Origin of the sequence: Streptomyces sp. CB02923, from assembly GCF_001905005.1 — a bacterium.
Taxonomy (GTDB): domain Bacteria; phylum Actinomycetota; class Actinomycetes; order Streptomycetales; family Streptomycetaceae; genus Streptomyces.
Genome location: NZ_LWKZ01000023.1, coordinates 228,027 through 284,607, shown reverse-complemented (window position 1 = coordinate 284,607; position 56,581 = coordinate 228,027). Strand labels below are relative to the sequence as shown.

The 56,581-nt window shown below is 72.5% G+C and carries 52 protein-coding genes (1 of these 52 running past the window's edge); 28 read left to right on the top strand and 24 right to left on the bottom strand.

The features are described 5' to 3' along the window. Nucleotides 1-800: the 3' portion of an MFS transporter gene (locus A6A06_RS19860; protein ID WP_073762632.1), read on the top strand. It extends 724 nt beyond the left edge of the window; the window shows 800 of its 1,524 coding nt (coding positions 725-1,524); its start codon lies off the left edge, out of view; it ends in the stop codon at nt 798-800. 61 nt (nt 801-861) lie between these two features. Here the strand turns inward: A6A06_RS19860 and gcl are convergent, their stop codons facing one another. Next, nucleotides 862-2,640, bottom strand: a complete 1,779-nt coding sequence (gene gcl / locus A6A06_RS19855) for a glyoxylate carboligase (protein ID WP_199931007.1) — start codon at nt 2,638-2,640, stop codon at nt 862-864. Between the two features lie 431 nt (nt 2,641-3,071). Here gcl and A6A06_RS19850 point away from each other — a divergent pair, with 431 nt between their 5' ends. Continuing rightward, nucleotides 3,072-3,824: a type 1 glutamine amidotransferase gene (locus A6A06_RS19850; protein ID WP_073762630.1), complete on the top strand. Its 753-nt coding sequence runs from the start codon at nt 3,072-3,074 to the stop codon at nt 3,822-3,824. 63 nt (nt 3,825-3,887) lie between these two features. On the opposite strand, the gene A6A06_RS19845 is transcribed toward A6A06_RS19850, so the two are convergent. Further along, entirely contained in the window at nt 3,888-4,430 is a 543-nt protein-coding gene (locus tag A6A06_RS19845; protein ID WP_073762629.1) for a hypothetical protein, read from the bottom strand. Between the two features lie 303 nt (nt 4,431-4,733). On the opposite strand from A6A06_RS19845, the gene A6A06_RS19840 reads away from it, so the two are divergent. Further along, nucleotides 4,734-5,294, top strand: a complete 561-nt coding sequence (locus tag A6A06_RS19840; protein ID WP_199931006.1) for a hypothetical protein — start codon at nt 4,734-4,736, stop codon at nt 5,292-5,294. A 353-nt stretch (nt 5,295-5,647) separates the two neighbouring features. Then, nucleotides 5,648-5,842: a hypothetical protein gene (locus A6A06_RS19835; RefSeq protein ID WP_073762627.1), complete on the top strand. Its 195-nt coding sequence runs from the start codon at nt 5,648-5,650 to the stop codon at nt 5,840-5,842. Here A6A06_RS19835 and A6A06_RS19830 read toward each other — a convergent pair. Continuing rightward, nucleotides 5,839-7,068: an acyl-CoA dehydrogenase family protein gene (locus tag A6A06_RS19830; RefSeq protein WP_073762626.1), complete on the bottom strand. Its 1,230-nt coding sequence runs from the start codon at nt 7,066-7,068 to the stop codon at nt 5,839-5,841. The genes A6A06_RS19835 and A6A06_RS19830 overlap by 4 nt on opposite strands. A 173-nt stretch (nt 7,069-7,241) precedes the next feature. Here A6A06_RS19830 and A6A06_RS19825 point away from each other — a divergent pair, with 173 nt between their 5' ends. Beyond that, nucleotides 7,242-7,970 carry a TetR family transcriptional regulator gene (locus A6A06_RS19825; protein ID WP_242440833.1) on the top strand — a complete coding sequence of 243 codons (729 nt, stop codon included), beginning with the start codon at nt 7,242-7,244 and terminating at the stop codon, nt 7,968-7,970. 214 nt (nt 7,971-8,184) lie between these two features. Here the strand turns inward: A6A06_RS19825 and def are convergent, their stop codons facing one another. Beyond that, nucleotides 8,185-8,745, bottom strand: a complete 561-nt coding sequence (gene def, locus A6A06_RS19820) for a peptide deformylase (protein ID WP_073762625.1) — start codon at nt 8,743-8,745, stop codon at nt 8,185-8,187. Nucleotides 8,746-8,956: 211 nt separating this feature from the next. Here def and A6A06_RS19815 point away from each other — a divergent pair, with 211 nt between their 5' ends. From A6A06_RS19815 to A6A06_RS41830, 5 genes are all read left to right on the top strand, one after another. Continuing rightward, nucleotides 8,957-10,195 (top strand): MurT ligase domain-containing protein, encoded by a 1,239-nt coding sequence (locus tag A6A06_RS19815; RefSeq protein ID WP_073762624.1) that lies wholly within the window; start codon nt 8,957-8,959, stop codon nt 10,193-10,195. A gap of 37 nt (nt 10,196-10,232) precedes the next feature. Continuing rightward, a complete protein-coding gene (locus A6A06_RS19810) occupies nt 10,233-10,961 on the top strand; it encodes a type 1 glutamine amidotransferase (protein WP_073762623.1) in 729 nt (242 codons plus the stop codon). A gap of 191 nt (nt 10,962-11,152) precedes the next feature. Continuing rightward, the gene (locus A6A06_RS19805) at nt 11,153-12,178 is read left to right on the top strand and encodes a 6-phosphofructokinase (protein ID WP_073762622.1); all 1,026 of its coding nucleotides are present in this window, start codon (nt 11,153-11,155) and stop codon (nt 12,176-12,178) included. Between the two features lie 107 nt (nt 12,179-12,285). Further along, on the top strand, nt 12,286-13,251 hold the full coding sequence (locus A6A06_RS19800; RefSeq protein ID WP_073762621.1) for a cytochrome c oxidase assembly protein: 966 nt from the start codon (nt 12,286-12,288) through the stop codon (nt 13,249-13,251). Between the two features lie 121 nt (nt 13,252-13,372). Continuing rightward, a complete protein-coding gene (locus A6A06_RS41830; RefSeq protein WP_199931005.1) occupies nt 13,373-13,531 on the top strand; it encodes a hypothetical protein in 159 nt (52 codons plus the stop codon). Between the two features lie 64 nt (nt 13,532-13,595). Here the strand turns inward: A6A06_RS41830 and A6A06_RS19795 are convergent, their stop codons facing one another. Both A6A06_RS19795 and A6A06_RS19790 read right to left on the bottom strand, forming a co-directional pair. Further along, nucleotides 13,596-14,435: an NAD(P)-binding domain-containing protein gene (locus A6A06_RS19795; RefSeq protein WP_073762620.1), complete on the bottom strand. Its 840-nt coding sequence runs from the start codon at nt 14,433-14,435 to the stop codon at nt 13,596-13,598. A gap of 31 nt (nt 14,436-14,466) precedes the next feature. After that, entirely contained in the window at nt 14,467-15,051 is a 585-nt protein-coding gene (locus tag A6A06_RS19790; protein ID WP_073762619.1) for a dihydrofolate reductase family protein, read from the bottom strand. A gap of 192 nt (nt 15,052-15,243) precedes the next feature. Between A6A06_RS19790 and A6A06_RS19785 the strand changes: the two genes are divergently transcribed. Then, the gene (locus A6A06_RS19785; RefSeq protein WP_073762618.1) at nt 15,244-15,819 is read left to right on the top strand and encodes a TetR/AcrR family transcriptional regulator; all 576 of its coding nucleotides are present in this window, start codon (nt 15,244-15,246) and stop codon (nt 15,817-15,819) included. A 38-nt stretch (nt 15,820-15,857) separates the two neighbouring features. Here A6A06_RS19785 and A6A06_RS19780 read toward each other — a convergent pair whose 3' ends face one another. Then, entirely contained in the window at nt 15,858-16,493 is a 636-nt protein-coding gene (locus A6A06_RS19780; protein ID WP_073762617.1) for an HAD family hydrolase, read from the bottom strand. A gap of 208 nt (nt 16,494-16,701) precedes the next feature. Continuing rightward, nucleotides 16,702-17,286, bottom strand: coding sequence for an AMIN-like domain-containing (lipo)protein (locus tag A6A06_RS19775; protein ID WP_199931003.1), 585 nt, complete (start codon nt 17,284-17,286; stop codon nt 16,702-16,704). Between the two features lie 363 nt (nt 17,287-17,649). Here A6A06_RS19775 and A6A06_RS19770 point away from each other — a divergent pair, with 363 nt between their 5' ends. The 3 genes from A6A06_RS19770 (at nt 17,650) to A6A06_RS19760 (ending at nt 21,118) form a co-directional block, all read left to right on the top strand. Then, nucleotides 17,650-19,161 carry a selenium-binding protein SBP56-related protein gene (locus tag A6A06_RS19770; protein ID WP_073762615.1) on the top strand — a complete coding sequence of 504 codons (1,512 nt, stop codon included), beginning with the start codon at nt 17,650-17,652 and terminating at the stop codon, nt 19,159-19,161. A 135-nt stretch (nt 19,162-19,296) separates the two neighbouring features. Next, a complete protein-coding gene (locus A6A06_RS19765; protein ID WP_073762614.1) occupies nt 19,297-20,145 on the top strand; it encodes a nucleotidyltransferase domain-containing protein in 849 nt (282 codons plus the stop codon). Between the two features lie 265 nt (nt 20,146-20,410). Beyond that, on the top strand, nt 20,411-21,118 hold the full coding sequence (locus A6A06_RS19760) for an alpha/beta hydrolase (protein ID WP_073762613.1): 708 nt from the start codon (nt 20,411-20,413) through the stop codon (nt 21,116-21,118). A 153-nt stretch (nt 21,119-21,271) separates the two neighbouring features. Here the strand turns inward: A6A06_RS19760 and uriT are convergent, their stop codons facing one another. From uriT to A6A06_RS19730, 6 genes are all read right to left on the bottom strand, one after another. After that, nucleotides 21,272-22,711 (bottom strand): uridine transporter UriT, encoded by a 1,440-nt coding sequence (gene uriT / locus A6A06_RS19755; protein ID WP_073762612.1) that lies wholly within the window; start codon nt 22,709-22,711, stop codon nt 21,272-21,274. Beyond that, entirely contained in the window at nt 22,708-23,655 is a 948-nt protein-coding gene (uriH, locus tag A6A06_RS19750) for a uridine-preferring nucleoside hydrolase UriH (RefSeq protein WP_073762611.1), read from the bottom strand. Before uriH ends, uriT begins: the two co-directional genes overlap by 4 nt. A gap of 294 nt (nt 23,656-23,949) precedes the next feature. Continuing rightward, entirely contained in the window at nt 23,950-25,563 is a 1,614-nt protein-coding gene (locus A6A06_RS19745; protein ID WP_073762610.1) for an ATP-dependent DNA ligase, read from the bottom strand. Between the two features lie 104 nt (nt 25,564-25,667). Further along, nucleotides 25,668-26,519 (bottom strand): helix-turn-helix domain-containing protein, encoded by an 852-nt coding sequence (locus A6A06_RS19740; protein ID WP_073762609.1) that lies wholly within the window; start codon nt 26,517-26,519, stop codon nt 25,668-25,670. A gap of 189 nt (nt 26,520-26,708) precedes the next feature. Further along, complete coding sequence (locus tag A6A06_RS19735) at nt 26,709-27,035, bottom strand: YkvA family protein (protein ID WP_073762608.1); 327 nt, start codon at nt 27,033-27,035, stop codon at nt 26,709-26,711. A gap of 247 nt (nt 27,036-27,282) precedes the next feature. Then, complete coding sequence (locus A6A06_RS19730) at nt 27,283-28,422, bottom strand: acyltransferase family protein (RefSeq protein WP_242440832.1); 1,140 nt, start codon at nt 28,420-28,422, stop codon at nt 27,283-27,285. Nucleotides 28,423-29,146: 724 nt separating this feature from the next. Between A6A06_RS19730 and A6A06_RS19725 the strand changes: the two genes are divergently transcribed. Continuing rightward, a complete protein-coding gene (locus A6A06_RS19725; protein WP_073762606.1) occupies nt 29,147-30,073 on the top strand; it encodes a S1 family peptidase in 927 nt (308 codons plus the stop codon). 76 nt (nt 30,074-30,149) lie between these two features. Here the strand turns inward: A6A06_RS19725 and A6A06_RS19720 are convergent, their stop codons facing one another. Together A6A06_RS19720 and A6A06_RS41825 are read right to left on the bottom strand one after the other, a co-directional pair. Beyond that, nucleotides 30,150-31,976 carry an asparagine synthase-related protein gene (locus A6A06_RS19720; RefSeq protein ID WP_199931002.1) on the bottom strand — a complete coding sequence of 609 codons (1,827 nt, stop codon included), beginning with the start codon at nt 31,974-31,976 and terminating at the stop codon, nt 30,150-30,152. A 6-nt stretch (nt 31,977-31,982) separates the two neighbouring features. Then, nucleotides 31,983-32,132: a lasso RiPP family leader peptide-containing protein gene (locus A6A06_RS41825; RefSeq protein WP_199931001.1), complete on the bottom strand. Its 150-nt coding sequence runs from the start codon at nt 32,130-32,132 to the stop codon at nt 31,983-31,985. A gap of 224 nt (nt 32,133-32,356) precedes the next feature. On the opposite strand from A6A06_RS41825, the gene A6A06_RS19715 reads away from it, so the two are divergent. After that, a complete protein-coding gene (locus A6A06_RS19715; protein ID WP_073762605.1) occupies nt 32,357-32,695 on the top strand; it encodes a hypothetical protein in 339 nt (112 codons plus the stop codon). A 13-nt stretch (nt 32,696-32,708) separates the two neighbouring features. Here the strand turns inward: A6A06_RS19715 and A6A06_RS19710 are convergent, their stop codons facing one another. Beyond that, nucleotides 32,709-33,518: a DeoR/GlpR family DNA-binding transcription regulator gene (locus A6A06_RS19710; RefSeq protein WP_073762604.1), complete on the bottom strand. Its 810-nt coding sequence runs from the start codon at nt 33,516-33,518 to the stop codon at nt 32,709-32,711. 30 nt (nt 33,519-33,548) lie between these two features. Beyond that, nucleotides 33,549-34,601: an NAD(P)-dependent alcohol dehydrogenase gene (locus A6A06_RS19705; protein WP_073762603.1), complete on the bottom strand. Its 1,053-nt coding sequence runs from the start codon at nt 34,599-34,601 to the stop codon at nt 33,549-33,551. A 535-nt stretch (nt 34,602-35,136) separates the two neighbouring features. On the opposite strand from A6A06_RS19705, the gene A6A06_RS19700 reads away from it, so the two are divergent. From A6A06_RS19700 to A6A06_RS19670, 7 genes are all read left to right on the top strand, one after another. After that, entirely contained in the window at nt 35,137-37,443 is a 2,307-nt protein-coding gene (locus A6A06_RS19700; protein ID WP_206780367.1) for a PP2C family protein-serine/threonine phosphatase, read from the top strand. 50 nt (nt 37,444-37,493) lie between these two features. Further along, the gene (locus A6A06_RS19695; protein WP_073762601.1) at nt 37,494-38,342 is read left to right on the top strand and encodes an SIS domain-containing protein; all 849 of its coding nucleotides are present in this window, start codon (nt 37,494-37,496) and stop codon (nt 38,340-38,342) included. Next, nucleotides 38,335-39,045: a D-sedoheptulose-7-phosphate isomerase gene (locus A6A06_RS19690; RefSeq protein ID WP_073762600.1), complete on the top strand. Its 711-nt coding sequence runs from the start codon at nt 38,335-38,337 to the stop codon at nt 39,043-39,045. The genes A6A06_RS19695 and A6A06_RS19690 overlap by 8 nt, the downstream gene beginning before the upstream one ends. 151 nt (nt 39,046-39,196) lie before the next feature. Then, nucleotides 39,197-39,859 carry a DUF5947 family protein gene (locus A6A06_RS19685; RefSeq protein WP_073762599.1) on the top strand — a complete coding sequence of 221 codons (663 nt, stop codon included), beginning with the start codon at nt 39,197-39,199 and terminating at the stop codon, nt 39,857-39,859. 325 nt (nt 39,860-40,184) lie between these two features. Next, a complete protein-coding gene (locus A6A06_RS19680; RefSeq protein WP_073762598.1) occupies nt 40,185-40,871 on the top strand; it encodes a TNT domain-containing protein in 687 nt (228 codons plus the stop codon). A gap of 39 nt (nt 40,872-40,910) precedes the next feature. Beyond that, nucleotides 40,911-41,168, top strand: a complete 258-nt coding sequence (locus A6A06_RS19675) for a hypothetical protein (RefSeq protein WP_242440891.1) — start codon at nt 40,911-40,913, stop codon at nt 41,166-41,168. Nucleotides 41,169-41,432: 264 nt separating this feature from the next. Further along, on the top strand, nt 41,433-42,341 hold the full coding sequence (locus A6A06_RS19670; RefSeq protein WP_199930999.1) for a glycoside hydrolase family 19 protein: 909 nt from the start codon (nt 41,433-41,435) through the stop codon (nt 42,339-42,341). Between the two features lie 156 nt (nt 42,342-42,497). Here A6A06_RS19670 and A6A06_RS19665 read toward each other — a convergent pair whose 3' ends face one another. Then, a complete protein-coding gene (locus A6A06_RS19665) occupies nt 42,498-43,397 on the bottom strand; it encodes an aminoglycoside phosphotransferase family protein (RefSeq protein WP_199930998.1) in 900 nt (299 codons plus the stop codon). Between the two features lie 197 nt (nt 43,398-43,594). Here A6A06_RS19665 and A6A06_RS43525 point away from each other — a divergent pair, with 197 nt between their 5' ends. The 3 genes from A6A06_RS43525 (at nt 43,595) to A6A06_RS19650 (ending at nt 48,792) form a co-directional block, all read left to right on the top strand. Beyond that, nucleotides 43,595-45,886, top strand: a complete 2,292-nt coding sequence (locus tag A6A06_RS43525) for an ATP-binding protein (protein ID WP_079194150.1) — start codon at nt 43,595-43,597, stop codon at nt 45,884-45,886. A gap of 282 nt (nt 45,887-46,168) precedes the next feature. After that, a complete protein-coding gene (locus A6A06_RS19655) occupies nt 46,169-47,455 on the top strand; it encodes a benzoate/H(+) symporter BenE family transporter (protein WP_073762597.1) in 1,287 nt (428 codons plus the stop codon). Between the two features lie 128 nt (nt 47,456-47,583). Beyond that, nucleotides 47,584-48,792, top strand: coding sequence for a M20 metallopeptidase family protein (locus tag A6A06_RS19650; RefSeq protein WP_073762596.1), 1,209 nt, complete (start codon nt 47,584-47,586; stop codon nt 48,790-48,792). Between the two features lie 73 nt (nt 48,793-48,865). Here the strand turns inward: A6A06_RS19650 and A6A06_RS19645 are convergent, their stop codons facing one another. Beyond that, complete coding sequence (locus A6A06_RS19645; protein WP_073762595.1) at nt 48,866-49,444, bottom strand: TetR/AcrR family transcriptional regulator; 579 nt, start codon at nt 49,442-49,444, stop codon at nt 48,866-48,868. Nucleotides 49,445-49,544: 100 nt separating this feature from the next. Between A6A06_RS19645 and A6A06_RS19640 the strand changes: the two genes are divergently transcribed. After that, nucleotides 49,545-50,039, top strand: coding sequence for a nuclear transport factor 2 family protein (locus A6A06_RS19640; protein ID WP_443333761.1), 495 nt, complete (start codon nt 49,545-49,547; stop codon nt 50,037-50,039). A 14-nt stretch (nt 50,040-50,053) separates the two neighbouring features. After that, nucleotides 50,054-50,911, top strand: a complete 858-nt coding sequence (locus A6A06_RS19635) for an NmrA family NAD(P)-binding protein (RefSeq protein WP_073762594.1) — start codon at nt 50,054-50,056, stop codon at nt 50,909-50,911. Here the strand turns inward: A6A06_RS19635 and A6A06_RS19630 are convergent. The 4 genes from A6A06_RS19630 to A6A06_RS19615 form a co-directional block, all read right to left on the bottom strand. Then, complete coding sequence (locus A6A06_RS19630; protein ID WP_073762593.1) at nt 50,883-53,906, bottom strand: M48 family metalloprotease; 3,024 nt, start codon at nt 53,904-53,906, stop codon at nt 50,883-50,885. The two genes, A6A06_RS19635 and A6A06_RS19630, sit on opposite strands and share 29 nt — an antisense overlap. A gap of 6 nt (nt 53,907-53,912) precedes the next feature. Then, nucleotides 53,913-54,461 carry a hypothetical protein gene (locus tag A6A06_RS19625; RefSeq protein WP_073762592.1) on the bottom strand — a complete coding sequence of 183 codons (549 nt, stop codon included), beginning with the start codon at nt 54,459-54,461 and terminating at the stop codon, nt 53,913-53,915. Between the two features lie 87 nt (nt 54,462-54,548). Beyond that, nucleotides 54,549-55,817 (bottom strand): S1 family peptidase, encoded by a 1,269-nt coding sequence (locus A6A06_RS19620; protein WP_242440831.1) that lies wholly within the window; start codon nt 55,815-55,817, stop codon nt 54,549-54,551. Nucleotides 55,818-56,047: 230 nt separating this feature from the next. Further along, the gene (locus A6A06_RS19615) at nt 56,048-56,476 is read right to left on the bottom strand and encodes a hypothetical protein (protein ID WP_073762591.1); all 429 of its coding nucleotides are present in this window, start codon (nt 56,474-56,476) and stop codon (nt 56,048-56,050) included. Between the last annotated feature and the right edge of the window lie 105 nt (nt 56,477-56,581).

Genomic DNA, 56,581 nt, shown 5'->3' with positions numbered 1-56,581 from the left:
CGGTGGGCGGATTCGCGCTCGCCGCCGTACTGCTGACGTGCTGGGTACGGTACGAACTCCGGCGGCCGCACCCGATGCTGGACCCGCGTCTCTTCGCCCTGCCGGTCGTGCGGGCGGGAGCGCTCGGCCTGGCGCTGGCCTTCGTCGGCATGTTCGGCCTGTTCTACGTCAACGGCCAGTACCTCCAGTACGCACAAGGCCACTCGCCACTGGAGGCAGGCGTACGACTGCTGCCGATGGCGGCGGCGCTGCTGCTGGCCCCGCGCTGCGCGGTGGCACTGGAACGACGGCTGGGCGGCCGGGCCACGGTGGGCGCGGGGCTGCTGGTGCTGGCGTCAGGCCTGGCCACCGTGTCGACGGTGAACGGCCACACCCCGTACGTCCTCTACGCCACCGGTGCCACGCTGACCGCGGCCGGCTGCGGGCTGGCCACTCCCCTGCTCTCGCACGGCTTGATGTCGGCACTGCCGCCGGACCGGGCAGGCACCGGCTCCGGACTCCAGAGTCTGGCCCGCGAGTTGGGCAGCGCGCTGGGCATCGCGATCAGCGGCAGCGTCGTCACCGCCCTCTTCACCACACACCTGCCCGCAGCGCTGCGCGGCCCGCACCCGCCGACGACCGTGGCCGCGGCGGAACGCGAACTGAGCACCTCCGGAACGGCGGACGGCGGCCTCCGGAACGCGGTTATCGACGCGTTCACCGGATCGCTCGACGTCACGATGCTCGTACTGGCCGGGGTGGTCGTGGCGGGCGGAGCCCTGGTGGTCACGTGGCACCCGGGCCGCCGGACGGGTACGTGAGCGCCGCGCACTGGCTGCCGGGGGTGGGCCCCGGCCGGGTCGGTGCCGGGCCCCCGCCGGCTCAGCGCATCGGCACGACGGCGGTCGGCGCGTGGCCGGGCTCGGTGGCCAGGTCCTCGAACTCGTTGACGCTGCCGATGTCGGTGCCGCTCATCGCGATGTTGGTGACCCGCTCCAGGATCGCCTCGACCACCACCGGGACGCGGTGCTCGGCGGCCAGCTTCTTGGCCTCCTCGAAGGCGGGCAGCAGCTGGTCCGGCTCGGTGACGCGGATCGCCTTGCAGCCCAGCCCTTCGGCGACCTTGACGTGGTCCACGCCGTAGACGCCGAGTTCGGGGGTGTTGATGTTCTCGAACTCCAGGGTGACCTGGTAGTCCATGTCGAAGTTGCGCTGCGCCTGGCGGATCAGGCCCAGGTAGGAGTTGTTCACCAGCACGTGCACGTACGGGATGTTGTGCTGGGCACCGACCGCCAGTTCCTCCAGCATGAACTGGAAGTCGTAGTCGCCGGAGAGCGCGACGACGCTGCCCTCGGGGTCGGCGGTGGCGACGCCCAGTGCGGCCGGGATGGTCCAGCCCAGCGGTCCGGCCTGGCCGCAGTTGATCCAGTGGCGCGGCTTGTAGACGTGCAGCATCTGGGCGCCGGCGATCTGCGAGAGGCCGATCGTGGTGACGTACCGGGTCTCGGGCCCGAAGGCGCGGTTCATCTCCTCGTACACCCGCTGCGGCTTGAGCGGCACGTCGTCGAAGTGCGTACGGCGCTGGAGCGTGGCCCTGCGCCGCTGCGCCGAGGCGGCCCACTCGCCGCGGTCGGGCAGTTCGCCCGCGGCCTTCAGCTCCCCGGCGACCTCGACGAACAGCTCCAGCGCGGCCTTGGCGTCGGAGGCGATGCCGTAGTCCGGGGCGAAGATCTTGCCGATCTGGGTGGGTTCGATGTCCACGTGCACGAATGTGCGGCCCCGGGTGTAGACGTCCAGCTTGCCGGTGTGGCGGTTGGCCCAGCGGTTGCCGATGCCGAGGACGAAGTCGGACTCCAGGAAGGTCGCGTTGCCGTAGCGGTGCGAGGTCTGGAGGCCCACCATGCCGGCGTTGAGGCGGTGGTCGTCGGGGAGGGTCCCCCAGCCCATCAGGGTCGGGACGACCGGGACGCCGGTCAGCTCGGCGAACTCGACGAGCAGGTCCGAGGCGTCGGCGTTGATGATGCCGCCGCCCGCGACGAGCAATGGACGCTCGGCCGCGTTCAGCATGGCGAGGGCCTTCTCGACCTGCCTGCGCGTCGCCTTGGGCCGGTGCACCGGCAGCGGCTCGTACGTCTCCGGGTCGAACTCGATCTCCGTCATCTGCACGTCGACCGGCAGATCGATCAGGACCGGCCCCGGCCGCCCGGAGCGCATCAGGTGGAACGCCTGCTGGAAGACGCCGGGGACCTGGGCGGCCTCCAGGACGGTGGTCGCCGCCTTGGTGACCGGGGCGGCGATCGAGGCGATGTCGACGGCCTGGAAGTCCTCCTTGTGGATCACCGCGGTCGGCGCCTGGCCGGTGATGCACAGGATCGGGATCGAGTCGCCGGTCGCGGAGTACAGGCCGGTGATCATGTCGGTGCCGGCCGGCCCGGACGTACCGATGCAGACGCCGATGTTGCCGGGGCGGGCGCGGGTGTAGCCCTCGGCCATGTGGGAGGCGCCCTCGACATGGCGGGCGAGGGTGTGGTGGATGCCGCCACCGGCCCGCAGCGCCGCGTAGAACGGGTTGATCGCCGCGCCCGGCACACCGAACGCGTCGGTCACGCCCTCGCGCTTGAGGATCTCCACAGCCGCACGAGCGGCGGTCATTCGAGGCATCGAGTACTCCTGCGTCGGCCTGTCGGGATCACGCTCCCGGCCCGGAGGCGGAAGCGTGAACTGTGCTCTTTCCGCATGATGGAAGCTTCGTTTTGCTTTGCGGAAGTATGGAAGAAAGTAGAGCGCACCCCTCCAGCCGTCAAGGGACCCCCTCCGCAGAACACGTGAGGGATGCGGGGCCGGAACAGACCGGAAGGAACAGAGCGGCTGTACGCGTGCGGCTACGCGTTCGGCATCGCGTACGGCGCGGCGGGGACCGGGCGCGCACCCCGCTTCACGCCCGCACCCCTCAGGGGCGAGCGGGGGCAGGCAAGGAGCGAGCAGGGCAGCACCAGCCCGCCGACCACACGTGTCCGGATCGACCCCGACCAGGCGCATTAAGCTGCACGCCGATCCGCTTCCGCATCTCGCCGCGCCCAGGAGACCGCCCCATGCCCACGCGCACCGTCCTGATACTCCAGCACGTCGAGGTCGAAAAGCCCGGCCTGATCCTGGACGCACTGGACGGCAGCGGCCTCCACCTCGACATCCGCAACCTGATCGACGCTCCGGCCCCCTCGACGGACGGCCTGCCCCGGGTGTCCGACCTGGCCGGACTGGTCGTCATGGGCGGCCCCATGAACGCCGACGACACGGCAGCGCACCCGGCGCTGAAGCTGGAGCGGGATCTCCTGGCCGACGCCCTGCGGTCCGGCGTCCCGACGCTGGGCGTCTGCCTGGGCGCCCAACTCCTCGCCCGCGCCCACGGCCTGGCCGTACGGACGGGTGCCGAGCTCGGCCGGGCCTCCGAGATCGGCTGGTCCGCGCTGCACGACGTGGACCGCGACGACCCGGTCGTCGGCCCGCTGGCCGACGCCCCCGCCGTACTCCACTGGCACGGCGACCGCATCGCACCCGCCGCCGACACACGCGTGCTGGCCCGTACCAGTACCACCGAGTGCCAGGCGTTCCGCGCCGGTCCGGCCGCCTGGGGCATCCAGTTCCACCTGGAGGTCACGCCCGGTCTCCTGGACGAGTGGCTCGCCGAGGCGTCCTTCGCCGCCGAGGCCTCGGACGCCCTCGGCCCCGACGCCGCGGCCCGGCTGCGGGCCGATGCCCGCGCGGCCGCCCCCGCCCTGCGCCCTCTGGCCGAGCGGAGCCTGGCCCACCTGCGGACCCTCTTCATGGCGCGCGCCGACCTCTGACCACTGCATACGGGGCGGAGCTGTCGGGCCCACCCGACAGCGCCACCCCCTAACACCCTCCCCCTAACGCCCTCCCCCGCCGAGCCACACCCCGACCACCTCGGACGCCACCGACGTCACGGCCCGGCCGGTGGTGTCGATCACCGTCGTGCCCGGCGGCTCCGGGTGTCCGAGGGCCTCGTGCTGCCGGAGCGTACGGGCCAGTTGGTCCGCCGCCCCGGAACCGATCTCGCGGCGGCGGACCCGGTGCTCCAGGGTGGGCACGTCGGCAGTCAGCCGTACGGATGTGACGTCGGCGCCCGGCACGGCATCGACGATCCACGCCAACTCCTCCGCCAGCGCGACGAACACGCCCGTCAGGATCAGCCGGGTGTGCCCCACTCCGGCCAGATTGGTCCAGAGCGCGGCGAGGTTGCGGCGGGACAGCTCGCTCGGCCCGAGGCCGGACGGCGGCCAGGGGTGCACCTGGTCCAGCTGATCGGTGTCGAGCAGTGCGTGCGGGACGTCCGCGCGGCCGAGCTGGTGGGACACCTCGTACGCCGTCGTGGACTTGCCGACCCCGGCGGCGCCGCACAGGACCAGGATCTTCGTCGTGGGTTGCGTCATCCGCCCATGGTGATCCGGATGCACCCGCCTCACCAGCGAATTGGCCTCCATGCGCGGACTACGCCCCCGCTAACCGGAATGCACAGCAACGCCGCCACCTCATTTGGAGGGTTCGCGCCGCAACCATGACTAAACGTGCCAAGAGTCATGTCGGATATCTGGCTTAAAACCGGATTGTCCCGGTCCACGACCTTGTACGGAGCACGGCGCCCCCCTAGACAGAGATCGGCACGACAACCGACCACCACCGCCCCGGCCCAAGAGAAACACAGATGGGCCCGGCGGCCAGAAAGGGAACACGCCATGTCAGCTTTATCGAAGAGAAATTGCGTCCTGGCCACCATCGCCGCCGCCACGGCGTCCGTCATGCTCCTCGGGGGAAGCGGCATCGCCGCCGCCGGCAGCAGCGACGCAACGGCCTCCCACCCCGCGGCAGGCTCAGCGGCCCTGACCGACCTCCAGAATCACCAGCCCCAGTCCGGGAAAGACCTCAAGGCCGGACCGGGCACCCAGGACGCGAACGGGGTGTGGCAGGTCGACAGCACCACTCCCACCCTGTCCAACACGGTCATCGACAGCGACGGCGACCCCACACGCCTGACCTTTCTGGTCTACACCGCTGACGCCAACGGCAAGCCCAGGAACCAAGTCAAGCTCACCGACCCCAAGACGGGTGAGACCGCCTTCCACGGCGTCCTGGAGTCCGACTTCGTCGCCGCCGGCAGCACCGCGAAGGTCACCCTCTACGCCGGAGACCTGAAGGCGAACACCACCTACGTTTTCCGCACCTCCGCCTTCGACGGCAAGCTGACGGAGTATGAATGGTCGGCGTGGACGAAGTTCAAAACCCCGGCCGCACCGTGAACCAGGTGGTCTGCCCTGAGTTCGCGCACCGTGACGCGTCCAGGGTGACCGTGCCGTGCACCGTTCCGAAGCCGTGAACGGCTGGTAGGACACGACACGCACTGGGGCGGGAGGCCACACCCTCCCGCCCCAGCCGCACCTCGTGGACGCAGGTCCTGGATGCGGTCCGGCCGACGCCGAGCAGCTCCGCGGTGGGCGCACGCCGCCGCCGAGAGGAACACGCGCGGCCTGCGCGGATTGACGCCCCCGAACCGGCCGTTGAGCTTCTGTTCATCGCCGTGCCCGAAGCTGGCTACGCCGACGGCGCGGTGGTGCCGACGGGGGATGTTCCGTGCCGAGATGAGGCTGATGTCATGAACGTCGTTCAGGAACCGCTCAACGCGCCTGCCGTGTCACTGCCGCGCCAGCTGCCCGCGGGCAGCGCCCGGTCACTGCCGATGCTGGACGCGGTGGTGGAGGTACTGCGCGCCGCCGGCGAGGACGTGCACGTGGTGTACGCCGCGCACGGTGACGTGTTCAAGGTGGTGCCGCGTCAGGAGGCCGCCTAGCGGATCGGCACTCCCGCCACCGTCCTCGCGATGACCAGGCGCTGGATCTCGCTGGTGCCTTCGAAGATCGTGTAGATGGCCGCGTCGCGGTGCATCCGTTCGACCGGGTACTCGCGGGTGTAGCCGTTGCCGCCGAGGATCTGCATGGCCTGGGCGGTCACCTTCTTGGCGGTCTCGCCGGCGAACAGCTTGGACATGGAGCCCTCGGCGGAGGTGAACGGCTTGCCGGCGGTGGCCATCCAGGAGGCGCGCCAGACCAGGAGGCGGGCGGCGTCGATCTGGGTGCGCATGTCGGCCAGCTGGAAGGCGACGCCCTGGTTGTCGATGATCGGGCGGCCGAACTGGACGCGGGTCCTGGCGTAGTCGAGGGCCACCTCGTACGCGGCGCGGGCGATGCCGACGGCCTGCGCGCCGACCGCCGGGCGGGACGCCTCGAAGGTGGCCATGGCGGCGTTCTTGACGCGCTCACCGCCCGGGTTCTTGGCCCGCTCCCGGGACCGGGCCAGGCGCTCGTCCAGCTTGTCCTTGCCGCCGAGCAGGCAGTGGCCGGGCACGCGGACGTCCTCCAGGACGACCTCGGCGGTGTGCGAGGCGCGGATGCCGTGCTTCTTGAACTTCTGGCCCTGGCTCAGGCCGGGGGTGTCCGGCGGGACGATGAAGGAGGCGTGCCCCTTGGGGCCGAGGTCGGGGTCGACGACCGCCACGACGACGTGGACGTTGGCGATGCCGCCGTTGGTCGCCCAGGTCTTGGTGCCGTTGAGCACCCATTCGTCCTTGGCCTCGTCGTAGACGGCGCGGGTGCGCATCGCGGAGACGTCGGAGCCCGCGTCGGGCTCGGAGGAGCAGAAGGCGGCGACCTTCACGTCGGCGGCGTCGCCGTACATCTGCGGGATCCAGGTGCCGATCTGCTCCTCGGTGCCGTTGGCCAGCACGCCGACGGCGGCCAGGCCGGTGCCGACGATGGACAGGCCGATGCCGGCGTCGCCCCAGAACAGTTCCTCCATGGCCATGGGGATGCCGAGGCCGGTCGGGTCGAAGAACTGCTGGGCGTAGAAGTCGAGCGAGTACAGGCCGATCTTGGCGGCTTCCTGGATCACCGGCCAGGGGGTCTCCTCGCGCTCGTCCCACTCGGCGGCCGCGGGGCGCACGACGTCGGCGGCGAAGCCGTGGATCCAGTCCCGGACCTCCTTCTGCTCGTCGCTCAGCTCCATGGTGAACTCGGCCATGACCCCTCCAGCGCTTGCGTTCCCGGGCAGCACACCCAAGAATGTTACTTGCGGTAACTTGAGTGTGTTACCCACCGGTAAGGGATGTCAACTCCCCCAGGCCCGCAATCGCCCCGGAGCGCGGGTGTTACGTTGCGCGAGCGTCACGGATTCACAAGGGCGGGGAGTGGGACATGGAAAACACCCAGCACGACGGCCGTCACCAGGCCACAGCGGTGGAGCAGCCTGCCTCGGAGCACGGCACCGCGGCGGAGCCGCCGCACACCGTACGGAGGCAGCAGACGGCGACCGAGCGGCGGCGCCGCGAACTCCTGGAGGCCGCGGACCGGGTGGTGCTGCGCGACGGCCCGGACGCCTCCATGAACGCCATCGCGGCGGAGGCCGGCATCACCAAGCCGATCCTGTACCGGCACTTCGGCGACAAGGGCGGCCTCTACCGGGCCCTGGCCGTACGGCACACCGACGCGCTGCTGGACGGACTGCGGGCGGCGCTGGACTCCCCCGTACCGCGCCGGGACCGCGTCGAGGCGACCCTCGACACGTACCTGACCGCGATCGAGGCCCGCCCGCAGGTCTACCGGTTCCTGATGCACCCCGCCGACGAGGGCCACAGCGCCGACAAGGACACCGGCTTCGACGTCGGCCGGCACTCCGCGCCGCTGCTGCGCCGGCTCGGCGAGGAGCTGGCGCAGGTGATAGGAGAACGGCTGGACCTGGGTCCGGGCGGCGAGGAGCTGGCGCGGGTCTGGGGGCACGGGATAGTCGGCATGATGCACGCGGCCGGCGACTGGTGGCTGCGCGAACGTCCCTGCTCGCGGGCGCAATTGGTACAGCACCTGGCCGACCTGCTGTGGGGGCGGCTGGCGGCGGCCGGGGACCGGCTGGGCGGGCCCGGGTTCTGAGCCCCGGGGGCCCGGTGAGACGGAGACGGGCCCGGGAGACGGGCTCGGGGGGGGAGAGACGGGCCTGGAGAGACGGGCCCGGCGGGACGGGGGCGAGCGGTCCAGCGCCCTGACCACCCGTCGTTGCGCGCCCGGCGCCCTGCCCGCCCCTCGTTGCGCGCCCGGCGCCCTGCCCGCCCCTCGTCCTAAGAGCCCCTCGTCCTAACCCGTCGCCCTACGAACCCGTCGCCCGCTCGCGCCCGGCCCACGGCGCGCGGGACGCGGCCCGCAGGGCACGGCGGCGGCGCAGGCCGGTGAGGTGGTCGAGGTAGAGGCCGCCCTGGAGGTGGTCGCACTCGTGCTGGAGGCAGCGCGCGAAGAACCCGGTGCCGGACACCGTGCGCGGCTCGCCCGTCACGCTGAACCCCTCCACCACCGCGTGGTCGTACCGCGGGGTGCCCGCTTCGATGCCCGGCACCGAGAGGCAGCCCTCCGAGCCGCGCACCAGGACGCCGTCGGCCTCCACCAGCCGCGGGTTGACGAGGTGTCCGAGGTGCCGGCGGTCCTCGTCGTCCGGGCAGTCGTAGACGAACACCCGCAGTGGTACGCCGACCTGGTTGGCCGCCAGGCCGACCCCGTCGGCCGCGTACATCGTCGCGAACATGTCCTCGACGAGCGCGGCGAGCCCGGCGTCGAAGTCGGTGACGTCCCGGCAGGCCGCGGCCAGCGCCGGGTCGCCGAGCAGGCGCAGGGGGCGCGGGTGGCCGGAGCTGCCGGGGATCGAGCGGGAACGCATGGGGGTAAGCGTACGTTCTGGAACGTGTGACGACGCAGGTCGTCGCGGGTTGCAAAGGTCGCGGCACGGGTAGCGGGATTCGGGGCCGCCGCCGGATCTCGATAGGCTGATCCCCGACCGAAGCCTCCGGCCGGTCATCGGCTCCGGAGGAGGCGTTCCACCGGCAGCCCCAAGGGCGGGAGGGCGCCGGATGCAAGGAGGATCAAGGACGATGGCAGGCAACACGGAGCCGCTGTCGCCGCGGGCCAAGCTGGCCGTGACGGCGGGCAAGGCCGCGGCGGCGGTGTCGCGCGCGGCGGGCCGCGGCAGCGGATCGGTGATCGGCGGCAAGGTGGCGCTCCGACTCGACCCCGACCTGCTGGCCCGGCTCGCCCGGCACCTGGACGTGGTGCTGGTGTCGGCGACCAACGGAAAGACGACGACGACGCGGCTGATCGCGGAGGCCCTGCGGGCCAGCGGCCCGGTCGTCTCCAACGCGCTCGGCGCCAACATGCCGGCGGGCATCACGTCCGCCCTGGCCGGCGGCTCCGACGCCCGCTTCGGCGTCATCGAGGTGGACGAGAAGTACCTGGCGGGCGTGGCGCGGGACGTGACGCCCAAGGCCATAGCGCTGCTGAACCTCTCGCGCGACCAGCTCGACCGCGCCGCGGAGACGCGGATGCTCGCCGAGCACTGGCGGGAGGGGCTCTCCGGCTCCAAGGCGCTGATCATCGCCAACTGCGACGACCCGCTGATCGTGTGGGCGGCCTCGTCGTCGGCGAACGTGGTGTGGGTCGCGGCGGGCCAGGAGTGGAAGGACGACGCCTGGTCCTGCCCGTCGTGCGGCGGTGTGATGCAGCGCCCCGGCGACGACTGGTTCTGCGGCGAGTGCGGCTTCCGCCGGCCGACGCCGAGCTGGGCCCTCTCGGGTGACCACGTCCTCGACCCGCACGGCAGCGCCTGGCCGATCCGGCTCCAGCTGCCGGGCCGGGCGAACAAGGCGAACGCCACGACCTCGGCGGCGGTCGCCGCCGCGTTCGGCGTGCCGCCGCAGGTCGCGCTGGAGCGGATGTATTCGGTCCAGGCGGTCGCGGGCCGCTACGACGTGGTGTCATTCATGCAGCGCGATCTGCGCCTGCTGCTGGCGAAGAACCCGGCGGGCTGGCTGGAGACGTTCTCGCTGATCGACCCGCCGCCGACACCGGTGATCCTCTCGGTGAACGCGCGCGGCGCGGACGGTACGGACACCTCCTGGCTGTGGGACGTCGACTACACCCGGCTGGCCGGTCACCCGATCTTCGTGATCGGTGACCGCAAGCTGGACCTGGCGGTCCGCCTGGAGGTCGCGGGCCTGGACTTCCGGGTGTGTGACACGGTGGACGAGGCGGTGCAGTCGGCTCCTCCGGGCCGTATCGAGGTCATCGCCAACTACACGGCCTTCCAGGACCTTCGCCGACGGGTGGGGAACTGACGTGAGCCAGCGACCTTCACGACAAGGACGAGCGAGCATGAGTGACAACAGCCTGCGGCTGGTGTGGATCTACCCGGACCTGCTGAGCACCTACGGGGACCAGGGCAACGCCCTGGTGGTGGAGCGCCGGGCCCGCCAGCGCGGCCTGGACGTCCAGCGCCTCGACGTCCGCTCCGACCAGCAGATCCCCACGTCCGGCGACATCTACCTGATCGGCGGCGGCGAGGACCGGCCGCAGCGGCTGGCGGCCGAGCGGCTGCGCCGCGACGGCGGCCTGAACCGCGCGGTCTCCAACGGCGCGATCGTCTTCTCGGTGTGCGCCGGCTACCAGATCCTGGGCCACGAGTTCATCAACGACCTCGGGGAGCGGGAGCAGGGCCTGGGCCTGCTGGACGTGGTCAGCACCCGTGGCGAGGGCGAGCGGTGCGTCGGTGACGTGCTGGGCGACATCGACCCGCAGCTGAACCTGCCGCCGCTGACCGGTTTCGAGAACCACCAGGGCGTCACGCACCTGGGGCAGACGGCCCGCCCGTTCGCCCGGGTCCGCTTCGGCAAGGGCAACGGCGTCGGTGACGGCTACGAGGGCGCGTACAACGACACCGTCTTCGGTACGTACATGCACGGCCCCGTCATGGCGCGCAACCCGCACATCGCCGACCTGCTGATCAAGCTGGCCCTGGACGTCAACGCGCTGCCGCCGGCCGACGACCGCTGGTACGAGGCGCTGCGGCAGGAGCGCATCGCCGCGGCGACGCAGCCCGCGTAACGTTTTCGCGCCATCCCGTACGCCCGCAGTGTCCGCACTGCGGGCGTCCGTGTACCGCAGGGCCCCTGCGCTTGTAGGGTGAGCGCCATCCAACCGGACGACGAGGTCCGGGCGTCCGGTTGAGAGTCTGTGCCCGCGCCCGGCCGGGGCCCGGCGGACAGGCTCTGATGTGCAGAGGGTCTGCGAGAACAATGCGTATTGGTGTGCTCACCTCCGGCGGAGACTGTCCCGGGCTGAACGCCGTCATCCGCTCCGTCGTCCACCGCGCCACCGCCGACCACGGCGATGAGGTGATCGGTTTCCGGGACGGCTGGAAGGGCCTGCTGGAGTGCGACTACCGCAAGCTGGACCTGGACGCCGTCGGCGGCATCCTGGCGCGCGGCGGCACCATCCTGGGGTCGTCGCGGGTGCAGCCCGCGCAGCTGCGGGACGGGGTGGAGCGGGCCCGGGGGCACGTGGCCGACCTGGGCCTGGACGCGATCATCCCGATCGGCGGCGAGGGAACGCTGAAGGCGGCCCGGCTGCTGTCCGTCGCCGGCCTGCCGATCGTCGGCGTGCCCAAGACCATCGACAACGACATCGCCTCGACCGACGTCACCTTCGGCTTCGACACGGCGGTGGGGGTGGCCACCGACGCGCTGGACCGGCTCAAGACCACCGCCGAGTCGCACCAGCGCGTACTGATCGTCGAGGTCATGGGCCGCCACACGGGCTGGATCGCGCTGCACTCCGGCATGGCGGCGGGCGCGCACGCCATCGTCGTCCCGGAGCGCCCCTTCGACGTGGCGGAGCTGACCCGCAAGGTCGGTGAGCGCTTCGAGGCGGGCAAGAAGTTCGCGATCGTGGTGGTCGCCGAGGGCGCCAAGCCGCGCGAGGGCTCGATGGCCTTCGACGTGGGCGGCACCGACATCTACGGGCACGAGCGGTTCGCCGGGGTCGCCCGGCAGCTGTCCCTGGAGCTGGAGCGGCGGCTCGGCAAGGAGGCCCGCGCGGTGATCCTGGGCCATGTGCAGCGGGGCGGCACGCCCACCGCGTACGACCGGGTGCTGGCGACCCGCTTCGGCTGGCACGCGGTGGAGGCGGCGCACCGTGGCGCGTTCGGGATGATGACGGCGCTGCGCGGCACGGACATCACGCTGGTGCCGCTGGCCGAGGCCGTGGAGACGCTCAAGACGGTGCCCGGGGAGCGGTACGCCGAGGCGGAGTGCGTGCTCTGACCGATGCGGTCCGCCACGCGGCGGCCCGAACCGCCCCCGGCCGCGTCCACGGCCGGGGGCGGTTCTAGTCTGGTCGCGGAGTATCGGTACGAATCAGGAGCGAGCGGATGGATCACGGCGGGCACGGCATGGACATGGATCTGCCGCCGTTCACGCTGGGGCGCGGCATGGAGTTCGGCGGAGACCCGATCTTCCTCGTCGGCTGCCTGGTGGGGCTGATTCTGTACGGATGGGCGGTGCTGCGGCTGCGGCGGCGCGGGGACCGCTGGCCGGTGGGCCGGACGGTCGCCTGGGTGGTCGGCGTGCTGACCGTGGCGCTGGTGATGTGCACCAAGCTCAACGACTACGGCATGGCCATGTTCAGCGTGCACATGGTGCAGCACATGGTGATCAGCATGCTGTCGCCGATCCTGCTGCTGCTCGGCGCGCCGGTGACGCTGACGCTGCGGGCGCTGCCGGCGGCCGGGCGGGGGCGCAAGGGGCCGCGTGAGCTGCTGGTGGCGCTGCTGCACAGCCGGTACATGCGGGTGATCACTCATGCGGCGTTCACCATCCCGATGTTCATCGCGAGCCTGTACGCGCTGTACTTCACGTCGCTGTTCGACTTCCTGATGCAGTCCAGGGCCGGGCACATCGCGATGATGGTGCACTTCCTGGCGGTGGGCCTGGTCTTCTTCTGGCCGATCATGGGCGTGGACCCCGGGCCGCACCGGCCGGGCTACGTCATGCGGATGCTGGAGCTGTTCGCGGGCATGCCCTTCCACGCGTTCTTCGGCATCGCCCTGATGATGGGCACCGAGACGATGACCAAGACGTTCGAGAACCCGCCGGCCTCCCTGGGGATCGACGCGCTCGGCGACCAGAGCGCGGCCGGCGGCATCGCCTGGGCCTTCAGCGAGATCCCGTCCGTGCTGGTGCTCGTCGCCCTCCTCTACCAGTGGTACAAGTCCGAGGAACGGCAGAACCAGCGCAAGGACCGCGCGGCGGCCCGGGACGGCGACCAGGAGCTGGTGGCGTACAACGCGTACCTGGCCTCCCTCCAGGCCCGGGGCCAAGGGGGCGGCGCAGGGTGACCGGTTACTGACCGGAGGTCACGCACGACAGGTAGCGGTACGGGCCGCGGCCGGGGACGATGTCCCCAGAGGCCGCGGCCCGTGGCGTTGGGCCGCCGGCCGCCGTGAGGAGGTTACGGGGATGCCCGGATCTGCTAAGGCGATGGCGGCGTGCACGGTGGGCGGGCTGGTCGTGGCGACGGCCTACACCGTGGCGCTCGGCGGCAGTGGCTGGCTCTGGTTCTCCTGGGTGGTGCTGGCCCTGGTCACGATCGGCGTGGTGACGGCCCGGCCGTCCTGATCCCGGCAGCCGTCCGCCACCGCGGTGCGGTCCCTCGCGCGAGAAACGCGAAGCGGAGCTGCCGTCACCCCTGACCGCTGTCCCGTGGGCCCTCCAGACCACCCAGGAGATCGTCGAGGGCCTTGCCGAGGGCTTCCGAGGTGGCCGGGGTGAACCATGAGGTGCGGATGCGTTCGTTGTTTCCGTTCGGGGTTTCGTGGTCGGCCGCGAGCCGGTGCAGGGAGCGGGTCCGGTCACCGAGGGAGCGGCCGACGCCCTGGAAGAGGCTGCGCACGTAGCTCTCCGCGTCGTCGGAGGCGATGCCGTGGCCGACGGCCCACGAGGTGAGCGTGGCGAGATACGCGTAGTGGGTGGTCAGCGTTCCCGTCAGCGCGGAAAAGGCGTTGAAGGCCGCCTCGTCCTCGGCCGGGAGCACCCCGCCCAGGTGCTCGAAGAGGGAGTCCGCCGCCGGGTGCGACGGGTACGTCACCGTGAGGGAACGGCGTTCGCGTACGGTGGGCAGCGGGATCGCCCGTACCAGCGCGGCGTCGGTGGCCAGCGTCCGGCGCAGCTCGTCGATGCCGACCCCGGCCATCACGTTGACCACGAGCTTGTCGTCGTCCACCCGCAGGCCGGCCAGTGCTTCGTGCCGGTCCTGGCGGCGCACGGCGATGATCACCAGCTCGGAACGGTCCACCACCTCCTGGTTGCCGGCACACACCCGCACGCTCTCGAAGCGCTCGGCCAGCTCCGCGGCCGTGGCCGCTCCCCGGGGGGACAGGAACACCTCCGGGGCCTCGTCGCTCCCGTCTCTGCCGTCGCTCCCGTCTCTGCCGTCGCTCCTGTCGCAGAGGCCCGTCACGATCGCCCGGCCGATCTCGCCCACTCCGATGATGCCTATGCGCTGCACTGCGTCTTCCTCCATGGTGTGTGGCGGTCGTGGGCCAGGGCCGAGATCAGCGCTTGCGGCTGTACGTGCGGACGAGGGCGCCGTTGTCGAAGGTGCGGACGGAGTCCAGGGTGAAGTCCGTGACCGCGAAGTCCGTGCCGAACATCGGCATGCCGGAGCCGTACACCTGCGGATAGGTCTTGATCACCAGTTCGTCGACCTCGTCGAGCAGAGCACCCGCGAGCCGGGAGCCGCCGCAGAGCCAGATGCCCAGGCCGCCCTCCTCGGCCTTGAGGGCCCGGACAGCGCCGACCAGGTCGTCGGTGATCAGGTGCACGTTCGGGTCGGGCGACGTGCCGAGGCTGCGGGAGGCCACGTACTCGCGCAGGTGGCCGTACGGGCTGGTGATGCCGCCGTCCAGTGCCAGCTGGTAGCTGCCGCGCCCCTGGACCACCGTGTCGAACTTCTGGTTCTCGGCGTCGTGGAACTTCAGGATCTCGCGGCCCTCGGCCGAGACGGTCTCCGGGTACTGCGTCTTGAGGAACTCCAGGAACTCCTCGCTCACGCACCGCATCATCGACGACGCGTCACCGTTCGGGTCGCCGATGAAGCCGTCGATCGAGCAGGCCACGAAGTAGGTGAGCTTGCGCAAAGGGGTCCTCGTTTCCGCTGGCGATGCGGCGGGCGCATCGCGGCCAGGGTGGGGCGGTGGCGGCGCGCGGCATGTTCCGCGGCGCAACCACGTCGCTTATAGTGCTTCAGACGTAGTGGTTGCGCAAGCCCTTTACGCGCCGACACGCAGCGTCACCGCACTCGCCACGGGGGACCGCAAGGAGGAAGACATATGGCCAGGAACCCGGAACGCAGGACGGCCCTCGTCGACGCCGCCATCGAGGTGCTGGCACGCGAGGGGGCGCGCGGGCTCACCTTCCGCGCGGTCGACGCCCAGGCCGGCGTCCCGGTCGGTACGGCGTCCAACTACTTCGCGAACCGGGACGAACTGTTCACCCAGGCGGGCAGCCGCATCCACGTACGCATGACACCCGACCCGGCGCAGGTCGGCGAGGCGATGCTCCCGGAACCCAGCCGGGAGCTGGTCACCGGACTCATGCGGTGGCTGGTGCGCCGCATGAGCGACGAGCGCACCGGCTACCTGGCCATGCTGGAACTGCGCCTGGAAGCCACCCGACGCCCGGCCCTCCAGGCCGAACTGAACCGCGCAGTGCGCGCCGCCTTCGAGGAGAACGTCCGCTTCCACCTGGACGCCGGACTGCCCGGCGACGCGGACACCGTACTGGTCCTCTACCTCGCCATGACAGGGATGCTGCTGGAGCACTTCACCCTGCCCGACATGCTCTCCGACACCGAGCTGGACAAGCTGGTGGAGACAGTGGTGACGCATATCGTGCCGATGGGGTGACGGGGGGCGGCCCGCGCCGGGTGTCCGGAAGCGGCGTCTCACATCGCGGCGCCCCGGACGGCCAGAAGGTCCAGCGCCTGCAAGGGGCCCGGCAACACGACGTCCGCACGCTCCGCCCGGTCGTACATGTGGCCCCAGGCCGCTGCCGCACCGCGGCTTCCGGCGGCGGCAGCGGCGCGCAGGTCGAGCGGAGAGTCACCGACGTAGGCCAGGCCGGCGGGTCGGACGCCGAGTTTCCGCGCGGCCAGGAGAATTCCGTCCGGGGCGGGCTTGGGGTGGGCCACCTGGTCACCGCCGATCAGCACGTCGGCTCGCAGGCCCGCCGATCTCAACAGCATGTCCGCGGCCCGGGTACTGGCGCCGGTGAACACGGCCAGAGCCCGGCCCTGCGCCCGCAGCGCGGCGAAGGCGTCGGCCACCCCTGGGTAGGGGGCGACGTCGACGTCCGCGAGCTCGCGGTAGTACGCCTCGGTCTCCGGCGGCGCCAGCCGTCGGCCGACCAGGTGCTCCAGGATGACTTCCGGCGTGCCGCGCCAGTACGCGCCGACGACGTCGTCCGCGCCGACGTCGGGTCCGCCCAGCACACGGACCGCACGGACGAACGCAGCAGGTACGGCCGCCGTGGTGTCCAGCAGCGTGCCGTCCATGTCCCAGGCCGGCTCTTCGACAGTCATCCCGGGATCCTCGGACAACCCGGGCCCCCGATCAAGGCGTTGGACGCTCACCGGGCACATCGGATCACGCGCCCGCCCGGGACCGGGGGCGGCAGAACGCCCCGTACGGCGCGGCTCCGCCGAAGCGGCCGCGACGGCGGAGCCGGGCCGCCCCCGGTCATCGGGTCATACGCGGGCCGCCGTGCGGCGGCCGCGCGTCAAGCGCGGCTCAGGAGTGGGCGACATCCACGATGAGCTGGTTCTTCTGCTGGACGACGCGGAACGGGAGCTGCTTGCGCACTCCCAGGCCTATCTGCGTGTCCCCCTCGAAGCTGGCCCCGAACCGGGTGTCCTTGAAGGTCTCGTAGCCCTTGATGTCGACGCCGGGGAGCGGCTTGCCGGCCTTGCCCGGGTACGTCGACTTGCCCGTCGCCGGGTCGTAGCTCGGCGCCGCCACCCGGATCTCCAGGATGGCTCCGCCGCCGACCTCGATGAGGTCGCCGGAACCGTCCTGGTGCAGTTCCTTGACGTAACCGACCCGGTATCCGACCGGCTTGCCGTCGGCGGTCGGTACCTCGAAGACCATCCGGTCGTAACAGGCGTGCCGACCGGTCGTGATCTTCTTCAGCGGCTTGTGATCGCGTGCGTCGGCGGTCTTCAGGGCGCTCCCCCAGCCGCCGGTGTCGCACGTGGCCTGCGGCGCGGCGGCCGGTGCGGCCCCTGTCGCCGGTGCTGCCGCCGCCGACACCGCTGTTGCCGACATCGCCGCGCCTGCCAGCACGACCGCGGTCAGCACAGTGCCCAATCGTCGCATTGCCTACCCCGTATCTCGTTGATCACGTCGCAACCACCGCAGTCCGGTGGTGTGTTCACTTCGTGGTCCGGCCGGTCGGATCCGGCCGGTCCCCACGGGAGATCATTGCGCACGGGTCTGACAATCGGACAGCGAGGCGGCGTTTTCCGGCCGCGGCGCGGCGGCCCGCGGCCGGTGTGCCCTTGGCGGCGCGAGGGCCCTGTGCGAGGCTCGCAGCCACGGCGGAGCCGGGCCGGGCGCGTCGCCCCACCGGTTCGTACGCATGCCGACCAGGCCGCCTGTTACGGACAGTCCGGCGCGGCTTCCCGCCCGGCCGGCCGGGCGGACCGGGGAGCCGGCCACGGAGCCGAGGAGAGCCACAAGATGACTACTTCTGATCACGCCGGTCAGGCTTTTGACCACGCCGGTCAGACCTCTCGCACCGCTCACCCCGATGACACCGACCACACCGGCGACGCCCGCCACACGGGCCACGCCGTCCGCCCCGACCCCACCCTCTACCGCTCCCCCGCCGACGCCATCGCCGCTCCCCCGGAAAAACTCGCCTATCTCGTCGGCTTCGACCGCACCGCGCAGCGCCCGGACGCGCTGATCGTCGTCGACACCGACCCCGGATCGAGTTCGTACGGGCGGGTGCTGCACCTCGCGGACGTGCCCGGCCTCGGAGACGAACTCCACCACTTCGGGTGGAACGCCTGCTCCAGCGCCCTCGCCCACGAAGGGCACCACCACCCCGAACGGCGCTACTTACTGGTCCCCGGGCTCCGCTCCTCCCGGCTGCACGTGTTCGACACCCGCCCGGACCCGGCGCGCCCCCGCCTCGTCAAGGTGATCGAGCCCGCCGAACTGGCCGACGCCGCGGGCTATTCCCGGCCGCACACCCTCCACTGCGGACCCGGCGGCGTCCTGCTCTCCTGCCTCGGCGGCGCGCACGGCAACGACGGGCCGGGCGGCGTCGCACTCCTCGACCACGAGACCTTCGACGTCCTGCGCGCCTGGGAGACGGACCGCGGCCCGCAGCGCCTGGCCTACGACGTCTGGTGGCACCTCCAGCACAACATCGCGGTGACCAGCGAGTGGGGCACCCCGTCGATGGTGGAGAACGGCGTCGACCCGGAGTTGCTGCTCGGCCGCTCGTACGGCCACGCGCTGCACTTCTGGGAGCTGGACTCGGGCCGCCATCTGCAACGCGTCGACCTGGGCGACGAACACCAGATGGTCCTGGAACTGCGGCCGGCCCACGACCCGGCGGCGACGTGGGGCTTCGCGGGCGTCGTGGTGAGCGTGGCGGACCTGTCGGCGTCCGTATGGCTGTGGAACCGCGAGGACGACGGGCGGTTCACGGCGCACAAGGTCATCACAATCCCCGCGGAGCCCGCCAAGGAGGACGAACTGCCCCCGGCGCTCAAACCTTTCGGCGCGGTACCGCCGCTGGTCACCGACATCAACCTGTCGGTGGACGACCGCTGGCTGTACGTGTCGGCCTGGGGCACCGGCGAACTGTTCCAGTACGACGTCAGCGACCCCTTCCACCCCCGCAGGACCGCGTCCGTCCGGCTGGGCGGCATCACCGCGCGGCAGCCGCACCCGGCAGCGCCGGGGCTGCCGCTCACCGGCGGCCCGCAGATGGTCGAACTCAGCCGCGACGGCCGCCGGGTGTACCTCACCAACTCGCTGTACGGGTCGTGGGATGACCAGTTCTACCCCGAGGGCATCCATCCCTGGCTCGCCAAACTCGACGCCGACCCGGACCGCGGCGGCCTCACTCCCGACCGCCGCTTCTTCCCGCACGGTGAGGACTTCCGCGGCCTGCGCGTCCACCAGACCCGTTTGCAGGGCGGCGACGCGTCGTCCGACTCGTACTGCCACCGCTGACCGCGGCGGGCCGATGGCCAGGCGGAACCGACGGCCGGGCAACGGAACCGTTCTTCTGTCACGCGCGTGACAGAAGAGACCACGCCATCCGGAGAAGCACCGCCGGAACAGCCGGCGGGCGGAAGGACACAGGCCATGCACGGTGAAACGGGCAACGCGCGCAAACGCGTGGTGCATCCTTCGGTGGAGGCCGTGGTGCGCGGCTATCTCGCGCATACGGACCGGCTCTGTCCCGGCCTGGTCGAGGGCCTGTACCTGACGGGGTCGATCGCCTTGGGCGACTTCCGGCCGGGGCGCAGCGACATCGATTTCGTGGTGGTCACCGCACAGCGCCTCACGGCCGCGGACGTCGCGGCCCTGAAGCAGGCGCACGCCGAGACGCGTGGCCGGTTCCGGCGCCCGCACTTCGACGGAATCCACGTCACCTGGCAGGACCTGGCCGCGGGTTTCGCCTCCTGCCCCGGCGTCCCGTACACGCTGCTGGGGAAATTCCGTACGGCAGGCGCTTTCGAGGTCAACCCGGTGACCTGGGCGGTCCTCACGAAGAACGCCGTTTCCGTGCGCGGCCCGGCGCCCGGCGGTTTCGAGGTCGGTACCGACCCGGACTCCTTGCGCGACTGGACGCTGGGCAATCTTGAGGATTACTGGCGGCGCCGGCACATCGAGCAGAGCAGGCCGCTGTCGCCGTGGGGCGTGGCCGCGCTGGGCGGCCGGGCGGTGGCCTGGGGTGTGCTCGGGGTCAGCCGTCTCCACCACACGCTGGCCACCGGGGAGATCACGTCCAAGGGCGGCGCGGGCCGCTACGCGCTGGAGACGTTCGCTCCGGACTGGCACCCCGTGATCGAAGAGGCCCTGCGCCTGCACGGCTCCGTGTCCGTTCCGCCGCCTGCGCCCTCCCGCCCGTTGCGCAATCCCTTCGCCCGCCGCAGAGCCGCCACGGACTTCATCGCGATGGTGGTCGACGATGCGACGGCGGCCCGCTGAGACCTGGCATCCGGGTGCCGGGATCTGTCGTCGGGGCGTGGGCGGTGTCCCATACGCGCGGGTACGCACGGGCGAAAGGCAGTGGCGCCGGGCCTCGTGCGTCGTGTTCCATGATCCGTAAATCCGTAAGGGAGCCCTGTCCGGACGGGAGTTCGCCCCCGGTCCGGGCAGCGTGCCCCGGCCGGGCGGCGAGCCGCGAGCACGCGCGCCGCGCATCTGCCGTCCCGACCGTCACCCACGTCCGACCACCGGGAGCGTCACACCCATGTCCACCACCGCGGTCCGCCCGTCCTTCCTCCTCGTCCACGGCGCCTGGCACCGGTCCACGTGCTGGGCCCCCTTGCAAGATGCCCTCGCCGCCGACGGCTGGCAGTCCCACACCGTCGACCTGCCGAGCTCCGGCCCGCAGCGCACCCCGACCGCCGGGATGCTCGACGACGCCGAAGAGATAGCCGCGCACCTGCGCCGGATCGAAGGGCCCGTGGTGGTGGTCGGCCATTCCTACGCAGGCGCCCCGGTCACCCAGGGAGCCGCGGACCTTCCGCACGTCGCCCACCTCGTCTACCTCACGGCCTACATGCCCGCGGAGGACGAGTCGCTAAGGAGCATCCACGGCGGCGCGCCCAGAGAAGAGGACCTCAGCGGCCTCGCCCCTCTCGTCTTCGCCGACCCGCGCACCGCGTTGTACGGGGACGTGCCCGACGACGTGGCCGAGCAGGCCATGGCCCGGCTCGTCGACCAGAGCCGGCGGTCGTTCCAGCAGCCGGTGACCCGCGTGGCGTGGCGGACCGTGCCCTCCACCTACGTCATCTGCGAGGACGACCAGGCGCTCCCGCCCTCGCTGCAGGCGAAGATGTCCGCCCATGCCACACACGTCAAACGGCTCGGCACCGGCCACTGCCCCTTCCTGTCGGCGCCCGCCGATCTGGCGAAGCTGCTCGGCAGGATCGCCGAAGCCGCCGTGGCGGACTGACGCCGGCGTCACCCGGCCGCGTACCGCGACGGGCCTCCGCCGGATACCGCGGCGGGCCTCCGCCGGACCGGGCGCGCAACGGACCGGCCCCCTTCCCGGGCGGAAAGGGGGCCGGTCCGTGGAACCACCGCGGCCCGTGGGCCACCGCGGCCCTCACTCGTGTGCTTCGGCTTCCACCGGCTTCGGGATCAGGAACGACGCCACGAGGGCGACGGCCATGATGACGACTCCCGCGATCATTCCGGCCGTGTAGCCGGAGGCGGACGACGGGTCGTCGGCCGGTATGGCGGTCTTGACCGCGTACAGGGCCGCGAAGCTGAGGCCGGAACCGAGGTTGAAGGCACCGGCGTTCAGGCCGGGCAGAAAGCCCGGGTTCTCCTTGGGCGACAGCACGATGCCGAGGCCGTTGAGCACGATGTTCGCCACGCCCGCGTAGGTGATGCCCACCAGGATGGAGGCGGCCAGCAGCAGCCCCTTGGAGTGGGCGGAGAGCGTGACGATCATCAGCACGACGGTCGCCGCCGCGCCGACGAGGCCCAGCCGCAGGATGCGGCCGTACCCGAACGTCGCCGCGAGCCGGCCGGCGACCGGGCCCATCGCGAGGCCCGCGATGGCGTACGGGGTCAGCGTCCACCAGGCGGACTGCTCGGCCGACATGCCGAGCCCGGCCTGCGCGTCCTGCGCGAACGCGGGGATGAGCCCGTTCATGACGGCGAACACGCCGGTCATCGTCAGCAGCGTGGTCAGCAGCGTCGCCCAGGTCGAGCGCTGCCGCAGGTGCCGGGTGGCGACCAGAGGGTGCCGTGAGCGGTCCTCGGTGCGCCAGAACAGCCAGAACGCCGCCGCGGCCACGACCACCAGCACCGCGATGAGCGGCCAGTTGGCGGCGGCCAGCTTGCCCGCCTCGTTGAGCGCGACGAGCAGCGAGCCGACCGACACGACGAGCAGCACGACACCGGGCCAGTCCATCCGGTGACTGTCGGGGGCCTTGGACTCGGGCGCCATGGTCGCGACGAGGGCGGCGGCGATGGCGGCGACGACGGCCATGGCCCAGAAGACCGCGGCGAAGCCGTGCCGGTCGGCGAGGTAGCCGCCGGCCAGCGAGTCGATGCCGGCGATGCCGCCGTTGACCGCGGTGATCACGCCGAGCAGCGTGCCGTACCGCTTGGGCTCGGTGACCTCGACCCGCAGCATGATCAGGCACAGCGGTACGGTCGGCCCGGACACACCCTGGATGACGCGGCCGACGAACAGCATCGGCACGCTCTGCGCCAGCGCCGCGACGATGCAGCCGACGACCATCAGGGCCATCATCCCGGCGAGCACCTTGCGGCGGCCGAGGATGTCGCCGAGCCGCGGCAGGAACAGCGAGAACAGTGCCGCCGAGGTGAAGAAGGCGGTCTGGGTGAGCCCGATCTCGGCCGAGGTGGCGCCGAGGCTGTCCTCGATGCTCTTCAGCGCGGGGCTGAGCATGCTGGCGTTGAGCTGGAAGGCGACGCAGGCCGTCAGCAGCGCGGTGACCAGCACGCCGATCCGTACGGTGCGGCCCGGACCCGCCGTCCCGGCGGGCCGGACGGTGTGCGGCGCGCTCATGCCTCGACGTCGCCGATGCGCTGGAGGGCGTCCACCACCAGGTTCCAGAACCGCTCGTGGTCGAGCTTGACGGCGACCTGGGTGCGGCAGTCCTCGGGGATCGGCCAGCGGAAGTCGGTGACGGTCATGCCCATGGTCAGGCCGCCGGTCAGCTCGATGTCCACCGGGGCCTTGCGTACGGTCATCACGTCCGGGTCGATGACGTAGGCGACGGCGCACGGGTCGTGCACCGGCGGGTACTCGAAGCCCTGGTTCTCCCGGTAGGCGTCGCGGAAGAAGTCCAGCAGTTCCAGGACGAACTGGGCGGGCTTGGTGCCGACGTCGGCGATCTTCTTGGTGACCTCGGGGGTCGCCAGCGCCTGGTGCGTCAGGTCGAGGCCGACCATGGTGACGGGCCAGCTCTCGTTGAAGACGATGTGCGCGGCGTGCGGGTCGATGACGATGTTGAACTCGGCGACCGCGCTCCAGTTGCCCTCGTGGTAGCCGCCGCCCATCAGGACGACCTCGCGGACGCGCTCGGCGATCCGGGGCTCCTTGCGCACGGCCAGGGCGATGTTGGTCAGGCCCGCGGTCGGGACGATGGTGATTTCGCCCGGTTCGTGCGCCATCACCGTGTCGATGATGAGGTCGACGGCGTGCCGGCGGTCGAGCTCGAAGTTCGGCTCGGGCAGGTCCGGGCCGTCCAGTCCGGTGTCGCCGTGGATCTCGGGCGCGTTCTCGATGGTCCGGACGAGGGGCCGCGGGCTGCCGGCCGCGAAGGGCACGCCGGTGATACCGGCGATGCGCGCCACGGACAGCGCGTTGCGGGTGACCTTCTCCAGGGTCTGGTTGCCGACCACGGTCGTCACGGCGACCAGGTCGATGTCGGGATTGCCGTACGCCAGGAGCATGGCGATGGCGTCGTCGTGCCCGGGGTCGCAGTCGAGAATGATCTTTCTGGCCAACGGAAGAGCCCCTTTGCTCAGCGAAGGTGTTGAAGTGGATCTTTGGGTGCACAGCAGAAGGGCTGCTACCGGAGAGCACGGGCCGGCGGCGGTGCGCCGGCCGGGCGGGCGAGGCCGACCGCGGCTGGTGCCACCGGACACCTCCCCTTCGACACGGATCGGGAAATCGATTTCACGGAGGCGCCGCCTCCGCATTGGGCCCTGACCAGCAGTCGAGGCCTCTCCTGTCATAGTGCCAGAGCGTTCGGACACGGCGGACATCCGGGGCTCCGGACCCCGCGCGCTACACCGAGGTCAGCCCGCGGTGCCCGGCTCCCGCGGGCCGTCCGGCGCTTCGGGCGCCCCGGGCCCGGCGGGTTCCGGCGGCCCCGGCCGCTCGTGCGCGGCCAGGACCGTCTCCACCGTGTCCGCCTCGGCGGCCGACTTGTCTTCGCGATAGCGCAGCACCCGGGCGAAGCGCAGCGTCACGCCCGCCGGATAGCGCGTCGAGGACTGCAAGCCGTCGTACGCGATCTCGACGACCAGCTCGGGGCGTACGGTCACGACGTAACCGCTCTCGCCCACCGCCAGCTCGCGCAGCCGTTCCGTCTGCCAGGCCAGGACGGCGTCGGTGAGGCCCTTGAACGTCTTGCCGAGCATGACGAACGTGCCGTCCGGGCCGCGCGCGCCGAGATGGAGGTTGGAGAGCTTGCCCGTACGGCGGCCGTGCCCCCATTCGGCGGCCAGTACCACCAGGTCGAGCGTGTGCACCGGCTTCACCTTCAGCCAGGCGGCACCCCGGCGGCCCGCGCTGTACGGCGCGTCGAGCGCCTTGACCATGACGCCTTCGTGGCCACGCCGCAGCGTCTCGGCCCAGAACTCCTCGGCGGCCCGGCGGGCGGCGGCGTCGGCCGGGTCGTCGACCACCGTCCGGCGCACCCGCCGCTCCTCCGGGACCAGCCGGACCAGTTCGGCGTGCCGCCGGTCGCCGGGCAGATCCAGGAGGTCCCGGCCGTCCACGGCGAGGACGTCGAAGAAGACCGGGGTCAGCGGCAGCGCGGCCTGTGCGGCGGCCACGTCGACGCGCGAGCCGAACCGGCCCGCGATCTGCTGGAACGGCAGCGGGCGCCCGTCGCCGCCGAGCGCGATCACTTCGCCGTCCAGGACGAAGCACGGCGCGTCCAGGGCGAGCGCGGCCTCGGCGATCTCGGGCAGCCGGCCGGTGACGTCGTCGAGGGTCCGGGTGTAGATCCGTACGGCCCGGCCGTCGCGGTGCACCTGCACCCGGATGCCGTCCAGCTTCTCCTCGACGGCACACCGCCCGGCCTTGTCGATCGCCTCGGCCAGGGATTTCGCGCCGTGCGCCAGCATCGGCCCGACGGGGCGCCCCACCGTCAGCCGGAAGTCGGCCAGCGCCGAGGGCCCCTCGGCGAGCAGGCCGCGGGCCACCTCTTCCAGGGACCCGGCCAGCATCACGGCCCGCCGTACGTCCGTGACGGGCGCCCCGGCCGCCGCGGCAATCGCCTCGGCGGCGACGGCGTCGAGCGCGCCCTGCCGTACCTCGCCGGTCAGCAGCCCCACGAGGAAACGTTGCTCCTCCTCGGTCGCCGCACCCAGCAGCTCCTGTACGAGCCGCCGCCGCTCGGCCTGCGAGCCCGGCCCCGCGACGGCGGCCAGGGCGGTCAGGGCCGCGTCGGTGCCGAGCACGGTCAGCGTGGCGGCCTCCGCGGCCGGAACGGGGTCCTTCAGGACACTCCAGCCGACCCCGATACGGCCCTGCGGCAGCCGCCCCGCCAGGTAGGCGATGGCCACCGGCGCGTCGTCCGGGCCGGCCTGGCGGAACAGTTCCGCCAGCAGCTTGATCTTCTGGGAGCGCGCCGAGGTGGCAGTGACCTCCCGGGACACGCGTGCGAGACGGGCCAGCAGCATGGGGCCATCCTGCACCGGCAGCGCCACACGCGCCCCTGCACGGGCAGCGGGCAGCGGGCTCCGGGCAGCGGGCAGCGAGCACCGGGCACCTGCCCGGCATGACGCTACGGGCCGGGGCGGCGGGGCCCGGTCTGGCTCCGGGTGGCGTGGAGGGAGCCCAGGAGGCTCAGGGCCTGGGCGCTGGGACTGCCGGGTTCGGCGTGGTAGATGACGAGCTGCTGTCCGGGGGCGTCGCGTACGTCGAAAGCCTGGTAGGTGAGGGTGAGCGGGCCGACGTCCGGGTGGAGCAGCCGCTTGGCGCCCCGGGTCTTGCCGCGCACGGAATGGGCGTTCCAGAGGCGGGCGAAGTCCGCGCTGTGCCCGGTGAGGACACCGACGAGTTCGCGCAGCCGCGGATGGCCGGGGTCGGCACCGGCCGCCTGGCGCAGGTTGGCGACCGTGGCCTGGGCCGCCCGGTCCCAGTCCGTGTAGAAGTTCCGGCCCGCGGGGTCGGCGAAGATCATGCGGGCCAGGTTGTCCGCCGCCTCGAACGGGGCGTGGAGGGCGTCGGCCAGGGCGTTGGCGGCGAGGAAGTCCAGGGCCGGGCCGAGGACGAAGGCCGGGGTGTCCGGGTAGCCGTCCATCAGCTGGCGCAGTGCGGAGCTCACTTGCCCGGCGCAGTGGGCGGAGAGCAGGTCGCCCGGCGTCGCTCCGGCCAGCCGGTACAGGTGCGTCCGGGCATCCGCGTCGAGGCACAGTGCGCGGCTGAGGGAGTCGAGTACCTGCGGTGAGGGGTTGCGCTCGCGTCCCTGTTCCAGGCGGGTGTAGTAGTCGGCGTTCACTCCGGCCAGGACGGCGACCTCCTCGCGGCGCAGTCCGGCGACTCTGCGAAGCCCGTAACTCGGCATGCCGACGTCCTCCGGCCGCAGGCCGTCGCGGCGTGCGCGCAGGAAGTCTCCCAGGTGGTTGCGGTCCATGCGTTCAGGCTATGCGGGGGTTACGTGAGGTGCCGGGGTGTGCTGCACCCAGGCACCTCACGTCCTGGTCGGCCGCCGCCGGGCGGCATCGGCACGGCGGCCCGGGTGGCGGCAGCTCGCCGGTGGCGACAGTGCGTCGGTGGTGGCAGCTCGCCGGTGGCGGCAGCTCGCCGGTGGCGGTCGGCGCCGTCACATATCCGCTTCGATCTCCGGCGGCGCCGTGGACCGCTTCCCCTTGCGTACGCCCGAGGCGTCGGCCGCCGCCTGCAACGAGCGCAGGGCCAGCAGGAGCACTCCGATGTCGTCGAGCAGGACCGGGTCCGGCAGCAGGTCGACCGGGGAGATCAGATAGAGCAGCGCGCCCCAGTACGCGACCTTGTTCTCCAGCGGTACGCCCGCGTCGCGCAGGGCGTGGCGCGCGCGGACCACCTTGACCAGCAGCACGATGGCCGTGCCGACCATCGCCGCGAGCAGCACCGCCAGGATCACCACGATCGCCCACATCTCACCGCTCATCCCTGACGTCTTCCCTCCGTCACGCGTGAAATGCCGATCAGCAGCGGCATTCTGCGTCCGGTGCTCATGGCACTCACGTCAACGAGCGTCCGGAGAAAGCGAAACGACGTAAGCGGAACGACGTAAGCGGAACGATGTAACGGGGACGGCATACGGGACGGATGGGGCCGGAGTTTCCCCCTGGCCCCGTCGGCCCGGCCGGTCGGCCTGACCGGTCGACTCGGTCACCCCGGTCGGCCCGGCCCGGTCAGTGCAGCAATTCCGGATCCGGCTTCCGTTCCTCGCGCACGATTTCCCTGCGTTTCTCCACCGGCACACCGGGAACTTTCCCCCGTGAATGGAATCGCATTTCCTCGACACTCTTCTGCATGGCCACCCGGAGTTTCTTTCCCAGCGGCCGCTCCACGAACCGGTGCACCAGCCAGGAAAGGACCAGCATGAGAACGACGATCCCCGGCAGCAGCACAAGAGCGGGCACCCGGCTGCGCAACAGGTCGATGAGGGTGAAACCGACGTACATGTGAAGCAGATAGAGCGGATAGGTGAGCGACCCGGCGGTGGACAGCCAGCGCCACTGGAGTTTGTCGAACCACCCGAGGGCGATGGCCGCCATGAGTGCGAAAGCCGCCAGGACGGCCAGCCGTACCGGCCAGCCCTGCGCCAGGTCCGCCTTCGCGCCGAGATTCATCACCAGCCGGCCGCGCAGATAGTGCTGGGCCAGCAGGAAGGAGACGGCGACGATCGCCCACAGCAGGACGGTGGGCCGGAAACGGTGCATGAGGTAGAAGGCGATGCCCGCGATGAAGTACGGGGAGTACGGCGCGATCGCCCACACCGAGAGCAGGTCGCTGTTGGCCTTGAGCGCCACCACCCCGGCCACGGTCCACAGGCCGCAGAAGAGCACGCAGCGGCGGTACGTGACCCCGCGGAAGACCACGACCGCGAACAGCAGGTAGAACTTCAGCTCGATGAACAGGGTCCAGTAGGCGTCGTCCACGTCGGGCACGCCGAGCCCCTGCTGGAGCATGGTGAGGTTGGTCAGGACCGTTTCCCAGTTGTCCGCGCTGCGGACGTTCGGCCACACCGTCAGGACCGCCGCCGTCAGCAGCACGGCGACCCAGTAGGCCGGATAGAGGCGGGAGACGCGGGAGGTGACGAAATCCCCGAGGGAACGCCCCCACGCGCTCATACAGATGACGAATCCGCTGATCAAAAAGAAGACCTCGACGCCCAGCCAGCCGTACTCCGACAGGTGGTAGACGAGCGGGGAGAATGCCTGCGGATCATCGCCCCAGCCGTCCCGCAGGGTGATGTAGTGATACGCCAGGACCATCAGGGCGGCCAGCAGCCGCAGCCCGTCCAGGACACGCAGTCTGGGCCGCCGCACCTCTCCCTGCGGGCCGGGAGGATGTTGGGGCGCAGCGTAAAGCATCCGGTTCCTTAGCGACGGTGCGGCGGCAACCTGTCCGAGTTTTACGGTAATCAGCAGAAAATGCGCGAACGGATCGCGGAGTTTAGCGTACGGCACCTCACCTGCCTCATGTCCACAACGCCCGTGAGCTTCGCGAAGTTCGACCGCGATGCGGGCCGACGTGGTATCGCCGGATGGCGCGGTGCGCATTTGTGAGAAACACATGAGAAAGCGGGTCGGCGGCCAACCGCGCGGACGGCAAAGGTGTCGCCGCCGAAGGCCGCCACAAGGCGGCGGACCGGAGGCCGGGCCGAGAGCGGAGCCGACGGCAGGGCCCGGGAACAGGCCTGGGAACAGGCCCGGGAACAGGGCTGAGAGCGAGGTGCTGGAGCAGGTCCGGGAGTCAGGGTGAACGGCAGCACCCGGACAGCGCGCACTCCGGCGCGCGCGGCCCCCCGCCCCGGCAGGCGCACTCCCCGTACCCGCCGCCCCCTCCCACCCTCCATGCCCCTCCACGCCCCGCCGTGCCCGCACCCCCCGCCCCTCCCGCAACCTCCACTCCTCCAGCCCCACCACCGGGCAAATCCGAACATCTTTGCGCCGGTTACGGCGAAGTTGTTGCCAGCAGCCTCGGTTGCCCCAACAATGCGCACGTCAAAGCCGAAGGAACTTCGGCCACGAATTCTGAGAGGACCCCCACATGAGAAGCCCTCTCGTCGGTGCCCTGGCCACGGCCGTCCTGGGTACCGCGGCCCTCGTGGGCACCGCCGGAACCGCCGGCGCTGCCACGCTCCCGGACGCCGCCGGCCACACGGCGACGCCCTCGCTCCAGCGCACGGCGGACACCACGCTCACGGACACCACGCGCACCGGAGCCGATGCGGCGGCTCCCCGGGCCGTGTCCTTCGCCGGCACGGTGGCGCTCAGCAACTGCTCCGGAGCGATCGTCCGGATGCCCACCTCGACCGACAACGACCCGGCGCTGGTGATGTCCAACGGCCACTGTCTGGAAGGCGGCATGCCCGGTGCGGGCGAGGTCGTCGTCGACCAGCCGTCCAGCCGCAGCTTCACCGTGCTGAACGCCTCGGCGGGCAACCTCGGCACGGTCCGCGCCACCAAGGTCGTCTACGGCACGATGACCGACACCGATGTCTCGCTCTACGAACTCTCCTCGACCTACGCCCAGATAAAGCAGCGCTACAACATCAAGGCGCTGGACATGGCCACCACCCACCCCGTCAAGGGCTCGGCCATCAGCGTCGTCTCCGGTTACTGGAAGAAGACCTACAACTGCAACGTGGACGGCTTCGCCCACCGGCTGAAGGAAGGCGACTGGACCTGGAAGGACTCGGTCCGCTACACCGCCCCGTGCAAGGTCATCGGCGGCACGTCGGGTTCGCCGGTGATCGACGTCGCCTCCGGCAAGGTGGCGGCCGTCAACAACACGATCAATGAGAGCGGCCAGCGCTGCACGATGAACAACCCGTGCGAGGTGGACACCAACGGCCAGGTGACCGTACGCCGGGGCATCGGCTACGCCCAGGAGACGTACGAGATACCCAAGTGCTTCGGCACCGGCAACAAGCTGGACCTGGGACGGCCGGGCTGCGTCCTGCCCAAGCCGTAACCCTCCGACCGGCCCTCCGACCGGTCCGCCGATCGGCCCTCCGACCGGCGGGCACCACGCGTGCCCGCCGGTGCGCTCACCCGCCACGCGGCCTGATCGCGGAACGCAGCCAGACCTCGCAGGCCAGCGTGTTGTCGAGGGCCCGTATCACCTCCGGCGGCAGGTGCGGCCGGGCCAGACCGGCCGCGAGGGCCGCGGTGTCCAGGAGGCCGGCGCGGGCGAGCCGCGACTCGTTGAACAGGTCCGCCAGGGCTGCCCGGTTCCGGCGCAGGGCGAAGTAGAAGTCGGCGGTGTACTCGCCTTTCGTGGTGCGCGACAGCAGGGTGTCGGGGACGACTCCGCGCATGGCGGTGGCGAGGACCGGTTTGTAGCGGTCGGGGGCGCCGCGGTCGGCCACCTGTACGGACAGCGCGGCCTCGATCACGCTGTCGTCCAGGAAGGGCGCGGCGTGCGGCAGCCCCAGACCGGCCGCGGCCTGGTCGACCTGCCGGAACGCCCGGCCGCATACCTGCGCACCGGCCAGCGCGGCGTGCTGGCCCCGCTGCGCCGCGAGCGCCGCGGGGGCTTCGGCGGCCGCTTCGCGCAGGACGGAGCGGGCCGCGTGCACCGCTGCCGGGGTGGCCCACGGCGGCATGGACGAGAACGTCCCCCAGGCCGAGCCGGACGTGAAGCGGGCGGGAGACGCCTTCGCCGGGTCCGGGGCGAGGTGGTCGGCCCAGGCGGTCAGCCACCGGCTGAAGGTGCTGCGGTCCGCCAGCCCGCGCAGCAGCGGCCACAGCGGCTGGGGTTGTACCGCCCGCTGCCTGCGTACGCGGCCGGGCACGGTCCGCGGGTGGCTGCGCAGGACGTCGTGCAGGTACGGGGGCAGAGCGGCGAACAGTTCGTCCCCGCCGCCGCCCGACAGGTGCAGCGATGACCCGCGCGCGGTCATCATCCCGGCGAGGGTGGCGAGTTTGGCGCTGTCGCGGACCCAGACGCCGGGCTCGTCCGCGGCCACGTCCAGGCTGTTCATGCCGCTGAACCACAGGGGCGCACCGGCGCGGTCGGGCAGGACGTGCTCGGCGCCGGGGAGCCGGGCGGTCGCCCGCGCGGCCCAGGCGGCGTCGTCGTTCGCCGGGTCCACGCTCTCCCAGCGGAAGGTGACCAGGCGGGCCGGGCCGCGGGCGGCGAGGAAGCACAGGCTCGTGGAGTCCATCCCGCCGGAGAGGTCCGAGCTGACGGTCTTGCGGTCGGCGGTGCAGGAGTCCACCGCGGCGGTGAGCGCCTGCCGTACCGCGTCCGCCCCTTGCGCCAGCGGGAGTTCGGGATCCGGCGGGGACCACCACCGCTGGACCGTGGCCCGGCCGTCCGCCGTCAGCAGCAGGCCGTGCCCGTCGGGTACGGCATGGACGCCACGCCACAGGCAGCCGCCGTCGGCGAGCGGGTACGGAGGGGGCGACGCCAGCAGCCGGAGTGCCAACTGCCGTTCGTCCACGCAGGCGTCGAGCGCCGACGCCAGGATGTCGGCCCGGCTCGCCGCCACCGTCACGCCACCGATCCGGGCGTGGAAGACGCGGCGTACGGCCGAGGCGCTGCCGCGTACCCGGACCCGGCCGCCCGCGGAGACCACCGCGTGGAAGCTCCCCGCCAGTCCGGTGAGCGCGTCCTCGGCGTCGGCGGCGTCCCGGACCCGGCGCAGCCGGTCCGTGAGCGCGTCGGCGGTGACCGGGCAGCGCCCGATCACCGCCATGCGCGCTCCGGCCACCACGGCGGTCACCAGGTGCCCGGCCGGCCAGCTGCCCACCAGCCACGGGCGGCCGGAGTGGTGGGAGACCACCTCGGTCGCGCCGGACCGCAGCATGCTCGCCGCGGCCTGCCCGCTCTCACCGTCGGGAAGGACCGCGAACCACACTTCTCCGGTCAAGTCCGGTCAGCCCGCCGGTGGGATCTGCCAGTACCAGGGGGCGTAGCCACCCTCGAAGAACGTGCCGACGTTCGAGCCGAGAGTCAGGTCGGCGAAGTCACCGAGCTCCTCCATCACGGGTGGCTCGTACACGAAGTCCGCTTCCACAGTGCTCACCTCTCCACGCGGTGGTCCCCGGCGTCCCGACCGCTTCGGGCCGCCGAGCCCCTCGCGCCAGGGGACTGCCCGGCACGGCACCGCCGTACGCCGGACGGAGGCCGCCTTCACCCGGCGGAGTGACGCGCCCATGCGTCCATCCGAAGCGCGCGTCCTCGCCCGGCGGGACGACACCGCGGCCGGTCCGACGGGCAACGCGGTCAGCGGTGTGGCACCGTCGGACCATGAACGCGGCATCCGACATCCGGTCCCAGGCCACCGCCCTCGCCCGCGACCTCGGCGGGCCGTGGCAGCCGGACGACGCGGACCGCAACCTGGCCCTCGCCCTGGTCCTCGCCCGTGACGACAACGGCGGCCGGCTCACCGCCCCCGTCATCACCCACATCCTGCTGAGCGCCTCCTGGGGTCTGAAGCCCATCGGCGCCATGTACCAGCTGATGGCCTGCACCGCCGACGTCCTCGACGACCCCGGTCAGCGTGATTCCGACACCGGCCGGGAGGCCCTGACCGACGTCAACCGGCTCCTCGACACGGTCGCCGCGCTGCCCCCGGACGGCATCTGACCGAGGCGCCCGCTCACCCCGCGCCGGGCTCGACGACCTGGACGGCGGCGCCGGTGGCCCGCAGGGCCGTGAGTTCCGCCGCGGGGGTGGCGGTGTCCGTGACGACCGACCGGTAGAGGGCCGCGGTGCCGTACCGGTACGTGGCCCGTTTGCCGAACTTGGAGTGGTCCACCACCAGTACGGCGTCGTCTGCGGCGGCCAGCATGGCCTCCTTGACCTCGGCGTACTCCCGCAGCGGGTGGAAGAGCCGCCCGTCGAGGACGGCGGCGGCGGACGTCAGCACCAGGTCGGCGTGGAGCCGGGCGAGGCTCCGGGTGACTTCCGGGCCGGTGCAGGAGTTGAACTCGCCCTGGTATCGGCCGCCGAGCAGGGTGACGTCCACGCCGGGTGCCGCGCCCAGCCGCTGCGCCAGGCCGACGGAGTTGGTGACCACGGTGAGCTGCGCGGCCCGGTCCTGCCGGGCCAGCATCCCGGCCAGGGGGTAGAGGGTCGTGGAGTCGTCCATCAGCAGGGTGCTGCCCGGTGTGATCCGGTCGGCCACCGCGGCGCACAGCGCCGTCTTGGCCGCCAGCCCGGCGCTCTCCCGGAAGCGGGTGGCGGTCTCCATGGTCAGGGCGGGGAAGGCGACGGCCCGTCCCCGCTCCTTGCGGAGCAGATGGCGCCCGGCGAGGTCGTCGAGGTCGCGGTGCATCGTCATCAGGCTGACGCCGAAGCGGTCGGCGAGCGCGTCGATGCGCAGGGCGCCGTGGTCGGCGACGTACTGCAGGACGGCCTGCCGCCGCTGTCCGACGGCGGCCTGTGACGGCCGTGCCTTGGCGGGCATCCGGTTCCTTCCCCTCCGCGCCCGCGGCGGTCAGCTGGGCAGCGGACACACCACGGGCTTGATCGTCGTACGGTCACGGGCGGCTGCGGTGAGCGCCCGCTCCGCCTCCTCCAGGCCGTACCGGTGGGAGACCAGCCGGTCGAGCCGCACGTCGCCGGAGGCGGCCAGGGCGATGGCGGCGGGCCAGGTGTTGGCGTACCGGAAGGTGCCGGTGACCTCGATCTCGAAGTTTTGCACATGGGCCAGCGGCAGCGGCACGGTGTCGCCGCCCATCCCCACCAGCACCGCCCGGCCGGCGCGGCCGACGGCCCGGATCCCCTCCTCGGCGACGGCCGGGACGCCGGAGCACTCCAGGAGCACGTCGGGGGCGTACCCGGTGTCGGCGAGCCGGGTGGTGCGGACGTCGACGGTGGCGGTGGCCCCCAACTCCCGTGCGAGGTCGAGCCGTTCGGGCGCGATGTCGGTGACGACGACCTCGGTGGCGCCGAAGGCGCGGGCCGTCTGGAGGGCGACCAGTCCGATCGGTCCGGCGCCGGTGACCAGCACCCGCGCCCCGGTGCCGATCCGTGCCTTGCGCGCCGCCCACACGCCGACGGACAGCGGTTCCAGGAGGGCCGCGGTCTCGGCGGTCAGCGTGCCGGGGACGGCGTGGGCGAAGTGCTCGTCGATGGCGACGTATTCGCACAGGGCACCGTCGACCGGCGGGGTCGCGTAGAAGGACACGTCGGGGCAGAGGTTGTAGCGGCCGTGGCGGCACTGCGTACAGGTGCCGCAGGGGACGCCGGGTTCGAGGGACACCAGCTGTCCCGGCTGGTGCCGGGTGGCGCCGGGGCCGAGGGCGACGACCGTACCGCCGGGCTCGTGGCCGAGCACCATCGGGGCGCGGACGACGAAGTCGCCGATCCGCCCGTGCTCGTAGTAGTGCACGTCGGAGCCGCAGATGCCGACGGCTTCGACACGGACCAGCACCTGTCCCGGCCCGGGGACCGGCACGGGCCGCTCCTCGATCCGCAGGTCCTTCGGCGCGTGCAGCACGGCGGCACGCATGGTCGCGGGTACGTGGGCGGGCAGCGGAGCGGGCATGGGCGGGCGTCCCTCGGGAGTCGGCGGGCGTCGGCGGGCGTCGGGCGTCATCGTGCGGATGGCGGTGGAGAGCGGGGAAAGCGGGGAAAGCGGGGCAAGGGTGGAGAGCTTGGAGCGCGTGGAGAGCATTGTTAGCAGAAGTACCCAGCATTGTTAACACAGATTGCGTGATGTTGCCGGAGGCGGCGCCGCGCACACCACCCCTGCCCGCGCCCCACCGCACCGACCTATAACGGTCAGCCACCGCTCGTCTTCTTGCCTGTGGGAGCAGCACGGCAAAGGCATTGGACATTACCGGCCACTTCTCACGGTGATCGCGTGGGCACTGATAGACATCTGCCGTCATGAGGCAGGCTCCCCCGACCGGTCGCGTGCGTGTACGTCTTCCGTGCGCCCGCCGGAGAACCGCGGGTGGGCACAGGTGCCTTCGAAGAGGCGACGAGGTGCCATGGTCCGGTGCGACAGCGGCATTGCCGGTTCCCGGCCGGAGGAGAGCGGTCCCCCGCAGGCGGCCGGGCCGACGACGGGGGCCGCGATGAATGCCGCCCGCGTCGCGGAACTCCTCGTCAAGCATCTCGGGTGCGACGAGGCCCAGGCCCGCGCCTGTGCGAGCGGGCTGCTGGGAACGTGGACGGTGCCCCCGCCCGGAGAGGCGGTCCGCGACGCGGGCTTACGCGAAGGGTCACTTCGCACCCAGGTCGTCGCCGGAGCGGGCATTCCCGGAGCGCGCGTTCCCTCAGTGGGCGTCCCGGCAGCGGCCGTTGCCCGTCTTTCGCTGCCCGCACCGGAAAGGTCCGTCGCCTCCGGGAACGGCTCGGCAGCCGCCGCCGGAACGGTCCCCCACCGCACCGCCCCCTGCGACGGCGCCGTGGAACTGACCACCGCCCGCAGCCCGGTGGAACTGGCCCAGCGGCTCTACGAGCGGGCCAGTTCCACGGGCGCCACCGCGGTCCTGCTCGCGGTCCTGGACATGGAAGGTGTGCTCCGCATGAGCGGAGTCGCCGGTCCGGCCGCGCAGGCGGTCAGCGACTGGTCGCAGGTACCGCTGCGCTGCGTTCTCCCGCTGGCCCGCATGGCCGAGGCCGACCAGCAGGTGTGGCTCGACGACGAGGTGGGGAACCGGGTGCTGACCTGGGTCTCGGCCAGGAGCGACGCGCCGGGCGCGCCCCGCCCCGTCGGCGCCGGGGAGCCCGGCACCGGTCCCGGCGCCGTGGTCTGCGTGGTCAGCGTCATCTGGTCGGGGCCTCCGCCGCGGGCCGCGGCGGCCCGCGGCCGGCTGGAGGCGCTGACCGACTGTGCCGGGCAGCGGCTGCGCGGTCTGGCAGCGCTGGGGCTGCCGGACGACGACGTGCGGGCGGCCTGGCTGGGCGCGGTCATCGACGCCATTCCCGTACCGGCCGCGCTGCTCTTCCCCGTACGCGGCCCGCTCGGCCGGGTGGTCGAGTTCACCATCGACCACTGCAACGCGCACGCCACCGGCCTCCTGGGCCGTACGCCCGAACAGATCACCGGCAGCCGCCTGCTCGACGCCTTCCCCGGCATGATCCTCTCGGGGATCTTCGACGCCTATGTGACGGTCCTGGAGACCGGTGTGCCCCTGGACCGGGGCCCGTTCCCGTACGAGGAGCCGCTGCACGGCGGGCTGCGTCCGGCCGTACTGAGCGTGCGCGCCCAGCGGCTGGGCGGCGGGCTGCTGGTGAGCTGGCAGTTCCACGACGAGCAGGCGCGGATGACGGCCCGGGTCGACGACGCCGAGCGGCTGGCCGACCTCGGCTGGGCGGAGTGGAACCTGGTCACGGGCGCGGCCACGTGGTCGCGGCGGATGTACGACATCCTCGGGCTCGACCCGTCCGGCACCCCCTTGCCCCTGGGCGCCCTGTCCGGATACGTCACCGAGGAGGACCTGCCCACCGTCGTCCGGGCCGTGCAGTCGCTCTCCCGCGACCGCGGTCCGGTGTGGTTCGAGGTCCGTACGCACGCGGCCGGCGGACCGCGCCACGTGAGCGTCAACGCCGAACTGCTGCGCGACAGTCTCGGCAATCCCGTGGCGCTGCGCGGTGTCGTCCAGGACGTCTCCCGCGTCCGGCGGGTGGAGGCGGCGCTGGCGGAGTCCCGGCGGGAGGCCGAGCATCGGCAGCTGCGGATGGCGGAGGAGCTGCAACTGGCCCTGCTGCCACGGGTGCACACCGACCTGCCGGGCCTGCGGGCGGCCATCCGCTACCAGCCCGCCGAGAACTGCGCCCGCGTGGGCGGCGACTGGTTCGAGGCCACACCGCTGCCCGACGGCCGGGTGCTGATCGCCATCGGCGACGTGCTCGGGCACGGACTCCAGGCCGCCGCAGGCATGGCGCAGTTGCGCAACGCGCTGCTCGGGATCGCGTACACCGGCGCCGACTCGGCCCGCATCCTCGACTGCCTCAACCTCGTCGCCTTCCACGGCCACGACGAGTCGCTGACGGCGACCGCAGTCGTCGGTCACTTCGATCCGCGGCGGCGCACGCTGTCCTGGGCGCGCGCCGGTCACCCGCCGCCCGTGCTGGTACAGGGCGGCCGGGCCACCGAGCTGATCAACGACGACGGGACCACGCTCGGCGCCAGCCTGGAACCGGGTTACGCCTGCAAGACGCTCTGCCTGGGGCCCGGCGACCGCGTGATCCTCTACACCGACGGCCTGGTCGAACGCCGCGCCGACCGGGCCGGCGACCGCGAGGACCTGCTGCTGTCCGCCGCCCGCCAGGGGGCTCCGGGCACCCCCGAAGAGCACTTGCAGACCCTGCTGTCCGTCCTGCACACCAATCCGGAGGACGACACCTGCGTCATCGTCCTCCACGTGGGGAGTTGACCGACGATGCCCGTCAACCTGCCGCCCGGCGGCCCGCCGGGGGTGTGCCGATGAGCGGACCGGTCATCGGCGAGAGCGCGGTACGCGAGGTCTTCGCGCGCCGCGTCCCCGCCGCCCGCGAGCTCGCCGGAGCGGCCGGGAAGGTGGCCGCGGCCTGCCGGGACATGGCCCGGCAGTTCGCCCGCGGCGGCAAGCTGATCGTGTTCGGCAACGGCGGGTGCGGTGTCGACGCCAGTCATATCGCCGTGGAGTTCATGCACCCCGTCGTACGGGGCAAGCGGGCGCTCCCCGCGCTGGCGCTCGGCAACGACTCGGCGACGCTCAGCGGGGTCGGCGCCCGGCAGGGCTTCGACGAGGTCTTCGCCCATCAGCTGCGGGCGTTCGCCGGCGCCGGGGACATCGCGCTGGGCGTCTCGCCCGACGGCCGCTGCCCCAACGTGCGCCGCGCGCTGGCCCAGGCCCGGGAGGCGGGGCTGCTCACCCTCGTCCTGTGCGGCGGGGAGCGCGCGGACGCGCCGCCCGCGGACCACGTCCTGGTCCTCGGCGGTACGGAGCCGCTGGTCGCCAAGGAGGTGCACATGACGGCGTATCACCTGGTGTGGGAGCTGACGCACGTCTTCCTCGACGAGCTCGGGCCGTGGCGCGGAGGGCGCGAAGCGGACCCGGCCCACGACGCCGCGTGTGCGACCTGCTCGGACGAGGCGCGGCCGATGCGGGTGCGGCGGCTGCTGCCGGGCGGTCTGGCGCTGGCCCGCGAGGAGACCGGCGGCGCGGGCGGCCGCGACGTGGAGATCAGTGTGGCGCTCGTCGAGGCCGCTCCCGGCACCACCGTCCTCGTGCACGCCGGGGAGGCCATCGCGCTGGCGCAGCCGCCTTCGAGGGGAGACGCCGATGACTGACGTACCCGAAGGTGTACGGGATCCGTACACCTTCCTGTACACGACGACGGCTCCGGCGGGTCCGGCACCCGGTGACGGCCTGGCCGGCGAGGTGTCCCGGTCGACCCGGGACAAGGTCGCCGAGATCACCGCGCTCCGGCAGCGGGTCGCGGCACAGTACGCGCCGCTGATCGCCAACTGCGCGGCGCGCATGGCGGAGTGTTTCGCGGTCGGCGGCCGGCTGTTTGCCTTCGGCAACGGCGGCAGCTCGACCGACGCGCAGGGCCTGGCCACCACGTTCCTGCACCCGCCCGCCGGGGTGCTGCCCGGTGCCGTGCCGCTGCCCGCGCTGTCGCTGACCAGCGATGCGGCGGTGGTCACGGCACTGTCCAACGACATCGGTTTCGACGTGGTCTTCGCGCGTCAGCTCGCCGCGTTCGGGCGGCGCGGCGACATCGCGGTGGGCCTGTCCACCAGCGGCGGGTGCGCCAACGTCGTCCAGGCGCTGGAGGAGGCGGACCGGCGCGGCATGGTGACGGTGGCACTCGCGGGCCATGACGGCGGCCGGCTGACCGGACTCGGCGGGCTCAACCACCTGTTCGTCGTCCCCTCCGCCTCGGTGCACCGCATCCAGGAGGCGCAGACGACCGTGTACCACGCGCTGTGGGAGCTGACCCAGCAGGCGCTGCGGATGATCCGTGCGGAGCGGGGCGGTGTGCGGTGACGGCCGACGACGGCCCGGACGGCCGTACCGCCCCTCCCCCGGCCCTCGCCGCACGGGACGGGGAGCCGCAGGTCCAACGCCAGCCGCTGCTCCGGATCGGTTCGGGGCCGCCCCCGCAGCGTCCCGCTCCCGGCTGCCGCAGGACGCGGGCGTGACCACCGGGCACGGCCTGCGCCGTTTCCGTGAACCCTCCGGCCGACCGCCCGGACCGCGCTGTGAACTGTGCTCCGCGGCCCTCGGCCCGGACCACCACGGGCATGTGGTGGACCTCGACGACCGCGGCCTGCTGTGCGTCTGCCGGGCGTGCCGGCTGCTGCTCGCCCATCGCGGTGCGGCCCAGGGGCGCTACCGCGGCGTGCCCGACCGCCACCGTCACGTAAGCGATTTCGCGCTCAGCCCGGTGCAGTGGGAGACGCTGCAACTTCCGGTCGGCATGGTCTTCTGCTTCCGCAACTCCCGCCTGGGCCGTTACGTGGTGTTCTACCCGAGCCCCGGCGGCGCCACCGAGTCGCTGCTGCCGGACGCCGCCTGGGAGCGGGTGATGGCCGTCAACCCGGGCGTGTCCGACCTGGCCGACGACGTGGAGGCCCTGCTGCTGCGCCGGCTCGGCGAGCGGGTCGAGTGCCACCTCGTGCCCATCGACACGTGTTTCGACCTGGTGGGGCGGATGCGGCTGCACTGGCGGGGCTTCGACGGCGGGGAGCTGGTGCGGGACGCGCTGGACGCGTTCTTCGCCGGTCTGCGGGCCCGTTCGGCGGGTTACGGTGCCGGTGCGCACGGCGGTCCGGCGGCGGGCGGCGACGCCCGTGGGTGATTTCTCGTTCCGGGCCCGCGCGGTGGCGGACGCCGTGCTCTTCGAGGGCTGCATCCTCCACCCGTACCGGGCATCCGCGCCCAAGAACCCGCTGCGCTGACAGTTCGGCGTACTCGCGCCGCCGGGCGCGTACGCGCTGCTCGCGGTCACCGGCGGCCGGTTCCTCTCGCCCACCGACCCGCCGCGGTGGGCCGTCGGCGCCGCCGGATGCGAGAGCCGGCCCGCCGTGGCCGGAAAGCGGTGTGCCCGTGGCGTCTTCCGTGACGGTACGTCTACCCTGCGCTGCGCTGTACCGATGGATCATCAGTGCGAAGGGACCCCCCGCGTGAACCGCATACGCACCGTACTCGCCGCTCTCGGCCTCGCCGCCGGCCTGGCGGCGGCCCCGTCCGCGAGCGCCGCGCCGCTGCCGGACGACAAGGCCGCCACCGCACCGGCCGCGACCGCGCGGCACGAGCCCTGCACCGGGAAGTTCCACGGTGACGCCCGGCTCGGGCCGAAGTGGCTGCCGCCCAAGCAGCAGGCCCCGGTGGGCCCGCTGCTCAAGGGCTACCAGCGGACGGGGAAGCTGCCGACGGCGGACTTCCTGAAGAAGTACTGGGAAGGGCCGGCCGACACGGGCGGCTGGAAGTACCCGCCGAACGACGGCTTCGGCGAGGTCAACGGCACGGTGGACAAGGAACCCGCCAAGCTGCGCCCCGGCCAGCGGCTGGACCGGTTCGGCTCCGAGTTCGGCGGGTTCCTGGCACCGGCGGGCGACGCGTACGCCGAACGGTCCCTGCCCCCGCAGAACCTGAACACGCGGGACGCGGCGGCGCCTTGCGACTACCACGTGTACAAGGTCGCGAAGCCGTTCTGGGTGTGGCAGGGCAGCATCGCTCCCTGGTTCGAGCAGCCCGGCGGCGGACAGCAGATCAAGCTGGACGCGGTGTTCCTGGACCCGGGCCAGGGGCAGCGGCTGAACGTGAAGTGGCTCGTCGAGCACGGCTTCCTGACCGCCGTGGCGACGTGAACCCCGTGACGGCGTGAGCACCGTGACAGGGTGAGCACCATGGCTTCCTCCATGGACGTACCCGCGGACCGCCGCGCGGTGCGGGCAGCGTTGCGCGCGGCGGGTGTGGCCGACGGCCACTACCGCATCGAAGGGGTGCACGAACCGGCCCCCACACCACCGGACTTCCTGTTCCTGCGGCAGGCTCCGGACGGGGCGTGGGAGACCGGCGCGTACGAACGCGGCGCCCACCACGTCATCAGCCGCCACCCGGCCGAAGCAGCGGCCTGCGCGCACCTGTTCCGCCTGCTCACCTGACCGCGGCACGATGCCGCGGACACCACCGCGTCGCGGCGGGACGGGCCGGGCAGCCACCCTGCCCGTTTCGCCCGCGGCGGTGACCGATTGCTGTCCGATCCGGAATCTGGACCTATGACGTCTTGACTGGTACAGACCATGCGAGTTGAGTACCCCCAACCCTTGATCGCGCTTGCGAACCCGAGCGCGGTCCACGGGGCTCGTCGCGCGCCGGACGGTCCGTCGCCGATCGAACGCGGCCCAGCCGCACTGAGGAGTGCTCCCATGTTGCTCAAGCAGCGTACGGCCGCCGTGCTCTCGGCCGCCGCCTGTGCCGTGACCCTCACCGTCGCGGCGCCCACCGCCACCGCGGTGCCCTCCGCCGGCTCCGCGGCGCCCGCCGCGAGCTGCAACTTCACCGTCTGGACCGCCGGGAAGGCCTACGTCACCGGAAACATCGTCAAGTACACGAACGGCCAGTACTACCGCGCCACGCACGACAACCCCGGCTACGACCCGGTCATCAGCACCTGGTTCTGGGAGCCGTACAACTGCGGCGGCGGCACCACCCCCTCCGGCTTCGTCGTGAGCGAGGCGCAGTTCAACCAGATGTTCCCGAACAGAAACCCGTTCTACACGTACAACGGTCTGAAGGCGGCGCTGAGCGCGTACCCCGGCTTCGCCAACACGGGCAGCGACACCATCAAGAAGCGGGAGGCCGCCGCCTTCCTCGCCAATGTCGGGCACGAAACGGGCGGCCTGGTCCACGTCGTGGAGCAGGACACCAACAACTACCCGCACTACTGCGACGCCCAGCGGCCGTACGGCTGCCCGGCCGGCCAGGCGGCGTACTACGGACGCGGGCCGATCCAGCTCAGCTGGAACTACAACTACAAGACGGCGGGCGACGCGCTCGGCATCGACCTGCTGCACAACCCCAACCTGGTGCAGACGAACTCCGCCGTGGCCTGGAAGACCGGGCTGTGGTACTGGAACACCCAGCGCGGCCCCGGCTCGATGACGCCGCACGACGCGATCGTCAACGACCGCGGCTTCGGCGAGACCATCCGCAGCATCAACGGCACCATGGAGTGCAACGGCGCCAACCCCGGCCAGGTCCAGAGCCGGATCAACAGCTTCAAGAAGTTCACCCAGATCCTGGGCACGTCCACGGGCGGCAACCTGAGCTGCTGACGCAGGGGCCGCTTCCAACGCGGTCGGCTCTCTGACGCCGATGCCGCTCCGACGCGGTCACCTCCGGCCTGCCCCGCCCGTCCGACTGCGGACGGGCGGGGCAGGTTCCCGTCGGCACTGCCCCTCGGTACCGCCCCCCGGTCCTGCCCCGCTCCCTCAGCCCTCCTCCAGCACCGCCCGGATCACGTGCCGGGCGTTCCGTGCCATCGCCGGGTTCGTCCCGCGGTAGTACGGCAGTGCCAGCACCGCCTGCGAAAGGGCGCGCCCGCGGCCCCGCCGCCAGGTCGCGTCGTCCACGTCGAGCGCCTCGCGGAACACCTTCCTCGCGTCGGCCGGCAGCAGGTTCCACGCCGGGAACAGATCGCAGGCCGGATCACCGGCCCCCGTGCACCCGAAGTCGATCACCGCGGTCAGCCTGCCGCCGTCCACCAGCAGGTTGCCCGGCATCAGGTCGGCATGCAGCCACACCGGTGCCGCGTCCCGGTCCGGTGCCGCCAGCGCGTCCTCCCATACGGCGGTCACCGCGTCGCCGTCGATGCCTTCCTCCGGGATGCCGCGCAGTTCCCCGATCGCCGTCCGGGTCGCCTCGTCGAGCGCGGCGAGCGGCCCGCCGCGGTGGGCCCGTGGCGCGCCCGGCACGGTGACGCTCCGCATCGCCGCCACGAACCCGGCCAGGTCCTCGGCCAGCAGCACGGGCTCGCTCAGCGCCCCCGCCTCCGGGTTCTCGCCGGGCAGCCACCGGTACACCGACCACGGCCACGGATACGCCTCGGCGGGTTCTCCGGCCCCCAGCACCTCGGGAACGGCCACCGGCAGCCGGGGCGCGAGGCGCGGCAGCCACTCCCGCTCCAGCGCCACGTCCCCGACCCCGCCCTCGACCAGCGGCAGCCGTACGACCATGCCGTCGCCCAGCCGGTACATGGCGTTGACCGTGCCACCGGACGGAAACCGCTCCACCGGCAGCCCGGCCCACCGGGGAAACCGCCCGGCGACCAGCCGCCGCACGAGGGCGTCGTCGACGGGGTGCTGGCCAGGGTGCATCTGCTGGGCGCTCATGGGACGTCATCCGACCTCCCTGCGCGGATGAGCGTCAAACGCATTTCGGGCGGTGCGGACGCGCGGTAAGGCAGCCCTGTGGCCCTGCCTGCCGCGATCTTCACTCGCGAGGGTGGAGCTGCACCCTGCTCCCGTCGTCGGTTCCGCTTCCGCGGGACACTCGACGCGTCCGGCCGCTGTGGCGGGAGTTGGAGGCGGTGACGACGGAACAGAAGACGAACGGCCAGGACCGGGGGCCGTACGGCGAGGACCGGAGGCCGTACGGCCAAGGCCGGGGGCCGCGCGGGGCGGAAGTCCGCAACGAGGTGGTCGCGCCGGTCGAGGGCCATGTGGTGCAGGCCGGAGTCGTGCACGGCGGGGTGCACATCCACTCCGGGCAGGAGCACGCGGTGACACCGCACCAGTTGCCCGCCGCGCCCCGGGTGTTCACCGGCCGTACCGAGGAGCTGGCCGAGCTGACCGCCACGCTCGACGAGGCCACGGAGACCGGCGCCACGGTGATGATCTCGGCGCTCGGCGGGGCCGGCGGGATCGGGAAGACCTGGCTGGCCCTGCACTGGGCGCACCGGCACGCCGACCGGTTCCCCGACGGCCAGCTGTTCGTCGATCTGCGGGGCTTCACGCCCCTCGGTGAGCCGCTGCCCGCGACGGAGGCGGTGCGCGGTTTCCTCAGCGCACTGGGCGTGGCCCCGGCCGGAGTGCCGGCGGATCTCGACGCACAGGTGGGGCTGTACCGCAGCCTGGTCGCCGGCCGACGTCTGCTGATCGTGCTGGACAACGCCCGCGACACCTCGCACGTGGCCCCGCTGCTGCCGGGGAACTCCCTCTGTACGGTGCTGGTGACCAGCCGCCGCCACCTGGCCGGCCTGGTCACCACCCACGGTGCCCGCTCCCTGGGCCTGGACGTGCTCTCCGACGCCGAGGCCCGCCAGCTGCTGGTCGACCACCTGGGCAGCGAGCGGGCCGCCGCCGAACCCGAAGCGGTGGACGCGTTCGTGGCGTGCTGTGCCGGGCTGCCGCTGGCGCTGAGCATCGTGGCCGCCCGCGCCACCGCCCACCCCGGCTTCCCCTTGGAGCTGCTCGCCGAGGAGCTGCGCGATCACGCGACCCGGCTCGACGAGCTGGACGCCGGTGAGATCCCGTTGAACCTGCGGGCCGCGTTCTCGTCCTCCTACCACGCCCTCACCCCCGAGGCGGCCGTCCTGTTCGGCCTGACGGGCCTGGCGCCGGGACCGGACATCAGCCTGTCCGCCGCCGCCTCCCTCGCGGGCCTGTCCGCGGGCCGGGCCCGCGCGCTGCTGCGGGAGCTGGAGACCGCGCACCTGGTGTCCCAGCCGGAGCCCGGCCGTTACCGGCTGCACGACCTGATCCGCCTCTACGCCACCGAGCAGGCCCGGCACCACCTGGCGGAGGACCGTCGCGACGACGCGCTGCGGCGGCTGGTGGACTTCTACCTGCACACGGCCTACGCCGGTGACCAGGTGCTGGATCCGCACCGCGAGTCGGTGGTACTGGACCCGCCCGTTCCGGGCTGCCGTCCGCAGCCGCTGCCGGACGAGACCAGGGCGCTGGCCTGGCTGGACGCCGAACATGCCTGCCTGATGGGAGTTCAGCGGCTGGCCGTCGAGCGGCAGTGGCACCGGGCGGTGTGGCAGCTGGCTCCGACGTTGCACACCTACCACTGGCGGCGTGGGCGCCTGTCCGACCAGGTGTCCGTCGCGGAGGACGGGCTGTCCGCCGCCCGGCGTCCGGGGGACGAGGCCAACCGGGCACCGGCCCACCGCCTGCTCGCCGAAGCGTACGCCCAGGTGGGGCGGCACACCGACGCCCTTGAGCACCTCCACCAGGCCCTCGCCCTCGCCGAACGCACCGACGACCTGCCCAGCCAGGCACATACCCACCGCGTCCTCGCCTGGGCCTGGGGGCAGCAGGGGGAGAGCGGGCCCGCGCTGGACCACGCCACCCGCTCCCTCGGCCTGTTCCAGGCGCTGGACGACCAGGAGTGGGAGGCCCGTGGCCTCAACCAGTCGGCGTGGTACTCCGCGCAGTTGGGCCACTACGACCAGGCCCGTGCCTACTGCGAGAAGGCCCTGCTCCTGCACCGCGGCCACGGCAACCGCAACGGCGAGGCGCTGTCGCTCGGCGTCCACGCCTACCTGGGCCTGTGTACGGGCCGGCACACCGAGGTCCTGGAGTACGCCCGGCAGGCCCTGAGCCTCCTGCGCGACATCGGCAACACCTACCACGAAGCCGTCCTCCTGCACGGGGCCGGCCAGGCGCACGCCGCCCTCGGCCAGCACGATCAGGCCCGTGACGCCTGGCAACAGGCGCTGGAGCTGTACCGGAGCCAGCATCGGACGGGTGAGGCCGAACGCCTCCAGCTCCAGCTCGCCGAGCTGACCGAGCGGGGGCGGGAGCGGGAACGGGAGCTGGAAGCCCTCCCTCCGGAGGGCGCGCACCGGCCCCCGGACGGCCGCCCGCAGCCGTAAGACCGGACGGCCGCCCGCAGCTGTAAGAAGCGCGCGGCATCCGCACCATCGTCCCGCGGATGCGGCAGTCACGCGGATACGGCAGTTATCGGCCACGAGATCGCGGACGGGCCGATGTGCGGGGGTTCCGGTGGGATGCTGTCCCCGCACTTCGCCCGAAGATCCGGCCGACCTCGTGGCCGACCTGCAACAGGCACGGCAACAAGCACGGGAACAAGTACCGCAACAGGCACTGCAACAGGTACTGCAACAGGCACTGGAACGCGCTGCAAAGGAAGACCGTTGAGTTCGGACACCACGAGCGGCATACCGTCGGCCGGCATCACTCCCCCGGCGGAGGCGGAGCCGTCGGTCCGTCCTGCCGCGGACGGCTCACCACCGGCGCGGCGGAACCTGTTCCGCGACGCCTCGCTGTCGGCCGTACTGGCCGGTTTCGTGGCCGTCGTCGTGTCGTACTCCGGGCCGCTGGTCATCGTGCTGGCGGCCGCCGACGCGGGGCATCTGAGCCAGGGGCAGACCAGTTCCTGGGTGTGGGCCATATCCATCGGCAGCGGCGTCACGTGCGTCGCCCTGAGCCTGCGCACCCGTATGCCGGTCATCACGGCCTTCTCGACCCCGGGTGCGGCGCTCCTCGTCACCAGCATGGGCGCGTACCCGTACGCGGAGGCCGTCGGTGCCTTCCTCGTCACCGGGCTCGTCATCACGCTCGTCGGGCTGACCGGGGTGTTCGGCCGGCTGATGCGGCAGATCCCGACGGCCGTGGTGTCGGCGATGCTCGCGGGCATCCTGTTCTCCTTCGGCACCGGGGTGTTCACGTCGCTGAAGACCGCGCCGTGGATCGCCGGCGCGGTCCTGGTGGCGTACCTGCTGGCGAAGCGCTGGATCGCGCGGTACGCGGTGCTGCTCGCGCTGGCCGCCGGTGTGGTGTCCAGCGCGGTCACCTCACGGCTGGACATCCACATCGACCATGTCGAGCTGGCCAGGCCGGTGTTCACGGCTCCGGCGTTCTCGGCCGGTTCGCTCGTCGGCATCGCCGTACCTCTGCTCCTGGCCACCCTGGCGTCGCAGAACGCTCCCGGTATGGCCGTCCTCAGCGCGTCCGGTTTCCGGCCCGGGGACCGGCTGCTCATCGGTTCGACCGGCCTGGCGTCCACGGCTCTGGCGCCGTTCGGGTCGCACGCGATCAACCTCGCCGCGATCACCGCGGCGATCTGCACCGGGCCCGAGGCGCACCGCGACCCGCGCCGCCGGTACGTGGCCGGCGTCTCCTGCGGCTTCTTCTACCTCCTGATCGGCGCGTTCGGCTCGACGCTGGTCGTGCTGTTCGCCGGGCTGCCCGGGGAACTGGTCGCCGCCGTGGCCGGTGTCGCGCTCTTCGGCGCGCTGGCCGGTGGGCTGACCGGCGCGGTCAAGGAGGAGAAGGACCGGGAGGCGGCCCTGATCACGTTCCTCGCCACCGCGTCCGGGGTGACGATCGCGGGCATCGGCCCGGCCTTCTGGGGCCTGGTCTTCGGTGTCGTGGCGCACCTCGTCCTGACGCGTCTGCGCTCCGGGCGGGCGGCGGCCTGATCCGCGCGGCGGCGCGCGGGCCGTACGGACGGCGTGCGGATGGCGTACGGACGGCGTACGGACGGCGTGCGCACCGCAGCCGGGGCGGCCCTCTGGCCGTACGGGCGCCGCGATCTCATCATGGGCCCATGGGAGACGACAGCGACGGCACACTCCTTGAGGACGCCCGGCGGCTGCTGCCGCGGATCATCGCCGTACGCCGCGAGATCCACCGCGCACCGGAGCTGGGGCGCACCCTGCCCCGCACGCAAAACACCGTGCTGCGCGAACTGTCCGGCCTCCCGCTGGCCGTCGCGACCGGCGACCGGCTCACCTCCGTCACCGCCACGCTGAGCGGTGCGCGGCCGGGGCGGACGGTCCTGCTGCGTGCCGACATGGACGCCCTGCCCCGGACCGAGGAGACGGGGCTCGACTTCGCCTCCCGCACCCCCGGCGTGATGCACGCCTGCGGGCACGACACGCACACCGCCATGCTGCTCGGCGCGGCCCGGCTGCTCGCCGCCCGCAGGGAACGCCTGGCGGGCCGGGTGGTGTTCATGTTCCAGCCCGCCGAGGAGATCTGCGAGGGCGCTCGGCCCATGATCGAGGAGGGTGTGCTGGAGACTGCGGACGGCAGGCCGGTGGACGCGGCGTTCGCCCTGCACATCACCACCCGGCACGCGTCCGGGACCCTCCACCTGCGGCCCGGTCCGCAGTCCGCCGCCGCGGACATGCTGGCCATCACCGTGCACGGCCGGGGCGCGCACGCCGCCGCGCCGCAGCGGGGCCTGGATCCCGTGCCGGTGGCCTGCGAGATCGTCCAGGCGTTGCAGACGATGGTGACGCGTACGGTCAGCGTCTTCGAACCGGCCGTACTCACCGTCACCCGCGTCACCGCCGGTACGGCGTCCAACATCATCCCTGACACGGCGGAGATCGCCGGTACCTTCCGCACGCTGTCCGACGCCACCCGCGAGAAGGTCCGGGCCGGGATCGTCCGGGTGGCGGACGGTGTGGCGGCGGCGCACGGTCTGACGGCGTCCGTGGACCTGCCGGACGTCACGCCGGTGGTGGCCAACGACCCCGGCTTCACCGACCTGGTCACCCGCGCGGCGGCGGAGCTGCTGGGCCCCGGGCAGGTCCATCCGCTGCCCCACCCGATCATGGCCGCCGAGGACTTCGCGTTCGTCCTGCAACGCGTGCCCGGGGCGATGGCGTTCCTGGGGGCCTGCCCACCGGGGCAGGCCGCCGGGCAGGTGCCCGACAACCACGCCGGCCGGGTCGTCTACGACGAGCAGGCTCTGGCGGTCGGCGCCGCCGTACACAGTGCGGTGGCCCTGTCCTGCCTCACGGCATAGGCCGCGGACGGCCGACGGGAGCCGCGGACCGCCGACGGCCGACGGGAGCCGCCGTCGGACCGCGCCCGGCCCGCTACTGCCCCAGCACCTGCCGCGCGTACGCCGCGAGCTGCGCCCGCATCCGTTCGGCCGTCATGTCTTCCGTCCCGGCGAGGTGCTCGACGAGGTCGGCGCGGGTGGCGGCCAGCAGGGCGTGCGCGGTGAAGCCGCTGTCGGCGAGGCCGGGGATGCCGTCCAGCGTCTGCCGGAGGGTGGTGTGCCACCACTGGTAGTGCTCCGTCCGGTACGGGCTGCCGCTGCCGGCCTCCTCCAGTGCCAGGGAGAGGTGCCGGTTGGCGAGCTTGAAGCCGAGGACGGCGTCGAGCAGGGCCGGTACCCGTTCGTGCGGCGGGGTGGCGGGCCCGAGCGGTGCCGGGCCGTCCTCGACGGCCCGGCGCAGGGGTTCGATGCGCGCCGCGACGAGGGCGCGGATCAGGCCGGTGCGGTCGCCGAACCGGCGGAAGAGGGTGCCCTTGCCGACTCCGGCCGCGGCCGCGACGTCGTCCATGGACACGCCGCGGGGGCTGTCGCTGCGGGCGAAGAGGCCGTCGGCGGCGGCGAGTACGGCCTCCCGGTTGCGTGCGGCGTCCACGCGTTCCTTCCGTGCGCTCACGGCCTCTCCTTCGGTCACCCTGCACCCTTTACAAAACGGACTGCCGGTCCGTATGGTTAAACGGACTTGCGGTCCACATCATAGAGGAAGGGGCCCGACCGTGCCCGGTTCCGTATCCGATTCCGCATCCCCCGCCCACCGCACCACCACCACACCTGCCGCCACCCCCGCCCCCATGGCCCCGGCCGACCTGTTCCGGCGCGCCACGCAACTGGTGCTCGACAAGGACATGGACGGCTGGCTCGCCCTGTGCGCGGAGGACGTACTCGTCGAGCTCCCTTTCGCGCCGGACGGCTACCCGTCGAAGCTGGAGGGCCGGGCAGCGGTCGCCGACTACGTGCGGGACTACCCGGAGCACATCGACCTCCGCGAGGTTCCCCGCCTGAAGATCCACGTGACCGACGACCCGGACACCGTCGTCGCCGAGTGGCACGGCACCGGCCGCATCGTGGCCACCGGCGCGCCCTACGAGCTGTCGTACGTCGTCGTCATGACCGCCGAGAACGGCCGCATCACCCGCTACCGCGACTACTGGAACCCGCTCGCGCTCCCCTCTTCCCTGAGCGCCGCGAAGTCGTCGCCCACCGCACCGTGAGGAACGACGCCCCCATGGCACCTCCGCGGACCACCCGCCGACGCCCCGCCGTTCTGGTCACCGGGGCCACCGGCACCACCGGCAGCCGTATCGTGGCCCGGCTGGCCGCGCTCGGATGCGACGTCCGGGCGGCGAGCCGCCGCGCGACGCCGCAGGACGGCGCCCGGCCCGTCCGTTTCGACTGGTACGACCCGGCCACGCACGCCGAGGCCCTGCGCGGCACGGACCGGGTCCACCTCGTACCGCCCGTCGGGGACCGCGACCCGGCCGCCGTCGTGCTGCCCTTCCTCGACCGGGCCCGTGCGGCCGGAGTCCGGCGCGTGGTGCTGCTCGGTTCGTCGGCCATCGCCCGGGGAGGCCCTGCCGTCGGCCAGGTGCACGCCGTGCTGCCCGAGTTGTTCGACGAGTGGGCCGTGCTGCGGCCGTCGTGGTTCATGCAGAATTTCAGCGGCGGCCACGCGCACGCGCGAAGCATCCGCGAGGACGGGGTCATCGCGACCGCCACCGGTGACGGCCGGGTCGCGTTCGTCGACGCGGACGACATCGCGGCGGTCGCCGCGCACGCCCTCACCGACCGCACCGCCCCCGGCACCGACCTGGTCATCACCGGTCCCGAGGCCCTGAGTTACGACGCGGTCGCGGCCGTCGTCACGCGCGTCACGGGCCGGCCGGTCACCCACCTGCAGCTCACCCACGAGCAGTTGCGCGACCGCCTGGCCACCGGCATCCCCGGGGACTTCGCCACGCTGCTGGCCGACCTGGACCGTTCCATCGCCGAGGGGGCGGAGGACCGCACCACCGACACCGTCGAGCGCGTGACCGGCCGCCCGCCGCGCGGCTTCCTCACGTACGCGCAGGAGGAGATGCGGTAGGCGGGCGCGGCGGTGGCAGCGCCTGCCCGGACGCGGCGCCGCGTTCCTGGAACCGGTAGGCGCAGTACATCTCGGCATGCGTGAGAACCTGGTCGATCTTCAGGTCGTTGGTGCCGAGCAGGCTCCCCCGCCCCGCCACGGCAAGGGCCACCAGGCCGGGGTCGTCACTCGCCCCGAAGACGGTCACGGTCCCCGCCCACCAGAATTGCAGCCCCTGGTCCGTGGCCACGTTCAGGTCGACCTGAAGGTTCCTCCGTCTCCCTTCCCAGCACGCACGGTCCCACGGCACCGTGCCGGGCCACAGGACCAGGTACGGCCTCAGAGCGGCGCGGGCCGCCGACTGCTGATCCGCATCAACCGGAGGAGGCGTGAGACCGACGATCAACGCGGCGCAACTGGCAGCGGCGGCCACCGTGCCGCAGCCCACGAGGGCGCCCCGGACACAGCGCAGGACCGCCGCTCGCATACGTCCACCGGTGCGCGGGCCGGCCGTACGATCCGGCACACGCGCCGCCCGGCTCACCCGTCGCGGAAGGAGGAACCGTACGGTGACGATGAGCAGCAGGAGCACCAAGGCGACGTAGACGCCGCACAGCAGCATCCAGCGGCCGAAGACGACGGTGTCCCGCAAGGGCGGCGGCCTGGTCCAGCACTCCTCGATGTCGCTCCAGCCGCAGATCGCCAGTTTCGCGTGGACCAGCACCATCGGAGCCGCACCCGGCGCCGCGGCGGCGGCGCCGAGCAGCAGCAGCGGGAAGCGCCCGCGCATACGGCGGCCGGGGGCCACCGTGCCACGCCCCGTCAGCGCCACCGCCAGCCCGGCCAGCGCGATGCAGCCCGCGCCGACCAGCCCGACGGGGAGGAACGGGGCGAAGCCCGACTGCCCGTCGGCCGGATTGCGGCCGCTGCCCGCCTGCTCGTTCAAGCGTTGCAGTCCGGCGAGCAGTTCCGCCTGCAACGGCTCGCCCGCCAGAAGGAACGCGGGTATCACGGCCAGCGCGCACAGCCCCACCACCCACCACCGCGGAGCCGGCACGGGCACGTCCGTGAGACGCGCTCCGCGCCGTCCGGCGCCCCGGCGCAACCTGCGCAGTACCCAGGGTGCGGCGGCGAACATCACGGCCGCGGCCATGGCCGCGATGGTGAGGTCGTCGACGATGCGGCTCAGGATTCCCGCCGCCAGGTAACTGCCCGACGTCTGCGAGAACAGCAGCCCCGACAGGTCGAAGAACCAGAGCCCGAGCAGATAGCCGAGGAGCGGCGGCCCCACCAGCAGGGCCGCGACCACGGCACCCGGGCGCGGACGTACCTCACTCGCCAGCCACCACTCGGCGGTCAGGGCCTGCCAGGCGGCAAAACCCCACACCATGACCAGCAGCGCCACTCCCCAGACCAGACCCACGAGCGGGGTGTGCTGGACCACGGACCGCCACACCGCGACGGGCGGACCGAGCGGCAGCAGGACCTGTCCGGTCAGGATTCCGGCCGTGGCGGCGGCCGCCAGGGGGAAGGTACGGGCGGGCGGCCCGTCGCCCAGCACGGACCGCCATACGGCGCGCCACACCGCGAGCCCGAGGATGCCGGAGAGCAGGACGGCGTAGCACGTGCCGATCAGCCAGGGCTGCAGCTTCGGCCCCAACGCCCACCACAGCGAGTTCACGACCGCCGACAGCGGCTGGTAGCCGAAACCGACCAGGATGCCCGCCGCTCCCGCTTCGAACAGGGACGGGGACAGCAGACCGGCCGGATGGGCGACACGGTGCTCCCGCAGGGCCCAGTCCGGGTGGTACGAGAGCCAGCGCAGGACGTGCGGCGGAATGCGCATGCGCGGCTTGCCGGGGAGCGGGGGCGTGACCGGGCGGCGGAGGGCGCGCAGGATACGTGGGGCGCCGGTCCGTTCGGGGGTGGGTATGGGTGTAGGTGCGGGGGTGGATGCGGGTTCGGGGGCGCGTTTGTGAGCACGTTCCGCGTGGGGCAGCTCCGCCGCTGTCCGCAGCACCCGCGGATAGTCCGGGTGCCGTACGGCCGCGTCCGCCAGCAGTTCCCTGGCCCGCAGCACGGCGGCCCGCTCGAACCAGAGCAGCAGCAGCGCCACCGCCGTCTCGGCCACCGCGTAACGGATGTCGAGCGGCCCGAGCAGGAGGGACGCCAGGAGCGCGGGCAGGGCCACGGTCGCCAGGAAGGCCCACCACAGGGCGATGGTGAGCTGCGTGATGCCGATGTCCCGGTTGCGGACGTGTGCCAGTTCGTGGCGCAGGACACCGGGCAGCAGGTGGGGGTGCTGTTCGTGGTGCACCGCGAGCGCCAGTGACAGCACGATGCGGTAGCGGCCCGGAAAGCCCACGCAGCGGCCCGTGCGGCCGCGCTGGAGCGGGGCGAAGACCACGGTGACCGAGGCGGGTGCCGCGGTGTCGGCAAGGACGTGCCGTACAGCGTGGACGATGGCCGCGCGCCGCGGGTCCGCGGCCAGCCGGTCGAGGCCGACGGCGGTGCCGGTACGGGCGCGCCGCGCGTGGGCGAGGTAGAGGGCGACGGCCACCGCGCAGGTGAAGAGGACCAGAGCGGCGGTCTTCAGGACGACCGAGACCGCCATTCCGTGGACGCAGCTCTCGAAGTCGCGGGCGACGGCCACCGGGTCGAAGACTTCCGCGGACCGGGGGACGGCGTGGGGGAACGGCCCGGCGGCCGTGTCACGCACCGCGTCCGGGGCTGCGCCGCCCGGAGTCGTGTTCGTTGCCACGCCCCCGGCCGCGTCTCCGGCCGCGCCCCGCGCCGCGTCTCTGGCCGTGTCGGCGCAGGCGGTCTGCTGCTCCTGCCGGGTGCGGCCGAAGGCCTCCTCGGCCATGAACAGCGTGCTGCCGTGCAGCAAGGTGGAGGCCGCGACGACGGTGACGGCCAGCAGGGCGAAGCGGGTCACGGTGGCGGACGGCGGCGGGGGCACGTCCGGCCGCGGCCGTCCGCCGTACGGGGCCGGTGCGGCGGCGGTGCCGGTCACAGCCGGTCATTCCGTCGGCGCGGGGGCGGGCGCGGGGGCTGCCGGGGGCGGCGCGGTGCGGGCGGGCGGCTCCAGCTCCGCCCGGACCGACGCCGCGATGGCCGCGGCCTGCCGGGGCGTGACCGCCTCACGGAGGGCGGCTGCCGCGATCTGCCGTTCCAGCGCGTCCCAGTCGGCGTCGGCCGGTGCCACGAGCCGGGTCCGTTCGGGCACCGGACGCCGACGCCGTCGCCACCACCGTCGGCGTCCGGTGGTGGTACGCAACCAGCCGGCGAAGAGGTCCGAGGCCGCGCCGGTGAGCACCGCCAGGACGGCGGGAGTGATCAGGTCCACCGCCTCCGGGACGCCGAATCCCGTGGGCGTTCCGGACGCCCGGCGCCGGACCGGCCACCGGGCGGCGCGGCGCGGCATGCGACCCGCGAAGTAGGCGTCGGCGGTCAGATCGAAGTACGCGGCCTCCTCCGGCGCGCAGCTCGCCACCACCCGTCCGGCAAGGTCCCGGACGCTCGGTGCGGGCAGGGCGCGGCTCTCGGCCGGGGCGGGCTTTTCGTCCATGCGGTTCCCCCGAGGCTCGGACGGACGAGCCGAGGTTCCAGACTAGGCACCCGGCACCGGACGGAAAAGGCGAACAGGTGACCGGGCTCAGCCGCCGTCGGCCGCGCCCCCGCCCGATCCGATCTCGGCGCCCGTCGCTTCCAGGGCCCTGGTGACCGGCTGGAAGAAGGTCTCCCCGCCCCGCGTACAGTCGCCGCTGCCGCCGGACGTCAGCCCCACGGCCGCATCCCCGGAGAACATCGGCCCGCCGCTGTCGCCGGGCTCCGCGCACACGTCCGTCTGGATCAGGCCGTTGACGATGTCGCCGTTGCCGTAGTTCACCGTGGCGTTCAGGCCGGTGACGGTCCCGTCCGACAGTCCCGTCGTGCTGCCGGAGCGCTGCACACGCATCCCGACGGCAGCTTCGGCGGCCCGGGATATCTGCTGCGTACCGCCGTTCTGAAGGTCCACCGCGCTCTCCGGCCGGGCGCCCGTGTCGTCGTACGCCACCAGGGCGAAGTCGCTTGCGGGGAACCGGGCGTCGGCCACCGTACCCAGCGGCTGCGCCCCCGCCTGATCGGCCGACCAGGTCGCGGACCCCTTGCCGCAGTGGCCTGCGGTCAGAAACGCCGGAACCCCCTGAAGGGTGACGTTGAAGCCCAGCGAACAGCGCGCGCCCCCGCCGAAGATGGCGTTCCCTCCTACGGGAGACGCGCCTGCGCCCCCGTCGCCTCCACTGCCGCCACCCCTGCCACCGCTGCCACTGCCGCCTCCGCCGGTGTTCGCTCCGACTTCCTCCTCACCCGCCCCCGATTCACTCCCGCTTCTCGCGGCACCGCCCCCGCCGTGATAGCGGCGGAACTCGCCCGCCGACCGCTTGACGCTCGCCATGCCTCCTCCCACCTTCTCCACGGCCTGCGTGAGGGCGGCCAGCTTCTCGCCGGTGACCGTGCGGTCGGCGATGACGGAGACCCGGTTGGTCCGCGGGTCGATGGACCACGCCGTACCGGGAATGGCCGCGGTGTCGCTCAACGTCCGTGTCGCCGCCTGGAGTTCACTCGTGCTGTTCGGTACGACCCGCGCGACGGCCCCCTCCTCCTCGACCCGCGCGGCGTCTTCCGCCGACAGGACGTTCATCACGAGCCGCCCCTTCCCGGCGTCGAGGTACCAGCCCGCCGTCCGGTCGGCACCGAGGTCCGCCTTCAGGGACGCGGCGACCCGCGCGGCCGAATCGGAGGAGAAGGCCCGCGGGGGCCGCGGCCGCTCGGCGCTCGCGTTGGCCTGGGGCAGCACGATCGCCGCCGCCAGGAGCGCCGACGCCGCGCCCCCGACGAGGACACCGGTCCGCCTGTCCACATGGCGACGGCTCTTGCTCACGTATCGGTGGCTCACTTCTCCGACCTCCAGCTGGGCCACAGGGGAGCACACGGGAACGTGCGCCGCGGTGGCGCAGTTGCCCCCGTGCACGGTGGGCACCCGGTTCTACGGAGGACACGGCGGTACCGACTCAGCGCTCCTCGCAACGCGATGAATTCCGTCCGCCCGGCACATCGCGCCCTTACACTGCCCCTCTTCCCCTCTCCCCCGGCCCGACGGCCGGGCGGGGCTCACAAGTTGTCGCCCCAGCCACCCTGGATCATGGTCTGGAACGCCCATTCCCCGTTCCGCCGGATCAGGATGTCCGCGTACCGCAGCTGCTGACTCCTGCCCTCCTGCGTCATCGTCGAGTCCGTGAAGACCACGGCCATCGAGGGCGAGAGGAAGACGGGCGTCCTGGTGGACTCGAAGGTGATGTCCTCGTCCCCGTCGCCCATCACGTGCGTCATCGTCGCGACGAACTGCTCCCGGTCCCACTGTGCCGAACGGCCGTTGCCGGCGGAGTCGTCGCTCACGAGGTTGAGCGGGAACACCGCCATCTCGGCCATGCCCTCCACCTGCCGCTTCGCGCTCCGCGCGTCGTACTCCTCGAACCAGGCCGCCAGGCCCGCCCGGTCCTCGTCCGTCGGTACGTACCCGGTGTCGGGCAGGAAAGTCACGCGAACCCCTCCTCATGATCTTCGACCGCGCGCCCACCACCCGTGGCCGCACGGAAGGAAAGTACGCCCGCGAGCGACACTAGTCAAGTTTGATTAGCAAGGGAA

What these genes read in the sequence shown, in the direction of transcription:
- gcl (WP_199931007.1), bottom strand. Translation starts at nt 2,640, where the DNA reads ATGCCTCGAATGACCGCCGCTCGTGCGGCTGTGGAGATCCTCAAGCGC.
- A6A06_RS19850 (WP_073762630.1), top strand. Translation starts at nt 3,072, where the DNA reads ATGCCCACGCGCACCGTCCTGATACTCCAGCACGTCGAGGTCGAAAAG.
- A6A06_RS19845 (WP_073762629.1), bottom strand. Translation starts at nt 4,430, where the DNA reads ATGACGCAACCCACGACGAAGATCCTGGTCCTGTGCGGCGCCGCCGGG.
- A6A06_RS19840 (WP_199931006.1), top strand. Translation starts at nt 4,734, where the DNA reads ATGTCAGCTTTATCGAAGAGAAATTGCGTCCTGGCCACCATCGCCGCC.
- A6A06_RS19835 (WP_073762627.1), top strand. Translation starts at nt 5,648, where the DNA reads ATGAACGTCGTTCAGGAACCGCTCAACGCGCCTGCCGTGTCACTGCCG.
- A6A06_RS19830 (WP_073762626.1), bottom strand. Translation starts at nt 7,068, where the DNA reads ATGGCCGAGTTCACCATGGAGCTGAGCGACGAGCAGAAGGAGGTCCGG.
- A6A06_RS19825 (WP_242440833.1), top strand. Translation starts at nt 7,242, where the DNA reads ATGGAAAACACCCAGCACGACGGCCGTCACCAGGCCACAGCGGTGGAG.
- def (WP_073762625.1), bottom strand. Translation starts at nt 8,745, where the DNA reads ATGCGTTCCCGCTCGATCCCCGGCAGCTCCGGCCACCCGCGCCCCCTG.
- A6A06_RS19815 (WP_073762624.1), top strand. Translation starts at nt 8,957, where the DNA reads ATGGCAGGCAACACGGAGCCGCTGTCGCCGCGGGCCAAGCTGGCCGTG.
- A6A06_RS19810 (WP_073762623.1), top strand. Translation starts at nt 10,233, where the DNA reads ATGAGTGACAACAGCCTGCGGCTGGTGTGGATCTACCCGGACCTGCTG.
- A6A06_RS19805 (WP_073762622.1), top strand. Translation starts at nt 11,153, where the DNA reads ATGCGTATTGGTGTGCTCACCTCCGGCGGAGACTGTCCCGGGCTGAAC.
- A6A06_RS19800 (WP_073762621.1), top strand. Translation starts at nt 12,286, where the DNA reads ATGGATCACGGCGGGCACGGCATGGACATGGATCTGCCGCCGTTCACG.
- A6A06_RS41830 (WP_199931005.1), top strand. Translation starts at nt 13,373, where the DNA reads ATGCCCGGATCTGCTAAGGCGATGGCGGCGTGCACGGTGGGCGGGCTG.
- A6A06_RS19795 (WP_073762620.1), bottom strand. Translation starts at nt 14,435, where the DNA reads ATGGAGGAAGACGCAGTGCAGCGCATAGGCATCATCGGAGTGGGCGAG.
- A6A06_RS19785 (WP_073762618.1), top strand. Translation starts at nt 15,244, where the DNA reads ATGGCCAGGAACCCGGAACGCAGGACGGCCCTCGTCGACGCCGCCATC.
- A6A06_RS19780 (WP_073762617.1), bottom strand. Translation starts at nt 16,493, where the DNA reads ATGACTGTCGAAGAGCCGGCCTGGGACATGGACGGCACGCTGCTGGAC.
- A6A06_RS19775 (WP_199931003.1), bottom strand. Translation starts at nt 17,286, where the DNA reads ATGCGACGATTGGGCACTGTGCTGACCGCGGTCGTGCTGGCAGGCGCG.
- A6A06_RS19770 (WP_073762615.1), top strand. Translation starts at nt 17,650, where the DNA reads ATGACTACTTCTGATCACGCCGGTCAGGCTTTTGACCACGCCGGTCAG.
- A6A06_RS19765 (WP_073762614.1), top strand. Translation starts at nt 19,297, where the DNA reads ATGCACGGTGAAACGGGCAACGCGCGCAAACGCGTGGTGCATCCTTCG.
- A6A06_RS19760 (WP_073762613.1), top strand. Translation starts at nt 20,411, where the DNA reads ATGTCCACCACCGCGGTCCGCCCGTCCTTCCTCCTCGTCCACGGCGCC.
- uriT (WP_073762612.1), bottom strand. Translation starts at nt 22,711, where the DNA reads ATGAGCGCGCCGCACACCGTCCGGCCCGCCGGGACGGCGGGTCCGGGC.
- A6A06_RS19745 (WP_073762610.1), bottom strand. Translation starts at nt 25,563, where the DNA reads ATGCTGCTGGCCCGTCTCGCACGCGTGTCCCGGGAGGTCACTGCCACC.
- A6A06_RS19740 (WP_073762609.1), bottom strand. Translation starts at nt 26,519, where the DNA reads ATGGACCGCAACCACCTGGGAGACTTCCTGCGCGCACGCCGCGACGGC.
- A6A06_RS19735 (WP_073762608.1), bottom strand. Translation starts at nt 27,035, where the DNA reads ATGAGCGGTGAGATGTGGGCGATCGTGGTGATCCTGGCGGTGCTGCTC.
- A6A06_RS19725 (WP_073762606.1), top strand. Translation starts at nt 29,147, where the DNA reads ATGAGAAGCCCTCTCGTCGGTGCCCTGGCCACGGCCGTCCTGGGTACC.
- A6A06_RS19715 (WP_073762605.1), top strand. Translation starts at nt 32,357, where the DNA reads ATGAACGCGGCATCCGACATCCGGTCCCAGGCCACCGCCCTCGCCCGC.
- A6A06_RS19710 (WP_073762604.1), bottom strand. Translation starts at nt 33,518, where the DNA reads ATGCCCGCCAAGGCACGGCCGTCACAGGCCGCCGTCGGACAGCGGCGG.
- A6A06_RS19705 (WP_073762603.1), bottom strand. Translation starts at nt 34,601, where the DNA reads ATGCCCGCTCCGCTGCCCGCCCACGTACCCGCGACCATGCGTGCCGCC.
- A6A06_RS19700 (WP_206780367.1), top strand. Translation starts at nt 35,137, where the DNA reads ATGAATGCCGCCCGCGTCGCGGAACTCCTCGTCAAGCATCTCGGGTGC.
- A6A06_RS19695 (WP_073762601.1), top strand. Translation starts at nt 37,494, where the DNA reads ATGAGCGGACCGGTCATCGGCGAGAGCGCGGTACGCGAGGTCTTCGCG.
- A6A06_RS19690 (WP_073762600.1), top strand. Translation starts at nt 38,335, where the DNA reads ATGACTGACGTACCCGAAGGTGTACGGGATCCGTACACCTTCCTGTAC.
- A6A06_RS19675 (WP_242440891.1), top strand. Translation starts at nt 40,911, where the DNA reads ATGGCTTCCTCCATGGACGTACCCGCGGACCGCCGCGCGGTGCGGGCA.
- A6A06_RS19670 (WP_199930999.1), top strand. Translation starts at nt 41,433, where the DNA reads ATGTTGCTCAAGCAGCGTACGGCCGCCGTGCTCTCGGCCGCCGCCTGT.
- A6A06_RS19665 (WP_199930998.1), bottom strand. Translation starts at nt 43,397, where the DNA reads ATGAGCGCCCAGCAGATGCACCCTGGCCAGCACCCCGTCGACGACGCC.
- A6A06_RS19650 (WP_073762596.1), top strand. Translation starts at nt 47,584, where the DNA reads ATGGGAGACGACAGCGACGGCACACTCCTTGAGGACGCCCGGCGGCTG.
- A6A06_RS19635 (WP_073762594.1), top strand. Translation starts at nt 50,054, where the DNA reads ATGGCACCTCCGCGGACCACCCGCCGACGCCCCGCCGTTCTGGTCACC.
- A6A06_RS19625 (WP_073762592.1), bottom strand. Translation starts at nt 54,461, where the DNA reads ATGGACGAAAAGCCCGCCCCGGCCGAGAGCCGCGCCCTGCCCGCACCG.